Annotated in this window: 53 protein-coding genes (2 of these 53 only partly in view); 23 read left to right on the forward strand and 30 right to left on the reverse strand. The window is 71.6% G+C overall.

The window, feature by feature from the left end:
- Positions 1–73, reverse strand: partial view of a carbohydrate ABC transporter permease gene (locus WFH25_RS14990; protein ID WP_336698377.1) — the beginning only. The gene continues 944 nt to the left of window position 1, outside the view; the window shows 73 of its 1017 coding nt (coding positions 1–73); the start codon lies at positions 71–73; its stop codon lies beyond the left edge, outside the window.
- A gap of 5 nt (positions 74–78) precedes the next feature.
- A complete protein-coding gene (locus WFH25_RS14995) occupies positions 79–1383 on the reverse strand; it encodes an ABC transporter substrate-binding protein (RefSeq protein ID WP_229086973.1) in 1305 nt (434 codons plus the stop codon).
- A gap of 148 nt (positions 1384–1531) precedes the next feature.
- Between WFH25_RS14995 and WFH25_RS15000 the strand changes: the two genes are divergently transcribed.
- A complete protein-coding gene (locus tag WFH25_RS15000; RefSeq protein ID WP_336698378.1) occupies positions 1532–2566 on the forward strand; it encodes a LacI family DNA-binding transcriptional regulator in 1035 nt (344 codons plus the stop codon).
- A 104-nt stretch (positions 2567–2670) separates the two neighbouring features.
- On the opposite strand, the gene WFH25_RS15005 is transcribed toward WFH25_RS15000, so the two are convergent.
- On the reverse strand, positions 2671–3660 hold the full coding sequence (locus tag WFH25_RS15005; RefSeq protein ID WP_071295287.1) for a helix-turn-helix transcriptional regulator: 990 nt from the start codon (positions 3658–3660) through the stop codon (positions 2671–2673).
- A 119-nt stretch (positions 3661–3779) separates the two neighbouring features.
- Between WFH25_RS15005 and WFH25_RS15010 the strand changes: the two genes are divergently transcribed.
- Entirely contained in the window at positions 3780–4226 is a 447-nt protein-coding gene (locus WFH25_RS15010) for a MarR family winged helix-turn-helix transcriptional regulator (protein WP_229086967.1), read from the forward strand.
- Between the two features lie 388 nt (positions 4227–4614).
- On the opposite strand, the gene WFH25_RS15015 is transcribed toward WFH25_RS15010, so the two are convergent.
- From WFH25_RS15015 to WFH25_RS15030, 4 genes are all read right to left on the reverse strand, one after another.
- A complete protein-coding gene (locus tag WFH25_RS15015; protein ID WP_336698379.1) occupies positions 4615–5463 on the reverse strand; it encodes a carbohydrate ABC transporter permease in 849 nt (282 codons plus the stop codon).
- A complete protein-coding gene (locus WFH25_RS15020; protein ID WP_175473726.1) occupies positions 5463–6434 on the reverse strand; it encodes a carbohydrate ABC transporter permease in 972 nt (323 codons plus the stop codon). The genes WFH25_RS15015 and WFH25_RS15020 overlap by 1 nt, the downstream gene beginning before the upstream one ends.
- Positions 6431–7750 carry an ABC transporter substrate-binding protein gene (locus WFH25_RS15025; protein WP_070416823.1) on the reverse strand — a complete coding sequence of 440 codons (1320 nt, stop codon included), beginning with the start codon at positions 7748–7750 and terminating at the stop codon, positions 6431–6433. Before WFH25_RS15025 ends, WFH25_RS15020 begins: the two co-directional genes overlap by 4 nt.
- A 286-nt stretch (positions 7751–8036) precedes the next feature.
- Complete coding sequence (locus WFH25_RS15030; RefSeq protein WP_175473725.1) at positions 8037–9053, reverse strand: LacI family DNA-binding transcriptional regulator; 1017 nt, start codon at positions 9051–9053, stop codon at positions 8037–8039.
- A gap of 155 nt (positions 9054–9208) precedes the next feature.
- Here WFH25_RS15030 and WFH25_RS15035 point away from each other — a divergent pair, with 155 nt between their 5' ends.
- The 10 genes from WFH25_RS15035 to WFH25_RS15080 all read left to right on the forward strand — a co-directional run bounded on the left by WFH25_RS15035 (position 9209) and on the right by WFH25_RS15080 (position 18554).
- Positions 9209–10441: a sugar ABC transporter substrate-binding protein gene (locus tag WFH25_RS15035; protein WP_336698380.1), complete on the forward strand. Its 1233-nt coding sequence runs from the start codon at positions 9209–9211 to the stop codon at positions 10439–10441.
- Between the two features lie 62 nt (positions 10442–10503).
- Entirely contained in the window at positions 10504–11454 is a 951-nt protein-coding gene (locus WFH25_RS15040) for a carbohydrate ABC transporter permease (protein WP_374115124.1), read from the forward strand.
- Positions 11451–12341: a carbohydrate ABC transporter permease gene (locus WFH25_RS15045; protein ID WP_229086959.1), complete on the forward strand. Its 891-nt coding sequence runs from the start codon at positions 11451–11453 to the stop codon at positions 12339–12341. Before WFH25_RS15040 ends, WFH25_RS15045 begins: the two co-directional genes overlap by 4 nt.
- 58 nt (positions 12342–12399) lie before the next feature.
- Complete coding sequence (locus tag WFH25_RS15050) at positions 12400–13200, forward strand: ThuA domain-containing protein (protein ID WP_336698381.1); 801 nt, start codon at positions 12400–12402, stop codon at positions 13198–13200.
- Positions 13197–14309, forward strand: a complete 1113-nt coding sequence (locus tag WFH25_RS15055; protein WP_229086956.1) for a Gfo/Idh/MocA family protein — start codon at positions 13197–13199, stop codon at positions 14307–14309. The genes WFH25_RS15050 and WFH25_RS15055 overlap by 4 nt, the downstream gene beginning before the upstream one ends.
- A 145-nt stretch (positions 14310–14454) precedes the next feature.
- Positions 14455–15858, forward strand: a complete 1404-nt coding sequence (locus WFH25_RS15060; protein ID WP_336698382.1) for a sensor histidine kinase — start codon at positions 14455–14457, stop codon at positions 15856–15858.
- Positions 15855–16472, forward strand: coding sequence for a response regulator transcription factor (locus tag WFH25_RS15065; RefSeq protein ID WP_336698383.1), 618 nt, complete (start codon positions 15855–15857; stop codon positions 16470–16472). The genes WFH25_RS15060 and WFH25_RS15065 overlap by 4 nt, the downstream gene beginning before the upstream one ends.
- 85 nt (positions 16473–16557) lie before the next feature.
- Positions 16558–17223 carry a hypothetical protein gene (locus tag WFH25_RS15070; RefSeq protein WP_336698384.1) on the forward strand — a complete coding sequence of 222 codons (666 nt, stop codon included), beginning with the start codon at positions 16558–16560 and terminating at the stop codon, positions 17221–17223.
- Positions 17224–17313: 90 nt separating this feature from the next.
- Positions 17314–17439: a hypothetical protein gene (locus tag WFH25_RS15075; protein ID WP_336698386.1), complete on the forward strand. Its 126-nt coding sequence runs from the start codon at positions 17314–17316 to the stop codon at positions 17437–17439.
- Positions 17440–17564: 125 nt separating this feature from the next.
- The gene (locus tag WFH25_RS15080) at positions 17565–18554 is read left to right on the forward strand and encodes a carboxypeptidase-like regulatory domain-containing protein (protein WP_336698387.1); all 990 of its coding nucleotides are present in this window, start codon (positions 17565–17567) and stop codon (positions 18552–18554) included.
- Positions 18555–18567: 13 nt separating this feature from the next.
- Here WFH25_RS15080 and WFH25_RS15085 read toward each other — a convergent pair whose 3' ends face one another.
- The 4 genes from WFH25_RS15085 to WFH25_RS15100 all read right to left on the reverse strand — a co-directional run bounded on the left by WFH25_RS15085 (position 18568) and on the right by WFH25_RS15100 (position 21920).
- Entirely contained in the window at positions 18568–19071 is a 504-nt protein-coding gene (locus WFH25_RS15085) for an AAA family ATPase (protein WP_336698388.1), read from the reverse strand.
- 64 nt (positions 19072–19135) lie between these two features.
- Positions 19136–20266, reverse strand: coding sequence for a zinc-dependent alcohol dehydrogenase (locus WFH25_RS15090; protein ID WP_336698390.1), 1131 nt, complete (start codon positions 20264–20266; stop codon positions 19136–19138).
- Between the two features lie 35 nt (positions 20267–20301).
- Complete coding sequence (locus tag WFH25_RS15095) at positions 20302–20766, reverse strand: hypothetical protein (protein ID WP_309778775.1); 465 nt, start codon at positions 20764–20766, stop codon at positions 20302–20304.
- A 2-nt stretch (positions 20767–20768) separates the two neighbouring features.
- Entirely contained in the window at positions 20769–21920 is a 1152-nt protein-coding gene (locus WFH25_RS15100; RefSeq protein WP_336698391.1) for a glutathione-independent formaldehyde dehydrogenase, read from the reverse strand.
- 299 nt (positions 21921–22219) lie between these two features.
- Here WFH25_RS15100 and WFH25_RS15105 point away from each other — a divergent pair, with 299 nt between their 5' ends.
- From WFH25_RS15105 to WFH25_RS15115, 3 genes are all read left to right on the forward strand, one after another.
- A complete protein-coding gene (locus tag WFH25_RS15105) occupies positions 22220–23152 on the forward strand; it encodes a helix-turn-helix transcriptional regulator (RefSeq protein ID WP_336698392.1) in 933 nt (310 codons plus the stop codon).
- 69 nt (positions 23153–23221) lie between these two features.
- On the forward strand, positions 23222–23851 hold the full coding sequence (locus tag WFH25_RS15110) for a DUF1345 domain-containing protein (protein ID WP_309778772.1): 630 nt from the start codon (positions 23222–23224) through the stop codon (positions 23849–23851).
- Positions 23852–23946: 95 nt separating this feature from the next.
- The gene (locus WFH25_RS15115) at positions 23947–25194 is read left to right on the forward strand and encodes an MFS transporter (RefSeq protein ID WP_336698393.1); all 1248 of its coding nucleotides are present in this window, start codon (positions 23947–23949) and stop codon (positions 25192–25194) included.
- Positions 25195–25220: 26 nt separating this feature from the next.
- On the opposite strand, the gene WFH25_RS15120 is transcribed toward WFH25_RS15115, so the two are convergent.
- From WFH25_RS15120 to WFH25_RS15150, 7 genes are all read right to left on the reverse strand, one after another.
- On the reverse strand, positions 25221–25793 hold the full coding sequence (locus WFH25_RS15120) for a pyridoxine/pyridoxamine 5'-phosphate oxidase (protein ID WP_336698395.1): 573 nt from the start codon (positions 25791–25793) through the stop codon (positions 25221–25223).
- A gap of 29 nt (positions 25794–25822) precedes the next feature.
- Positions 25823–26665 carry a creatininase family protein gene (locus WFH25_RS15125; RefSeq protein WP_217637358.1) on the reverse strand — a complete coding sequence of 281 codons (843 nt, stop codon included), beginning with the start codon at positions 26663–26665 and terminating at the stop codon, positions 25823–25825.
- The gene (locus WFH25_RS15130) at positions 26662–28026 is read right to left on the reverse strand and encodes an FAD-binding oxidoreductase (RefSeq protein ID WP_336698398.1); all 1365 of its coding nucleotides are present in this window, start codon (positions 28024–28026) and stop codon (positions 26662–26664) included. The genes WFH25_RS15125 and WFH25_RS15130 overlap by 4 nt, the downstream gene beginning before the upstream one ends.
- Before the next feature lie 117 nt (positions 28027–28143).
- The gene (locus WFH25_RS15135; RefSeq protein WP_336698400.1) at positions 28144–29331 is read right to left on the reverse strand and encodes an ABC transporter substrate-binding protein; all 1188 of its coding nucleotides are present in this window, start codon (positions 29329–29331) and stop codon (positions 28144–28146) included.
- A gap of 67 nt (positions 29332–29398) precedes the next feature.
- Positions 29399–30268, reverse strand: a complete 870-nt coding sequence (locus tag WFH25_RS15140; RefSeq protein ID WP_336698402.1) for an ABC transporter permease — start codon at positions 30266–30268, stop codon at positions 29399–29401.
- Positions 30268–31035 carry an ABC transporter ATP-binding protein gene (locus WFH25_RS15145; protein ID WP_336698404.1) on the reverse strand — a complete coding sequence of 256 codons (768 nt, stop codon included), beginning with the start codon at positions 31033–31035 and terminating at the stop codon, positions 30268–30270. The genes WFH25_RS15140 and WFH25_RS15145 overlap by 1 nt, the downstream gene beginning before the upstream one ends.
- 37 nt (positions 31036–31072) lie before the next feature.
- Positions 31073–32344: an amidohydrolase family protein gene (locus WFH25_RS15150; RefSeq protein WP_336698406.1), complete on the reverse strand. Its 1272-nt coding sequence runs from the start codon at positions 32342–32344 to the stop codon at positions 31073–31075.
- Positions 32345–32543: 199 nt separating this feature from the next.
- On the opposite strand from WFH25_RS15150, the gene WFH25_RS15155 reads away from it, so the two are divergent.
- Together WFH25_RS15155 and WFH25_RS15160 are read left to right on the forward strand one after the other, a co-directional pair.
- Positions 32544–33161 carry a helix-turn-helix domain-containing protein gene (locus tag WFH25_RS15155; RefSeq protein ID WP_071295298.1) on the forward strand — a complete coding sequence of 206 codons (618 nt, stop codon included), beginning with the start codon at positions 32544–32546 and terminating at the stop codon, positions 33159–33161.
- Entirely contained in the window at positions 33158–34111 is a 954-nt protein-coding gene (locus WFH25_RS15160) for a PDR/VanB family oxidoreductase (protein ID WP_336698408.1), read from the forward strand. Before WFH25_RS15155 ends, WFH25_RS15160 begins: the two co-directional genes overlap by 4 nt.
- A gap of 9 nt (positions 34112–34120) precedes the next feature.
- On the opposite strand, the gene WFH25_RS15165 is transcribed toward WFH25_RS15160, so the two are convergent.
- On the reverse strand, positions 34121–35518 hold the full coding sequence (locus WFH25_RS15165; RefSeq protein WP_336698409.1) for an amidohydrolase family protein: 1398 nt from the start codon (positions 35516–35518) through the stop codon (positions 34121–34123).
- A 154-nt stretch (positions 35519–35672) separates the two neighbouring features.
- Between WFH25_RS15165 and WFH25_RS15170 the strand changes: the two genes are divergently transcribed.
- Complete coding sequence (locus WFH25_RS15170; protein ID WP_336698410.1) at positions 35673–36971, forward strand: amidohydrolase family protein; 1299 nt, start codon at positions 35673–35675, stop codon at positions 36969–36971.
- Between the two features lie 20 nt (positions 36972–36991).
- Here WFH25_RS15170 and WFH25_RS15175 read toward each other — a convergent pair whose 3' ends face one another.
- From WFH25_RS15175 to WFH25_RS15185, 3 genes are read right to left on the reverse strand one after another with little or no spacing between them, the layout of a single operon-like run.
- Positions 36992–37984: an XdhC family protein gene (locus WFH25_RS15175; RefSeq protein ID WP_336698411.1), complete on the reverse strand. Its 993-nt coding sequence runs from the start codon at positions 37982–37984 to the stop codon at positions 36992–36994.
- A complete protein-coding gene (locus WFH25_RS15180) occupies positions 37984–40761 on the reverse strand; it encodes a molybdopterin-dependent oxidoreductase (protein ID WP_336698413.1) in 2778 nt (925 codons plus the stop codon). Before WFH25_RS15180 ends, WFH25_RS15175 begins: the two co-directional genes overlap by 1 nt.
- Entirely contained in the window at positions 40758–41576 is an 819-nt protein-coding gene (locus tag WFH25_RS15185) for an FAD binding domain-containing protein (protein ID WP_336698415.1), read from the reverse strand. The genes WFH25_RS15180 and WFH25_RS15185 overlap by 4 nt, the downstream gene beginning before the upstream one ends.
- Positions 41577–41860: 284 nt before the next feature.
- On the opposite strand from WFH25_RS15185, the gene pucL reads away from it, so the two are divergent.
- Together pucL and WFH25_RS15195 are read left to right on the forward strand one after the other, a co-directional pair.
- The gene (gene pucL / locus WFH25_RS15190) at positions 41861–42805 is read left to right on the forward strand and encodes a factor-independent urate hydroxylase (protein ID WP_336698416.1); all 945 of its coding nucleotides are present in this window, start codon (positions 41861–41863) and stop codon (positions 42803–42805) included.
- Positions 42802–43377 (forward strand): nucleotidyltransferase family protein, encoded by a 576-nt coding sequence (locus WFH25_RS15195; RefSeq protein ID WP_336698418.1) that lies wholly within the window; start codon positions 42802–42804, stop codon positions 43375–43377. The genes pucL and WFH25_RS15195 overlap by 4 nt, the downstream gene beginning before the upstream one ends.
- Positions 43378–43406: 29 nt before the next feature.
- Here the strand turns inward: WFH25_RS15195 and WFH25_RS15200 are convergent, their stop codons facing one another.
- The 5 genes from WFH25_RS15200 to WFH25_RS15220 form a co-directional block, all read right to left on the reverse strand.
- Positions 43407–43829, reverse strand: a complete 423-nt coding sequence (locus WFH25_RS15200) for a DUF6196 family protein (protein WP_336698419.1) — start codon at positions 43827–43829, stop codon at positions 43407–43409.
- 164 nt (positions 43830–43993) lie between these two features.
- On the reverse strand, positions 43994–46504 hold the full coding sequence (gene opgC / locus WFH25_RS15205; RefSeq protein ID WP_336698420.1) for an OpgC domain-containing protein: 2511 nt from the start codon (positions 46502–46504) through the stop codon (positions 43994–43996).
- Positions 46501–46914 (reverse strand): ATP-binding protein, encoded by a 414-nt coding sequence (locus WFH25_RS15210; RefSeq protein ID WP_336698421.1) that lies wholly within the window; start codon positions 46912–46914, stop codon positions 46501–46503. The genes opgC and WFH25_RS15210 overlap by 4 nt, the downstream gene beginning before the upstream one ends.
- Positions 46911–48932 carry a glycosyltransferase gene (locus tag WFH25_RS15215; RefSeq protein ID WP_071295305.1) on the reverse strand — a complete coding sequence of 674 codons (2022 nt, stop codon included), beginning with the start codon at positions 48930–48932 and terminating at the stop codon, positions 46911–46913. Before WFH25_RS15215 ends, WFH25_RS15210 begins: the two co-directional genes overlap by 4 nt.
- 298 nt (positions 48933–49230) lie before the next feature.
- Positions 49231–49950, reverse strand: a complete 720-nt coding sequence (locus WFH25_RS15220; RefSeq protein ID WP_336698423.1) for a TetR/AcrR family transcriptional regulator — start codon at positions 49948–49950, stop codon at positions 49231–49233.
- Between the two features lie 125 nt (positions 49951–50075).
- Here WFH25_RS15220 and WFH25_RS15225 point away from each other — a divergent pair, with 125 nt between their 5' ends.
- Positions 50076–51002 (forward strand): NAD-dependent epimerase/dehydratase family protein, encoded by a 927-nt coding sequence (locus WFH25_RS15225; RefSeq protein ID WP_336698424.1) that lies wholly within the window; start codon positions 50076–50078, stop codon positions 51000–51002.
- 80 nt (positions 51003–51082) lie between these two features.
- Here the strand turns inward: WFH25_RS15225 and WFH25_RS15230 are convergent, their stop codons facing one another.
- The 3 genes from WFH25_RS15230 to WFH25_RS15240 form a co-directional block, all read right to left on the reverse strand.
- Positions 51083–52399 carry a fibronectin type III domain-containing protein gene (locus WFH25_RS15230; RefSeq protein WP_336698426.1) on the reverse strand — a complete coding sequence of 439 codons (1317 nt, stop codon included), beginning with the start codon at positions 52397–52399 and terminating at the stop codon, positions 51083–51085.
- A 191-nt stretch (positions 52400–52590) separates the two neighbouring features.
- Positions 52591–54435, reverse strand: coding sequence for a DEAD/DEAH box helicase (locus tag WFH25_RS15235; protein WP_070416850.1), 1845 nt, complete (start codon positions 54433–54435; stop codon positions 52591–52593).
- A 114-nt stretch (positions 54436–54549) separates the two neighbouring features.
- Positions 54550–55026 carry a MarR family winged helix-turn-helix transcriptional regulator gene (locus WFH25_RS15240; protein ID WP_336698427.1) on the reverse strand — a complete coding sequence of 159 codons (477 nt, stop codon included), beginning with the start codon at positions 55024–55026 and terminating at the stop codon, positions 54550–54552.
- Positions 55027–55136: 110 nt separating this feature from the next.
- On the opposite strand from WFH25_RS15240, the gene WFH25_RS15245 reads away from it, so the two are divergent.
- Entirely contained in the window at positions 55137–57236 is a 2100-nt protein-coding gene (locus WFH25_RS15245; protein ID WP_175475775.1) for an MDR family MFS transporter, read from the forward strand.
- 71 nt (positions 57237–57307) lie between these two features.
- On the forward strand, positions 57308–57671 hold the 5' portion of the coding sequence (locus WFH25_RS15250; protein ID WP_070416852.1) for a TetR/AcrR family transcriptional regulator. Its footprint extends 227 nt past the window's final position; 364 of the gene's 591 nt are visible here — the first part of the coding sequence; the start codon lies at positions 57308–57310; its stop codon lies off the right edge, out of view.

The following is a 57671-nucleotide window of genomic DNA, read 5'->3' on the forward strand; positions in this document are numbered from 1 at the left end:
CGTCGGCCCCGCCCGTGCGACGCCCCGCCCCGGCCGGCGCTTCGTTCGAGCGCGGTGCGACGGAGGTGGTCATGTGTCTCAGCCCTTCGCCGCGGCCTGGTTGACGGTCGACACGATGTCCGAGACGGACCCCTTGCCGGCGAGCAGGTTGACGACGCTGGTGTTGAGCGCGTTGCCGACGTTCTGGCCGTAGAGCGTGTCGAGGTAGTTCGAGACGAACGGGGCGTCGTTGTACGCCTTGAGCACCGTGGTCAGGTACGGCTCGGTCACGACCGACTGCGCGTCCTTGTTCGCGGGGATCGAGTTGAACGCCTTGTAGTAGTTCTCCTGCACGCTCTTCGTGGTGACGAAGTTGAGGAAGTCGGTGCAGGCCTTCTTCGGGGCCTTCGCCGAGCAGGAGAGCCCGCCCACGGCGCCCATCATCGAGCCGGGCGCACCCTTGCCGCCGGAGACCTCCGGGAACGGGAAGAAGCCGAGGTCCTGCAGCGGCTTGCCGTCCGGGGTGAGCGAGGAGATCACGCCCGGGTCCCAGGCGCCCATGAGCTCCATGGCCGCCTTGTGGTTCGCGACCAGACCGGCGGAGCTGCCGGCGCCCTGCTGGGCCGAGGTGGTCAGGAAGCCGTCGTTGAAGGGCTTCGTGTCGAAGAAGGCCTTGGTGTCCTCACCGGCCTGCTTCCAGCACTTGTTGTCGAACTTCAGGTCCTGCGCGGTCTTGTTGAGCACGTTCGACGAGCAGGCCCGCAGCGCGAAGTTGTAGTACCAGTGCGCCGCCGGCCAGGCGTCCTTCGCACCGACGGCGACCGGCTGGATGCCCTTGTCCTTGAGCTTCTGGATGTCGGCGTTCAGCTCGTCCATCGTGGTCGGCGTGCCCTCGATACCGGCCTCCTCGAAGAGGTCCTGGCTGTACCAGATGCCCTCGGGGTCGACGTTCGTCGGCATCGCCCAGGTCTTGCCGTTCAGTTCGAAGGCCTTGAACGATCCGTCGCTGATCCCGCTCTTGGCACCGGAGCCGATCGAGTCGGAGATGTCCAGCAGCTGGCCGGCGTTGACCATCGCGGCCATCTTGCCGCCGCCGCGCTGCGAGAACACGTCCGGGGCGGAGTTCGAGTTGAGGGCGGTCTGGAGCTTGCCGTCCAGGTCCTCGTTCTGGATCGCCTGGATCTTGATGGTGACGTTCGGGTTCTTCGCCTCGAACGCCTTGACGGTGTCCTGCCAGAAGGCCTTGCCCGGCCCGGTCGTCGAGTTGTTCCAGAAGGTCATCGAGACCTTCCCGTCGCCGCTGTCGCCCCCGGCGGCGTCGCTGCCGGCCGAGCAGCCTGCGGCCACCAGTGCTGTCGCCCCGATCAGCGCGATGGCTGCCGTGGCACGGATCTTCCTCGTCATCGTGGATCTCCTGAAGTGTCGTCGTTGACAATCAGCGACATCGACTGCCGCTGCGGAGAGCGTGCCAGCTGCCATCGAGCCGTGTCAATCGATATCGATAACGTTTTCTTTACCAATTCGAGCGGCAGCTCAGCGGTACGGTGTGCACATGGACACGGCTCTCGGCATGCGTCCCGGAGCCGGCCGGGTCACCATCGCGGACGTCGCACGCGCCGCCGGAGTGTCGATCCCCACGGTGTCGAAGGTGATCAACCAACGCGACGGCGTCGCCCCCGCGACGATCCTGCGCGTGCAGGAGGTCGTCGAGCAGCTCGGCTACGAGACCTCGCTCGTCGCACGCAGCCTCCGCAGCTCGCGGACGAACGTCATCGGCATCCTCGTCACCGAGTTCGAGCCGTTCTCGACCGAGCTCCTGCGCGGGGTGTCCGGCGCCACCACCGGCACCGGGTACGAACTGCTCGCGTACGCCGGGCTCGTGACCGGTGCCGAGCAGAAGGGGTGGGAACGCCGGTCGCTCTCGCGGTTGTCCGGCACGCTCATCGACGGCGCGATCGTGGTGACCCCGAGCACGGCGCTCTCGAGTTCGTCGATCCCGGTCGTGGCGATCGACCCGCACACCGGCCCCGAGGGGCACGCCACGGTCGACTCGGACAACGAGGCCGGGGCCGTCCAGGCCGTCGAGCACCTCGTCGCGCTCGGGCACACCCGGATCGCACACCTCCGGGGTCGTCCGGACCTGGCGTCGGCACAGCTGCGCGAGGCCGGCTACCGACGCGCACTGGCGGCAGCGGGCCTGTCGGTGGACGAGTCACTGGTCCGCGACGGCGGCTACCAGGAGGACCGTTCGGCCGAGGTCGCCCGCGACCTGCTCGCCGGACCGGACCGTCCGACCGCGGTGTTCGCGGCGAACGACTCGTCGGCGGTGGGTGTGCTCCGCGCCGCAGCCGAGCTCGGACTCCACGTGCCCAGGGACCTGTCGGTGGTCGGGTTCGACGACGTGCCCCAGGCCGCGACCACCACGCCGCCGCTGACCACCGTCGCACAGCCCCTCGTCGAGCTCGGCTCGCGGGCGGTCGAGATGCTCCTCACGATGCTGCGCGGCGAGCCGACGTCGGACCACGTCCGGCTGCCGACGACCCTGCGCGTGCGCCGGAGCACCGGACCGGCACCCGCGGACCGCTGACACGGCGCGACGGACCGCACCGTCAGCGCCGCACCGCGCGGCGGACCGCACCGTCAGCGCTGCACCGCGCGGCGGACCGCACCGTCAGCGCCGCACCGCGACCGTCAGCGCCGCAGTGTCTGCTTCGGGTACTCCCCGAACCGTTCCGCGTACGCCGCCGAGAACCGCCCGAGGTGCGCGAACCCCCACCGACGAGCGACGTCCCCGACCGCCCCGGCGAGCGGATCGGCGTCGAGCAGCTCGGCGCGCACCCGGTCGAGGCGCACCTGCCGCAGGTACGTCAGCGGGGACACGTCGAACACCCGACGGAACGACTCCTGCACCGAGCGCACGCTCAACCCCGACGCCGCCGACAGGTCGCCGATCGTGACGGGCTCCGCGGCGTGGTCGTGGACGTACTCGACCGCGGCACGGAGACGGGCGTTGCGTGGTTGCCCGAGCACCCCGGGCAGGTCGTCGAGCTTCGGCGGGAACATGTCGAGGAAGACCTCGGCGGCGGTGACCTTGGCGGTCTGCCAGGCGACGGAGTCCGTGCCGCCGACGCGCAGCGACCGTGCGAGCGCCGTCAACGCCCCCTGCCAGCGCCGCGCCGTCTCGGACCCCGGCACGTGCCGGTCGTCGAAGCGCAGCGCGTGGTCGCCGACGTCGGTGCGCGTCACGGCGACCCGGCGGACGAACGCTCGGTCGAGGTGCACGACCCGCTGGTCGTAGTCCGCGGTGCGGAAGGCGTAGTCGTGGTCCGGCGGGAAGAGTGCCGGGGCGTCGAGCGGCAGGGCGTACCGCTCCCCCAGCCGTTCGATCTCGGCGGTGCCGGAGCTGATCCAGGTCACGACGTAGTCGCCACCGGCCGGCACCACCCCGGAGAGGGCGCCGCGCAACTGCGACCGGCGGATGGTCACCTCGGCGTCGCCGATCGCCGTGTACCGGTAGTCGAAGGGCGCGTCGGTCAGCCGCGCGACCCACTGCGTGCCGCCGTAGACCGCGCCGAGGTCCCGCACGGCGTCGTCCGGATGTCCGCCGGACACCTCGAACCGGACCGTCGCCGGCGTCGTGGTCTGCCCCTCGGCGAAGTCGTCGGTCAGCGGGTCGGCCATGCGCACCCCCACGGATCGGATGTCCAGATCCCGCGGTCCCCCTCGTTATCTGGATACGCTGTCCCGGTGAGCGCGGCGTATCGTTGCGCGGAACCGATCCGCACCGAAGGGGCGACCGCGTGAGTGAGATCGACCTGACGGCCGCCATCACCCGGCTCGAAGCCGCGATGGGAGCGCTGCGGGGACGACTCCGCGAGCGGATGGACGTCTCCGGCTCGGACCTGACGGTGCTGCAGTTCGTCGCCCGCGCCGAGGCCGCCGAACGCAAGGTGCGGGTCAAGGACCTCGCGTCGCACCTCGGCCTGAGCGGACCGGCGGTCACCGGCACCGTCGACCGACTGGAGCGTGCCGGGCACCTGTGCCGCGTGCCGAACCCGGACGACGGCCGGAGTCGCTACATCGAGCTGACCCCCGAGACCGAGCGTGCCTACGCGAGCGCGATGGACAGCACGAACGAGCATCTGCACGAGCTGTTGTCCTCCTTCACGGAACGGGAGCGGGCGAAGTACGTCCGGGTCATCGACCGGGTCATCGAGGCGCTCGAGTTCGGCGCCCCGTCCCCTTGACGGCAGAGTACGGGCGCGGGCGGACGCACCTCGAACGTTTGTCCACCAAGCGCAGTTAGGTAACTTCCCTACCTATCTTGCCGGACGGACGGGCCACGCACCCGTACCGTCACGATCGGATGCCCCCGATCGGGGGTACGACCACGAGCGGGGAGGAACCATGGGCAAGTACGAATCCCAGCAGGGCGTCGACCCGGTGCGCATCGAGACGTTCCGTCGGATGCGCAAGCGGTGGAAGTACGGCGAGCTGCAGGACGGTGCCGGCCTCTACGAGGACTTCTTCACGGACACCACCCGCGACCCGCGTCGCCGCTGCCGCCGGGGCGCCCCCGCCCGGGCGGCGCGGGGGGGGCCCGCCACGCGCCTCCCGTCCCGTTCCGGGCCCGGCTCAGCCCTTCACCGCGCCCGACGTCAGGCCGGACACGATCGACCGGCGGAACACCAGCACGAGGATGACGATCGGCACCGTCGCCGCCACGCTCGCCGCGAAGATCTGGGCGAACGGCACGGTGAACTGCGTCCCGAACAGGGCGATCCCGACCGGGATCGTCCGGAAGGAGTTCTCGCTGTTGAACGTCAGCGCCATCAGGAACTCGCTCCACGACGCCGTGAACGTGAACACCCCGACCGTGAAGAGCCCCGGCTTCGCCATCGGCAGGATCACGGAGAGCACCGTGCGCCAGGCTCCGGCACCGTCGATCTCGGAGGCCTCCTCGATCGTCGAGGGGATCCCGACGAGGTAGTTCCGCATGATCCAGATCGCGAAGGGCAGGTTGAACGCCACGTACGGCACGATCAGCCCCGGGTAGGAGTTGAGCAGTCCGAGGTTCCGCTCGAGCAGGTACAGCGGGGTCAGCACGGCGATCGCCGGGAACACCGAGAGCATGAGCAACGAGGTCATGATCGCCGTCCGCCCGCGGATCCACCGCCCGGCGAGCGCGTAGCCGGCGAGGAACGACAGCGCGAGCACGATCACCGTCGTCGACACCGACACGATGACGCTGTTCACCATGTACTGGCCGAGCGCGTTGTCGCGGAAGGCCACCACGAAGTTGTCGAGGGTGAACGACTGCGGGACGGCGGTGGGCGGCGACTGCCCGATCTCGGACGCCGGCTTGAGCGACGTCGACACGAGCCAGTACAGCGGCAGCGCGGTGAGCACCGCGATGACGACACCACTGACGTTGACGGTGTTGACCCACTTCCGCCAGCCCTTGCGGATGCGTTGACGGGGCATCAGGCATCCCCTCCCTTCGCCTGGTTCCGGAACGCCCGGAGGAACAGCAGACACCCCGCCGCGACGATGATCGCCGTGGACGTCGCGATCGCCGCACCGGGGCCGATGTTGATGTCCTGGAAGAGCACCTTGTAGCCCATGATCGCGAGCGACTGGGTGGCGGTGCCCGGGCCGCCGTTCGTCAGCACGAACGGCAGGTCGAACACGCCGAACGCCTGCAGGATGCGGAACAGCACCGCGATCGTCAGGGTCGGCGTGAGCTGCGGGAGCACCACCCGCCAGAACGTCTGCCAGGTGCTCGCGCCGTCGAGCTCGGCCGCCTCGTAGTGGTCCTCGGAGATCTGCACGAGCCCCGCGAGCAGGATGATCGCCACGAACGGCGTCGTCTTCCAGATGTCCGCGACCATCAGCCCGGTGATCGCGGGCACCGGTTCGCCGAGGATCACCGGGGCCTCGCCGAAGAGCCCGAAGAACCAGGTCGCGACACCGTACGTCGAGTCGTAGATGTACTTCCAGAGCTGCGCGTTCACGATCGTGACGAGCGACCACGGGATGAGCATCAGCGCCAGCATCCAGCCCCGGGTCGCCCCGAGCCGCTCGAGCACGAGGGCCACGAGCATGCCGAGCACGAGCTCGACGAACACCGTCACGACCGTGTACAGCACGGTGAACCCGAGCGCCCGGTACCAGTCCGCGCTCTGCAGCAGGGCCGCGTAGTTGCCGAGGCCGAACGACCGGATCGTGAACCCCTCGTAGCCGACCTCGACGTCCGCGAAGCTCAGGACGATCGAGTAGACCACCGGGAAGATCGTCACCGCTGCGACGACCAGGAGCGCCGGGGCCGCGAAGCCCCACGCACCCCGCGCACGGATGCGGTCGAGACGCGACCGCCCGCTGAGGCGGGGCGGCGGGTCGAGGCGACCCGCGCCTCCTGGACGGGTCGACGACCGCGTCGCGGTGCCGGCGCTCACAGTGCCTCACCTTTCAGGGCCAGCGCGATCGCCGACGCCATCGTGCTCGTGCCGCCGTCGACGGACGCTTGGCCGCCGAGGATGCTGTTCCCGTTCTGGTAGACGCCCTGCGAGACCTTCGGGTAGTAGGCCGTCGACGTCGGACGGGGCACGAGCGTGATGCCCGCGGCGGTGTCGTACGTCGGGCGCTGCTGGCGCTTCGCGTCCTGGCTCGTGAGCGACTCGCTCCGGGCCGGCAGGACCCCGCCCTCGCGGGTGAGGAACTGCTGCGCCGTCTCGCTCGACATCCAGCTCGCGAACGTCAGCGCCGCGGCGGGCTGCTGCGTGTGCGGGTTGATGTAGTTGCCCCACCCGCCGATGGTCGAGTGGTGCTCGTCCTGCCCGTCGAAGGTCGGCCGCGCGGCGAGTCCGACCTTGCCGGCGACCTGGCTGTCCGGCCCGTTCGCGATGCCCCACGCGTACGACCAGTTGCGGAGGAACGCCGCTCGGCCGCCCGAGAACGCGTCGTTCGTGTCCTGCTCCTGGTACGTCAGGGTGGCGCGCGGGCTGGCGCCGTCGGTGATGAGGGAGCGCATGAACTCGAACGCGCGCTTCGTCTCCGAGCTCGTGGTCTCGGGTCTCGTCAGGTCGTCGTTGAGCAGCGAGCCTCCGGCGTCCGCGACGAACTCGGTGACGTTGCAGGTGAGTCCCTCGTACACGTCGCCCTGGAACGCGAACCCGTAGCTGACGTCGCCGGTGTCGACGAGCTTCGCCGCGGTCTCGCGGACCTCCTCCCACGAGCCCGGGACCTGCAGGGAGTGCTTGGCGAGCAGGTCCTTCCGGTACAGGAAGAACGACTCGTCGATGTAGAGCGGGAACATGTAGTACGTGCCGTCGACGCTCGCGGCCTGCCGGAGCCCCTCGGGGAACTGGTCGAAGAAGTCCGCGCCGACGAGCTCGTTCACCGGGGTCGCGAGCTTGTTCTTCGCGAACTGCCCGGGCCACGCGACGTCCCCGAGGTAGACGTCCGGGGTGCTGCTGCCCGCGGCGATCTGGGTCGTCAGGCTGGTGCGGTTCGTGTCGGTGTCGCTCGGGGCACTCACGATGCGCACCCGGATGTTCGGGTGCTCCTTCTGGAACTCGGCGATGAGCCGTCGCCGCAGGTCGCCGCCGTCCTTCGAGGCCACCTGCCCCGCCCACCAGCTGATCGTGACGTCACCCTCGGGCGGGTCGGTCGGCCACTCCTGGACCGTGGTGCGCTCGGGTCGGGTGGAGCAGCCGGCGAGCAGCAGCACCCCCGCTCCCCCGAGCAGGAACATCCTGCGGTCGATCGCCATCCCGTCCTCCTCGACGTCCCCTGGTGCGAACCTGTACGTCCACACAACCAACGCACCCTGGGTGCCCGGTGGGTGCGACGGACGGGAGGCGCGGTGCGGTGCCGCTGGTGCGGCGGACGGGAGGCGCGGTGCGGGGCCGACCCGCGCCTCCCGTCCGTCGGGTGGTCGCGTCCGCGCGCGGCGACGCCCCGAGACTCGGCCATGCGGACACGTTCGCGGTGTCGGAGCCGCGAACGTGTCCGCCCAGGCGAGACTCGGCGAGCGCCCCGCGCGCCCTGCGCGCCGGTCAGGCGGGCGCGGGTGCCGTCGACTCGGCCGTGCGGAGGGTGCACGGCAGCAGGAAGTGCGGCAGCTCGTCGGACTTCCCGTCGAGCTGGTCGATGAGCGCGTCCGCCGCACGGGTCCCGAGCTCGCGCCCCGGAGCCACCATCGTCGACAGCCGCGGGTAGTGCTGGTCGGCGTTGGCCTCGGACGAGGCGATGCTGAGCACCGAGACGTCCTCCGGTACCCGGCGCCCGGCCGCGTACAGGCCGACGAGCAGCCCGGCGGAGGAGTCGTCCTTCATCACGAGCACGGCGGTCACGCCGGGGTCGAGCGCGAGCATCTCGCTCGCCGCGGCACGTCCGCCGTCGCTCCCCGGACCCGCGGTGACCACGGTGCCGCCGAGTCCCCGCGCTGCCGTCACCTGCCGGAAGGTGGCCTCGGCGCGGAGGTGCGGCGCGTAGCCGGCCATCGGCGTGCCCTCGAGGTCCTCGAGCACGAGCGCGAACCGCCGGTGCCCGAGCGACTGCAGGTGGTCGATGCTCGACTCGATCGTGGTCTCGAAGTCGATGTCGACGAACGGCAGACCACTGCTGTCCCGGGTGCGGCCGATGAGCGTGAACGGGACGTCGAGCGCGGTGAGGACGGCGACGCGGGGGTCGTCCATCCGCACCTCCATGAGGATCACACCGTCGACGAGCCCCCCGGAGACGAGGTCGTCGAGGTCGTCGCCGGCGGGGTCGACCGGCCAGAGCACGAGGTGGTACCCGCGCTCGGACGCGCGCTCGGCAGCGCTCATGAAGAACTGCGAGGTGGTCGGGCTGAAGCGGTTGCCGGTGGTCGGGAACAGCAGCGCGATGATCCGGGTGCGGCGGCTCGCGAGCGCCCGCGCGACGACGTTGCCACGGAACTTCAGCTCGCGCATCGCCGCCTGCACGCGGGCGGTCGTCGCGGGGGTGACGTACTTCGTGCCGTTCACGACGAAGGACACGGTGGCGATCGACACACCCGCCCGATCGGCGACCTGCTGCATCGTGGCCATGCCGCTCAGCCTACCGTCCGGGATGCGAAAAAAGCGCTTTACAGGTGAAGCGCTTTTCTGTTAGCTTCTCGCCCCAAGGAACACAGCGACGATGACGTCAGCGGATTCGTGGTTGCGCGCCTGCCCCCTGCATCCGTCAAGAGAAGAGCTCTGCAATGAAGCAAAGATTCCCCTCCCCGTCGCGCCGGACCCGCGCCCTCGTCGGCGCGGTCGCCGTGCTCGCCACGATCCCCCTGGTCCTCACCGGGTGCTCCGGTTCCGGATCGGCCTCGTCCGGTGGGAGCAAGGCCCTGACGATCGAGGACTACTACGACGCGACCTACAACCCCGTGTACAAGCAGTGCGCGAAGGAGGTCGACGCGACGGTCACGATCAACCACGTCGCCGGTGCCGGTCTGATCTCGAAGGTGCTGCAGCAGGCATCCTCGCGGACCCTGCCCGACGTGCTCATGCTCGACAACCCCGACGTGCAGCAGATCGCGGCCTCCGGGGCGCTCTCCGACCTCAGCGACTACGGCCTCAGCGCCGAGGGCGACGTCCCCGGCGTGAAGGCGGCGAGTACCTACAAGGGCAAGCTCTACGGCCTGCAGTCGAACACGAACTCCATCGCGCTCTACTACAACAAGAAGCTGCTGGCGGACGCCGGCGTGCAGCCGCCCAAGACCTGGGACGAGCTGAAGGCCGCCGCGAAGAAGCTCACCTCCGGGTCCACGTACGGCTTCGCGATGAGCAACATCAACACCTACGAGGGCACCTGGCAGTTCCTGCCGTTCTTCTGGTCGAACGGCGGTGACGAGAAGGACATCGCGACGCCCGAGGCCGCGCAGGCCCTGCAGCTCGTAGAGGACCTGCAGAACGACGGCTCGATGTCGAAGAGCTCGATCAACTGGGCCCAGGCCGACGTGAACAGCCAGTTCCTCGCCGGCAAGGCCGCGATGATGATCAACGGCCCGTGGCAGCTGCCCGCACTGAACGCGAAGAAGGGCCTCGAGTTCGACAGCGTCCCGATCCCGACCCGCACCGGTTCGGAGACCGTCGCACCGCTCGGCGGCGAGGCGTTCACCGTCCCGCAGACCGGCGACAAGGACAAGATGCAGCTCGCCGCCAAGTTCGTCGGCTGCCTCCACTCGGAGAAGACGCAGAAGGCCCTCGCCGAGGTGAGCGGCAACGTGCCGACGAACCTCGAGGCCGGCGCAGCATGGGCGTCCGACTACCCGCAGGTGGCCTCGTTCGTCACGACCGTGAAGACCGCCCGGGCCCGCACCGGTGAGCTCGGACCGGACTGGCCCAAGGCCGCGACGAAGATCTACACCGCCGTCCAGCTCGCCCTGACGGGCAAGGCCGACCCCGAGGCAGCGCTCAAGCAGGCGCAGTCCCAGAGCCAGTAGTGCACGAGGGAGCCGGCCACCCGGCCGGCTCCCTCCCCACCCTCGGAAGGAGCGGTTCCGGCATGAGCGCCACGACACAGACCCGACCACGGACCCAGGCGTCCGTCCCACCACCACGACCCGGCCAGCGCCGCGCGCGCATGCGGATCGGGATCACCCGATGGCTCTTCGTCATCCCGGCCGCACTCTTCGTGGCCGTGTTCTTCGGCTACCCGGTCGTGAAGAACATCATCATGTCCTTCCAGGACTACACGACCAAGACCTTCTTCACGGGCGAGGCCCCGTGGGTCGGGCTCGGCAACTACATCCAGGTGTTCCAGAGCTCGGTCTTCGCGACGAGCGTCGTGAACACCGCGCTGTTCACCGCCGGCTCGATCATCCTGCAGTTCGTGATCGGCCTCGCCCTCGCACTGTTCTTCCGGCGGCACTTCCCGCTGTCGGGGTTCCTGCGCGGCCTCCTCCTCCTGCCGTGGCTGCTCCCGCTGATCGCGTCCAGCGCGGTCTGGAAGTGGCTCCTCGACCAGGACAGCGGCGCGCTCAACCAGCTCCTCGGCGTGGTCGGCATCGCCCCGGTGCCCTGGCTGGTCAGCCCGAGCCTCGCCCTCATCGCCGTCATCGGCGTGAACGTCTGGCTCGGCATCCCCTTCAACACGACGATCCTCTACAGCGGGCTGCAGTCCGTGCCGCCGGAGCTGTACGAGGCCGGCGCGCTCGACGGCGCCACGGGCTTCAAGGCGTTCTGGTACATCACCTGGCCGAGCATCCGGAGCGTGGTGAGCGTCGTGATCGTGCTCGGGGTCGTCTACACGCTGAAGGTCGTGGACATCATCCTCGGCCTCACCGGTGGCGGCCCGGCGAACTCCACGCAGACCCTGGCCACGAACGCCTACCACCAGTCCTTCATCAACTTCCAGTTCGGCATCGGAGCCGCCGTGAGCAACGTGCTCATCGTCGTCTCGTTCGTCTTCGCGATGGTCTACATCGCGATCTCCAGGAAGGCGGTCGACGAATGAGCGTCGGACTCGCGAACCAGACCGTCACCGCCACCCGGGCGATCACCACGAAGCGCAGTGCACGAGTCCCCGGACCGAAGCGCGGCGTCAAGGGCATCCCGCTCACGATCCTCGGCTGCGTGTTCCTCGCGATCATGGTGTTCCCCGTCTACTGGATGGTGAACACGAGCCTGCAGGCCACGTCCGGGGCCGCCACCGCGACCTGGTTCCCGTTCTCCCCCACCTTCCGCGGGTACGAGACGGCGTTCGCCCAGCAGGGGCAGAACTTCCTGTCGAGCATGATCATCGGCCTCGGCACCGTCGTGCTGACCCTGGCGATCGCGACCCCGGCCGCCTACGGGCTGGCTCGGTTCAAGATGCGCGGCACCCGGGTGTTCCTGCTCGTGCTGCTCATCACGCAGATGATCCCGGCGATCGTCATCGCGAACGCGCTCTACACGCTGTTCAACAACGTCGGGCTGCTGAACAGCTACATCGGGCTGATCCTGGCCGACAGTGCCGTCCAGGTGCCGTTCGCCGTGCTGCTCATGCGTGCGTTCATGGAGTCGATCCCGCCGAGCCTGGTCGAGGCCGCGCTCGTCGACGGGGCGAACGACTTCCGGGCGTTCATCTCGATCGTCCTGCCCATCAGCCGGAACGCCATCGTCACGGCGGCGCTGTTCACGTTCCTCGGCGCCTGGGGTGACTTCCTCATCGCGCTCACCCTGACGTCGACGACCGCGGTCCGGCCGATCACGCTCGGCATCTACAACTACATCGGTTCGAACGTCACCGACTGGGGGCCCGTCATGGCGACGTCGGTCCTCGCGTCGCTGCCGGCGGCCGTGCTGCTCATCGTCGCCCAGCGGTACATCTCCGCCGGCGCACTCGGCGGCGCCGTCAAGTGACGGCAGCCCACGCCGGGCGGCCGGCGACGACCACGAACCCCAGCCAGAAAGGCACACCATGACCACCACCCCGCTGCGCATCACCGTCTGGGGCGAGAACGTCCACGAGCAGGTCGAGCAGCACGTCGCCGAGCGGTACCCCGACGGCATGCACGGCGCCATCGCCGACGGCATCCGCGAGAACCTCCCGGACGCCGTCGTCCGCACCGCCACGATGCAGGAGCCCGAGCACGGCCTCACCGACGAGGTCCTCGCCCAGACCGACGTCCTCACCTGGTGGGGCCACGCCGCGCACCAGGACGTGGACGACGCCGTCGTCGACCGCGTGCACAAGCACGTCCTGTCCGGCATGGGCCTCGTCGTGCTGCACTCCGGCCACTGGTCGAAGATCTTCGGGAAGCTGATGGGCACGACCTGCACGCTCCGGTGGCGCAGCGAGCACGACCAGGAGCTCGTCTGGACCGTGAACCCGCAGCACCCCATCACGCGCGGTGTCCCGAACCCGATCGTCATCCCCGAGCAGGAGATGTACGGCGAGTACTTCGACGTCCCGACCCCCGACGAACTCGTGTTCATCTCGGGCTTCACCGGCGGCGAGGTGTTCCGGAGCGGCATGACCTACCGCCGCGGTCTCGGGAAGATCTTCTACTTCTCCCCCGGCGACCAGGACTTCCCCGTGTACCACCACAAGGACGTCCGACGCGTGATCGCGAACGCCACCGAGTGGGCGCGGCCGGAGCGTGAGCGGGAGATCCCGACGCTGCGCCGGTACGACCTCGGCGAGTACTTCGACGGCCAGCACTACCGCGGCCCGTTCGACGACGCATCGGTCGAGGAGCACGAAGGGGCACAGGCATGACCCTCCGCGTCGTGCAGGTCGGCGCCGGCGGCATGGGCCGCGCCTGGCTCGCCACCGTCGCGGCCGACCCGGACGTCGAGCTGGTCGGCATCGTCGACCTCGACCTCGACGCCGCCCGGGCCGGAGCCGCGGTCGCCGGCGACCCGACGATCCCCGTCGGCACCGACCTCACCGCCCTCGCCACCGAGACCGGTGCCGAGGCTGTCCTCGACATCACCGTCCCGGTCGCGCACCACCCCGTCACGCTCGAGGCCCTCCGCGCCGGACTCCCCGTCCTGGGCGAGAAGCCCGCGGCGCAGACGGTCGCCGAGGCACTGTCGCTCGCGGCCGCCGCCGAGGCCACCGGCAAGCTGTTCATGGTGTCGCAGTCCCGGCGGTACAACGACCACCTCGTCGCCTTCCGGCAGCACGTCCGTGGGCTCGGCGGCGTCGGCGGGCTGAGCACGCGCTTCGCCAAGGCCCCGCACTTCGGCGGCTTCCGCGAGGAGATGGACGACGTCCTCCTGCTCGACATGGCGATCCACGCGTTCGACTCCGCGCGCTACGTGCTCGAGCGGGACCCGGTGTCGGTGTACTGCGAGTCGTGGAACCCGTCGTGGTCCTGGTACCGGGGCGACGCCGCGGCCGCCGCGGTCTTCACGTTCGAGGACGACGTCCGCTACGTGTACGACGGCTCGTGGTGCGCACCGGGTGCCGAGACCTCGTGGAACGGCGACTGGCGCGCCTCCGGACCCGCGGGCACGGCGCTGTGGGACGGCGACCACGACCCGTGGAGCGACCTCGACGGCACGCCGGGCGCACCGGACGCGGCCCCGAGCGTCGGCAACGAGATCGCCGGTGCACTCGCGTCCTTCGTCCGTGCGGTCCGCTCCGGCGAGCGCCCCGACGGCGAGGTGCACGGCAACGTGATGAGCCTCACGATGGTGGACGCCGCGATCGCGTCCGCCCGCACCGGGCGGCGCATCGTCATCGACGAGGTGCTCGAGCAGGCGCACGCCACGGCGCTCGAGGTCGAGCAGGACGAAGCCATCCGCGAGCGACTCGCGTCGTGGGGTTCGGTGCGCAGCGCGCTCGCGACGGGGTCGCCGGACACGGCCGCGCTCGGCTGAGCGACGCCGGCGGTCCAGGAGGCGCGGTGCGGCTCGCGACGCGACCGTCGCGCCGGGCGCGGTGCGGGTCGGACCCGCACCGCGCCTCCCGTTTGTCCGTCCACCGTGCGCACCGGGGGCGACCCGTCACCGTTACGGTGGCCGTGTGCGTGGACAACGGTCGTCGGACACCCCAGCGGAGGGGGCCCCGCTGCTGCTCGTCGCGGCCGATCCCCGTCGTCGTACCGGACGGACGCCGTGGGGCCGGGTCCTCGTCGGTGTCGTGATCGCCGCCCTCGTCGGGGGCGCGGCAGTCGCCACGGCGGGCACGCTCGTCTCGCAGCGCATCGCGGAGGGCTTCGCCGTCCGTGACGCGACGTCGGACACCGCCGCACTGGCGCGGGTCGTCGTCGAACCGGCCCTGGTGGACGCGATCGCCGATCCCGACGCTCCCGAGTCCGAACGGGTCGCAGCGCGCGCACGACTGGCCGACGCGGTCGCCGGCGAGCTGCGGGCGGGCTCCGCGGTCCGGATGAAGCTCTGGGCGGCGGACGGGACGGTCCTGTGGTCCGACGAACCGCGGCTCGTCGGCGAACGGTTCCCGCTGGGCGACGAGGACCTCGAGGCGCTCGACACCGACCGGTCCGACGCCGAGGTGTCCGACCTCACCGAGCCCGAGAACCGCTACGAGCGCGGGCACGGTCCCCTGCTCGAGGCGTACCAGGCGGTCCACACCCCGTCCGGCCAGGCCCTGCTGTTCGAAGCCTACGAGCGGTACGACGACGTGGTCGCCCGGGCATCCGACCTCCGCGGAGCGTTCGCCGCGCTCGCGTTCGGGACGGTCGCCGTCGTGCTCGCGCTGCTCGTGCCCCTGCTGCTCTGGCTCCTCCTGCGGATCCGGTCCGGGCAGCGCGCTCGGGAGCGCCTGCTCGGTCGTGCGCTCGACGCCGAAGCCGCCGAACGCCGACGGATGGCGGCCGACCTGCACGACGGCCCGGTGCAGGACGTCGCGGGCCTCGCCCTGTCGCTCGGTGCGGACCCCGCCACGACGGACGCCGCGGCCGCGCTCCGTCGGGCAGTGTCCTCGCTCCGCGGCTCGATGTCCGCGATCCGGCCCGCGGCGCCCGAACGGGACGGCCTCGGTGCGGCGCTCGACGACGTGTGCGCACGGGCCCGCGCCGCCGGACTCACCACGAGCGTCCACGTGCCGGAGTCGGTCGACGCGTCACCGGCAGCCCTGCTCGCCGTCGTGCGGTTCGTCCGCGAGGCGGTCGCCAACGTCGTGACGCACGCGCACGCCTCGGTCGTCGACGTGCAGGTCGGTACCACCGGGCCCGGCCCGAGCGTCGACGCGGCTGTGGACCGTGGGCTCGTCGTCACCGTCACGGACGACGGGGTCGGGTTCGATGCGACGCGCGCCACGGACCCGGGCCGGCCGGGGCACCTCGGCACCACGCTCCTGCGCGAGATCGCCGAGGACACCGGCGGCTCCCTCGAACTCGACACCGCGCCCGGCGCCGGCACCACCTGGCGGCTGACCGTACCGGTCGACACCGAGGCACTGCGGTGAGGGTCCTCGTCGTCGATGACCACGCCCTCGTCCGGAGCGGGCTGAGCGCCGTGCTCGCGGCGACGGACGACTGCGAGGTCGTCGGCGAGGCCGCCACGGGTGAGGAGGGCTTCGCGCTCGCGCGGGAGCTCCACCCGGACGTCGTCGTGATGGACCTGTCGATGCCCGGTGCCGGCGGGGTCGCGGCCACGGCGGCGCTGCGGTCGGCGATGCCCGACGTCCGGGTGCTCGTCCTCACCACGTTCGCCGACGACGGGCGGGTCCGCGCTGCCCTCGCGGCCGGGGCGACCGGGTACCTGCTCAAGGACGCGGCCCCGGACGAGGTCGTCCGCGCCGTCCGCGCAGCAGCCCGCGACGAGACACCGATCGACCCCCGGGTCGCCCGGGCCCTGCTCCCCGGGGGCACCGCGGACACGAGCACCGACGTCCGACTGCCGCCACGCGAACGCGACGTCCTCGTCCGGATCGCCCGGGGCTTGTCGAACCGGCAGATCGCCACCGAACTCGGGATCGCCGAACGCACCGTGAAGGTCCACGCCGGCAGCCTCTTCCGGCGCATCGGGGTGGCCGACCGCACGAGCGCGGCGCTCTGGGGCAGGGACCACGGGTACTAGTACCAAGGTCCGATGGTGCGGTCCCGGTCGGGCGGCGACGATCGGTGTCGAGGGGTACGCACCCCAGCACACCAGGAGGCACACCATGTCCAGCACGCACCAGCGCCACGGGCGGCGCATCGGCATCGTCGCCGCGGTCACGGCCGGCGTCGTCGCCGCGGTCGCACTCGCCGGGGTGGCCCCCGCGAACGCGTCCGGCAAGACCTCGACCGGCGGCGACTACGCCGTCACCGTGAACGGCACCACCACCAACCCCGCGGTCGGGAAGGACGTCAAGCTCAAGGACGTCGCCGTCTCGGGCACCATCGCGGTCCGCGGCAAGCACAACGGGTTCGACATCCGCATCGCCGACCTCGGCGTGTACGACTACACGCTCACCGGCGCGCCCGACACCCAGCGGATGGTGACGAAGCCCACCGTCGTGTTCGCGTCGAAGGTCCCCTCGCTGACCGCCGCGCAGCTCGCCAGCACGAAGCTGTCCTCGCTCGAGGTCAAGGACGACACCCTCGTCGCGATCTTCGCCACCGGTGCCGGCAAGCTCAAGGTCCAGGCGAAGGACGGCGCGCAGGGCGGCATCTTCCAGATGGAGACCGAGTTCGCCCAACCGGTGACGTTCACGCACACGCTCGGCGCCGGGCTCTTCTACTTCACCAACCCGTACACCGGGAAGATCAACTTCGGCGACGGCACCCCCGCGGTGGCCTCCGGGAGCGGCGCGCACCAGATGCTGCTCGGCAAGGACAGCCCGTAGGTCGCGACGAAGACGTCGCAGACCGCGACCACGACGACCTGGACCGTCCAGCCCGGCGGGCGCATGGGCGGGGTGCTCGGCGAAGACGCCGTGGAGCTCTCACAGGGTGCGACGAACTGCACGAGCCAGTGCCAGGCGCAGAACCAGGTCCGTGGCTCCCTGCCGGTGCCGCCGGACCCGGTGGACCCGCAGCCGCTGGTGGTCGCGGTCCGCTGACGCGGACGGAGCGCGCGGGAAGCACGGGAGGGGGGGGGGGGGGGGGGGGGGGCCCCCCCCCCCCCCCCCTCCCGTGCGTGTACCGTCCCACGCAACACATGGCTGGCGGGCGATCGGGGAACGCGATGCGACAGATCATCGGGACGACACTCATCGTGGCGCTGGCAGCGGCCGCACTGATCGGAGTGGCGCCGCCCGCGAACGCGGCCGCATCGGGCACGATCGCCGTGCAGCTCGCAACGCCGGACGGCACCCCGATCCGACTGGCGGACGTCGAACTCGCCGCGATCGGCACCGACGCCGTCGTCGGGACCGCCACCTCCGACGTCGACGGCACCGCGACGTTCGCCGGCATCCCCGCCCCGGACACCGTGACGGTCACCACACGGCAACTCCCGCCGCGCGGAACGGACACCTACGCACCCGGACTCCGTTCGGACATCGCGGTCCGCGGTGGCACGACGGTCGCGGTGACCGTGCCGCTCGTCCGTGGCGCCACCGTGCAGGGTGGGGTGATCGGCCCCTCGGGTCCCGCGGCCGGACGGCTGATGTACGCGTGGAACGAGGACACCTCGCAGGTGTTCCGGACGACCTCGGACAGCGCGGGACGGTACCGGTTCCTCGGGTTGAGCACCGGTCAGTACCGCATCGAGGCGTACGCCAGCGGCACGGCGTCGCCCGCCGTGTGGAAGACGCGGGTGTACCAGCAGCGGGGGACGCTCCCGGCGTCGCAGGTGACGTTGTCGCAGCACTACGCGCACAGCGACTACGACCTGGCCGTCTTCGCCAACACGGCGTCCCGCACCCCGTCGCCGCAGCTCAGTGGCGCGAGCGTCGTGGTGACGGAGGCGACGAGCGGAGCGTCGTTCTCGACCCGGTTCTCGACGCTGCTCGACGACGAGCAGACGGCCCAGTTCCAGATCCCCTCCGGGCAGTACGTGGTCGAGCTCCGGACGATGGCGACGACCACGACGCCGTCGCGTGTCCTGTGGCTCGGCCGTCCGGGAGGCGTGTACCGGTACGTGACCGACCGGGCGCAGGCCGTCCCGGTGAGGGTCGTGTTCGGCGGGTTCAACGGGTGGGGTGGAACGGTGCCGGAGGTAGCGTCGCGCTGACCGGCGACGTTCCTCAGCCGGACGCGCTCACGGACGACGCGATGGCGATCAGGTCGGACACCACCTCGTGCAGCGGTCGAGCCGCGTCGAGTTCGTGCGTGCATCCGGCGCGCAGGAGCGGCTCCACCTCGACGAGATCCGCCTCGATCATCCGGCGCTCGAGCGCGGTCTTCCCGTAGGGGTTCGTCGTGCGGCGCGCGACCCGATCGAGCATGACGTCGAGCGGAGCGCTCAGGAGCACGATCGCATCGAACCGATCGGAGAACTCGGACTGGTTCCGGACGCACCCCTGGACGAAGAGCGAGCGGTCGTCCACCGCGTCCAGGAGCGCGGAGATCTTCGCCTCGACCCACATCCACTCGCCCTGGTGCCCTTCGTCGGGTGGATCCGGCAGCGTCCGGTACTCGCGCCACCCGGGATCATCGGTGTCCACGACCCGGTAGCCGTGCGTCGCGAGCTCCATCAGCGCGGACGACTTCCCGGTTCCCGACATCCCGGTGATCAGCACCTTCGACACAGCCCCAGCCTAGGACCGGACAGTCTGGCCCACGCGCGAGGAACCTCGAGCGGCTCGCGGCCGGTCAGGGACGGAACACGGCCCTGACACACCCGTCCGTCTTGTCCTTGAACATGGCGTAGCCGCCCGGTCCTTCCTCGAGGGGCATGACGTGGGTGGCGAGGTGCTCGGTGAGGATCTCGTCGTGGGCCATCCGCTCGAGGAGCATGGGGATGTACCGGTGCCCGTGCTGTTGTGCGGAGCGGAGCGTGAGGCCCTTGTTCATCACCGCCCCGAGGGGGAACTTGTCGACGAAGCCCCCGAACACGCCCAGGACGAAGACGCTGCCGCCCTTGCGTGCGGCGAAGATCGCCTCTCGCACGGCTGTGGGCCGGTCGGTCTGCAGTCGCAGTTGCTGCTTCAGCTGGTCGTACGCGAAGTCTGGTCCGTCGCGGTGTGCCTCCATCCCGACCGCCTCGATGCACACGTCGGGACCGCGGCCGCCCGTGAGCTCACGGAGTTCGGCTGTCACCTCGCTCGTCTCGTAGTTCATGGTCTCCGCGCCGATGACCTGCTCCACCTGCGCCAGTCGCTCCGGGAAGCGGTCGATCACGATGACGCGTTCGGCGCCGAGCAGCAGCGAGGCGCGTGCCGCCATCTGTCCGACGCCTCCCGCGCCCCACACCCCGACGGTGTCTCCTGGACGGACGCCGCCGAGCTCCGCTCCCATCCATCCTGTCGGAGCGGCATCAGAGGCGAAGAGCGCCCGCTCGTCGCTCACCCCTTCAGGCACGGTGAACGCGCCCTGGTCGGCGAAGGGCACGCGGATGTACTCGGCATGACTCCCCGCCCACCCGCCCAGTGCATGCGAGTACCCGTAGCAGCCTCCGGGTGCCTGGCCCCAGAGCATCTCGGGTATGCCCGCGTTGGGGTTGCCGTTGTCGCAGAGCGAGTACAGCTCATGGCGGCAGTACCAGCAGTTGCCGCAGCTGATGAACGAGCAGACCACGACACGTTCGCCGACGTCGTGCTTCCTGACCGCCGACCCGATCTCGACGACCTCGCCGAGGAATTCGTGCCCTAGTACGTCGCCTGCCCGCATGGTCGGGACGTATCCGCCGAGGAGGTGGAGGTCGGATCCGCAGGTCGTGCTCAGCGTCACCTTCACGATGATGTCCTGCGCGTTGAGGATCTCGGGGTCTTGCACGTCCTCCACCGCGAGCTCGTTCACTCCGGTCCAGCACAGCGCCTTCACAGCACACCCCCACCCCTGGCCTCGTCTTCCGCGGTGTCGACCGCGCGCCCCAGCAGGGTGCTCGGACGACGTCCGTGCGGCCGCGGGGTCGCCCGCAGCACCTCGCCCGTCTCGAAGACCTGCTTGGCATCACGCAGCGCCTCCCGCAACAGCATGTTCGGGTCGCCGTCCACCGGGACCTCACCGCCGTCCCGGAAGCGAGCGTGCACTTCGAACCCCTTGCCTCCGGACGCAGGCTCGATCCGGATCTCCAGCAGCCCAGCAAGGCGCTGCAACGGCTCGGGGTAGCCACCGCTCTCGAAACGCTCGGCCGAGCCCAGGACGGTGACCGCCTTCCACCCCTGCGGGTGTGTTCCGTCCCCGTCCGACTCCCGTTCCCGCTTCACGAGCGACCGGGCGACGAGGCCCGCCGCGATGCCCGCGACGCCGACACCGACGACCGCGGCCGTTCGACCCGCCATGGTCACGCCCCCTCGCCGGGCTTGAGGACGACCTTCGTCCACCCGGTATCGCGGTTGTCGAAGTGCTCGTAGGCATCCGGCGCCTGGGCGAGCGGCAGCTCGTGGCTCACGATGAACGACGGCTTCGCCTTGCCAGCAGCGATGAGATCGCGGAGCTGACGGTTGTACTTCTTCACGGGCGCCTGCCCGGTCCCCATCGTCTGGCCCTTGAACCAGTGCAGTCCCATGTCGAACGCGATGCGCCCGTGCTTCGCCAGTTCGTCGGGTCCGCCCGGGTCCTGCGGCACGAAGACGCCGACGGTGCCGATCCGTCCGGTGAACCGCACCGACTGGACCAGTCGATTGAGCGTGAGGTTCGGTTGCTCGTCGCCGACGGGGTCGTGCGCTTGGTACCCGACGCACTCGCAGCCGTTGTCCGCTCCGAGCCCCATCGTCTGCTCCAGCACGGCCTCCACCGGATCGACCTTCGAGTCATCGATGGGGATCGCACCGATCGACTCAGCCAGGCGGAGGCGGTCCGGATGCCGATCCACCACCATGACCTTGCTCGCACCGCGGATGGTGGCGGACAGAGCAGCCATCAAGCCGACCGGTCCGGCACCGTAGATGACCGTCTGGTCCCCCGGCCCCACCCCAGCCATCTCGGTCGCGTGGTAAGCGGTCGGGAAGATGTCGGCGAGCATGACGTAGTCGGCGGACTTCTCCTCCGCGTCCTCGCCCAGGCGGAGGCAGTTGAAGTCGGCCCAGGGGACGCGAAGGAGCTCGGCCTGTCCGCCCGCCCACGGTCCCATGTCCGCGAACCCGTACGCCGCTCCCGCCCATTCCGGCACGGGTTGCGCGGTGAGGCAGTAGTTCGTCAACCCGCGCTCGCAGTTCTTGCAGTGACCGCACGCCACGTTGAAGGGGAGGACCACGTGGTCACCGACCCGTATCTTGTCCACGCCGTCGCCGGCTTCGATCACCTCACCCAGGTTCTCGTGACCGAACCACCGTCCGGTCTCGAAGCTGGTGCGGCCCTCGAACATGTGGAGGTCCGACCCGCAGATGTTCGTCGTCGTGATCCGTACGAGCACGTCGGTGGAGCGCTCGATACGCGCATCCGGGACATCTCGCACCGCGACGCTGCGCGGCCCCTCGTACACAACTGCCCTCATGATCGTCTCCTCTGTGCGGATGCCTCGAACACGCGTGGTCCCGTCGACCGCTCGGCAGGGCCATGACACGCCTGGCACCGAGGACACACCATCGGCAGACATGCCCATGCGTCCGGCGGGCTCGGGACGCACCCCCACCGACCGACGGTGGTAGACCGAGGCAAGACGTTTTCGGACAGTTCCGTTCACTCCTGCTGGCGATGGTCCTGAGGTGGTCGAGTCCCGTGTCACGCACCGGTGCGATCGAGCTCGCTGACATCGCTGCGCGCCCGTCCTCCGTCCACGAGCGGGCTCAGGCCATGTTGGACGAGGTGCGCACCCAGATCCCGTTCGACGGCGCGTGGATTGCGCTGGCCGAACAGGGCGGTACCGCCTACAACTCGGTGGCGAGCACCGACCTCGCGGAGTCGAGCGTCCGCTACATGAGCGGCCCCGAGATGGCACGCGACATCGAGATGGCCGGGCTCGATCGTGAGCAGCCGCCCACCAGCATGTCGGACCTTCCCGAGTCGTCCCGCGACCTGCAGAGTCGGGCCGCTTGTCTGTCCGCGGGGTTCCACGAGACGCTGTCCGTCGCGCTGTACGAGCGTCGGGGGCGACACGTGGGCTTCATGACCGTGCTGTTCCAGAGCCCGGAGCCACCCACACGGTCCCTCCGCCGACGCCTCGCTCGCATCCTCCCGGTCCTCGCGGCGGGGATCGACCCGCTGCGGACGCTCGCAGCATCAGCGGCCTTCGTCGACGGGGCCCGAGCTGGGGCGGTCCTCCTTCCCGGGCACGGCGTCATGCGCCTCCCGGGCTTGTCGGACGACGGACTCTTGGCCACCGGTTCGGCGCTGATCGAGGCGGCCAGGGACGCGATCGACGACGGGCAGGACCATGCGGTGTTCCTGTGGCCGCTCGGGAGCCGTCGGTCGCCCGACGTCTACGAGCGGGTGACGGTACTGGGCTGCGGCAGCGATCTGCACGCCGTGGTCCGCGGTGTGGTGCTGCTGTCGTCGGCCCCGGACCGGCGGGGTCTGACGCCACGGGAGCTCGAGGTGCTCGGACACCTGATCGAGGGGTGTTCCAACGTCGAGATCGCCCGGGCGCTGAGGATCGCTCCCCGCACGGTCGCCGCGCACCTCGAGCACATCCTGGTCAAGCTCGACGCCACGTCACGCACGCTCGCCGCCGTCCGGGCCGAGCGTGCCGGCCTCTACGTCCCCTTGTCCGGATCACGGCACGGCTGACTGGATCGCAGCGCAGCCGAAGCGCAAGCCGGACCGTCGCGAGCGGCCGCCGTCCAGAAGGGAAGAGTCATGTCACACCTGTCCGTGAAGGCCTGCATCGCCGTGGTCGTCGGCGTCGCGGTCGCGGTGATCGCCGGGCTGCTCGGTGTCCCCGACCTGTCGGCGCTCCTCGGGTGGTCGACCGCCGCGCTGGTGTTCCTCGTCTGGGCGTGGTCGACGGCCTGGCCGGCCGGCCCCGAACGCACCCGTTCCCTCGCTCGTCACGAGGATCGCTCGCGACGGATGGTCGACGTGCTCATCATCGTCGCGACGTTCCTCAGCCTGGTCCTGGTGGTCTTCGCGCTCTTCCGGAGCCAGCAGCACGACGCGGTCGGCTCGGCCGCCGCGATCCTCGCAGTGGTCGGAGTCGTGGCGGCCTGGGCGGTCATGAACACCGTCTACGCGTTCAAGTACGCGCGCATGTACTACATCGACGACAGGCACCGTTTCGACTTCGACCAGGACGAGGACCCGTCCTACAGCGACTTCGCGTACACCGCGTTCTCCATCGGGATGGCCTACAGCCCGGGCAACATCGTCCAGTCGTCCACTCCCTCCCGCCGCATCGCCATGGGCCACGCGCTGCTGTCCTACTTCTTCGGCACGTTCGTGGTCGCGGTCGCCATCAACCTCATCACGGGTCTCACCCAGGGAGGGTGAGATGCGCGCGTTCGCTCCGTGCCCACGAGGATCCGGGTGCGGGGAGACGAGACCACGCCCTTGCTCGCGGTGTCACGGTCTGCCAGCGTTGAGACATGGGCGACGACGGGACCACGCTCCGTCGCGTGCCGGGCTTCCTCCCCTACTGGTCGGCCGCGACCGTCTCGTCGTTCGGGTCAGCCGTGAGCGCGGTCGCCGTGCCGGTCCTCGTGGTGACGGTGCTGCACGCCAGTCCGTTCGAGCTCGGTCTCGTGAACGCTGCCCAGTTCCTCCCGTACGCCGTGTTCGGTCTGGTCGTCGGCGCCTACGTCGACCGCTTCCGGCGGAAGCCGCTGCTGATCTGGGCGAGCATCGGTCGCGGCGTGAGCCTCGGTGCGATCCCGGTGCTGTGGTTCACCGGGCTCCTGAACCTGTGGGCGACTGCGGCGGTGCTGTTCCTGTTCGGCATCCTGTCCGTCGTGGGGTTCGCGGCAACGCAGTCGCTCCTCCCCAGGATCGTGCCGCGCCCGCTCCTCCTGGCGGCGAACGCGCGGGTGGACCAGAGCGACGCGGCGGCGCAGACGGCGGGCCCGGCGCTCGGCGGGGTCCTGGTCAGCATCGTGACGGCGCCGGTCGCGATCGCGCTCGACGCGGTGAGCTACTTCGTCGACGCGTTCCTCATCGCCCGGGTCCGCGTCGTCGAGCACCAGCCGGCGCGACCGGCCAGGACGAGCCTCCGGAGTGACGTCGTGGACGGTCTGCGCTGGACGTACGGCAACGCAGTGCTCAGACCGCTGGCACTGTCCACCCACGTCTGGTTCCTCGCCAACGCCGCTGGCCTGACGGTGTTCGCGATCCTCGCCCTCCGCACGCTCGCGCTCCCCGCAGCGCTGTACGGGGCCGTCATCGCCGTCAGTGGGATCGCGATGCTCGTCGGCGCGACCGCTGCGACACGCCTCGGCACCCGGTTCGGTGCCGGCCGGACGATCATCGCCGCACGAGCCGCCTACCCGATCGCCTGGGCGGCCATCACGCTCGTGACGCTCGGTACCGGCGGCGCAGCACGGCCGACGACGGTCGTGGTCCTGTTCGTCGCCTTCGCCCTGCACGGTGCCGCAGCAGGCTGCGAGAACGCGAACGAGATGGTCCTCCGCCAGACCGTGACACCGGATGCCCTCCTCGGGCGGGTGAACGGCACGATGCGCAGCGCGAACCGGACGCTCGCCGCGGTGGGAGCAGTGGGCGGGGGTGCCCTCGTGACCCTGACCGGGGACGGCTTCGCGCTGCTCGCCGTGACGGTCGTGTTCGCGGCCGCCGTCGTCGTCGCTGCGTGGTCTCCACTGCCCAGCGCCACCGTTCGCTAGGAAGGTTCAACCCGACACATGGGTGGTCACCCCGGCCAGGACTCCCGCGACCACGACCCGTCCGCGCGCCGGTGGTAGGCGAGCCGGTTGCTCGCCGCGTCCGTCGCCCCGCGCCAGAACACCATCCGCACCGGTGTGAGTGCGAACCCCGCCCACGTGCGCGGCGGCTCGAGGTCCGTGCCGGCCCGTTCGCGGCCGAACGCCGCCCAGGCCTCGCGGCGCCGGGCCGGTGTGTCCGCAGCGGACGGGTGGTCGTTGACCCACGCGAGCACCTGCAGGTACCGCGTCCTGGCCGCGTAGGCCGCACGGGCCTCGTGGTCGGAGACGGGCGCCACGTCACCGACCACGACGAGCTGGCGCGCTGCATCGGGCCAGTGCAGGGTCACCGCGGCACGGGGCACCGCCGCGAGTTCGGCGGCCTTGCGGCTGCGCGAGTCGGTGTGGAAGTGCAGGCGCTCCCCGTCGAACAGGGAGAGCAGGACCGTCCGGGCGTCGGGGTAGCCGTCGAGCCCGACGGTGGAGAGGGTCATGGTCGGCCCCGGGGCGTCCGACGCGGTGGGGAGCCACGATGCCGCGAGGGTCAACGGGTCCGTCGGCACGGGCGCATCGTCGACCCCTCGCGGCACGGTCACGAGACCGCAGCGTCGGCGGGGCGGGCCACTGCCGGACGGCTCACCGCCGGGTCGAACCGTGCGATCTCGTGCAGCGACGCCACGGCCTCGGCGACGGAGTGCTCCCAGAGGACGGCACCGTACGACGCCGTCGCCCGGCTGGCGTCGCCGACGACCCCGGGGGTCCCGAAGTCGTCGGACAACCACCCGAACGACACCGGGCCGCCGTTGAACGCGATCTTCTCGAAGCCGGCGATGTGCTCCGGCACCCATCGCTCCGCGAGCGACATGTCGACCAGGTCCGGGCGCAGGTGCAGGATCATCGACGTCTCCGCGGCGCCGCCGTGGATCCCCAGCCCGAGCTCGTCCGCGTCCTCGCCGTCCGGGCCGGGGACGCGGGCGAGGGTCGGCATGAGGAAGGTCTTCAACCCGTAGCGCTTCCGGATCTCACGCAGGGCGACCTGCAGCAGGGCGACGTTGCCGCCGTGCCCGTTGGCGAACACCAGGGTGCCGGCACCGGTGAGGGCGACCGCGCGGCCGATCTGCACGGCGGTGTCGAACATCGTGTCGCTGTCGAGCCACACCGTGCCGGGCGCCCAGCTGTGCTCGTCGGACTTCGTGAACGACAGCGTCGGGAGCTGCCAGACGTCCAGTCCCTCGGCAGCGGCCTGCTCGACCGCCGCCCCACCGATGTGCTCGGCGAGCAGGTGGTCGGTCAGGAGCGGCAGGTGCGGGCCGTGGTGCTCGACGGCGCCGGTGGGCTGCACGACGATCGTGTCCGGCCCGAAGCCCGCAGCGACGGCCGGACCGGACAGCTCCGCGAGCCGACGCGAGCGGACCGTGCCGATGCCGGCGCTCACTTGCCGAACCCCGGGACGACGGGCTGCGCGGACGCGGTGGAGCCACCGCTGACCACGAGCGACGGGTCGATGACGTGCCCGGGGTTGAGCAGCCCCGCGGGGTCGGTGCGCTGCTTCAGCGCCACGAGCTCCTCGACGCCGTGGTCGACGTAGTACTGGTGCGGGCTGTGCACCCGGACGCCGAGGTCGCGGAGCACCGGGTAGCCGGCGTAGACGTCCTCGGCCCCGGTGTACGGCGCGGTGAGCATCCCGATCGGTCCGACGTGCGCGGCCTCGATGTGGAGCATGCCGCCGGGGTAGACGGCCTCGACCTCGGCGATCCGGTCGATGAGCGCCTCGCCGCCGACCTCGACGTGGAAGTACTCGGTGTCGCTCGTGTTCCGCTTCAGCCACCAGATCGGGTGGTTGTACGACAGCATCGACACCTTCGTGGTCTGCTGCAGGCCCTCGCGGACGTCCAGGACCTCACCGCCGGCGGCCGCGATGCGTGCCCGGGCCTCGTCGAGCACGACGTCGTCGATGATCGCTCGCAGGCTCGCACGGTCGTCGGGGACGGCCAGGTCGGACGGCAGCGTCGCGGCGATCTCGGCGCGGTCGGCGCTCACGAGCCGCGGCACCGGGTCGAGTCCGCGCAGCGTGCGGACGGCGACGAGCGCGTCCTCGAAGGTGGGGAACGCCGCGTAGACGGCTCGCCACTCCTGCAGCGGCTCGAGCCGGACGGTGGCGCGGGCGATGACACCGGCGGTGCCGTAGGTGTGCACGAACGGCTGCGCCTCGTCGCCCTCGACGTGCAGCAGTTCGTCGGCGCCGGGGAGCGCGACGTCGAGCGCCGTGACGAAGCCCTGCCAGTTCGACCCGTGCGCGATCGACCCGGTGCCGCCGGAACCGCCGGACAGGAAGCCGCCGATGGTCGACTGCGCGGTGGACGGGTACATCCAGAGCTGCTGGCCCGTGGCGGCGGCCGCCTGCTCCAGGGCGACCATGGACGCGCCGGCCTCGGCGGTGATCCAGCCGTCGCCGACCTCGACGACCGCGCGTGCCCGCGACGTGTCGAGGACCAGGCCGCCGTGCAGCGGGATGCCCTGGCCGTAGTTGCCGGTGCCCTTCCCGCGGGTGGTGACGGGGACGCCGTGCCGGACCGCGGCCTGCAGGGTGGCGGCGATGTCGTCGGCGCTGGCCGGCGACGCGACGAGGTCGGCGAGGCCGAGGGGCAGCTGCTCGCTGAGGATTGGACTCATGGTGGCCTCGTCGACGGAGGCGCGGGCCCGCGTGCGCTCGTCGGCGCTCACGCCGCGCTCACCGAGCAGTGCGACGAGCTCGGCGCGCAGCGCCTCGACGGAGGTGGGGGTGACGGTGGTCATGCTCACTCCTGGTGGGTGGGTGGTGCGGGGACGACGGACGGGAGGCGCGGGGCGGCGTGGCACCGCGCCTCCCGTCCGCTTGTTGGTCGGCTCCCGTTCGACGGGAGCCGACCGGTGTCAGGAACCCAGACCGATGGACTTGTCGAGGAACTCGTTCGTGTACAGGTCGGAGGGCTTCAGGCCGCTCTTGACGTCACCGGTGCCGGCGAAGACGGGCGTCGCCTTGGCGATGAAGTCCTGCATGCGCTGTTCGTCCATCGACCCGATGTAGCCGTCGGTGTCCTTCGCGAGGCCGAGCTTCAGCATCTGGGCCGCGGCGAACGCGCCGACCTTCGAGTCGTAGGTCCAGCCGTTGTTGTACTGCTGCACGAGCTTCGTGATGAGGTCGTTCGTGGCGCCCGGGGACTTCAGGTAGTCCACGTCGGCCTGCTGCATGACCGGCACGAGCTTCTGCAGGCACGGCTCGAGCTTCTTCAGGTCACCGGTACGGACCGACATCGCCTCGGGGTAAGGGTTCCACCCCGTGCTCGAGACGAGCGCGTAGTCCACCTTCTTGCCCCAGGCCGCGACCTGGTTCTGGTAGATGTACGGCTCGGCGGTCGCGAAGCCCTGCTGCGCGTCCTTGCCGCCTGCGGACACGAACTTCGACGGCGTGCCGTCGTAGCTGCCGTCGAGGACCTTCTTCGGCAGGATCCCGGACTGCTCGAGGTAGGTCATGTACGCGGCGCCGTTGAAGTAGCGGACGACGCCGCCGTCCTTCTCGAGTGCCTTGCCGAGGCTCTTGATGCTGTCGACCTCCGGGTACGTCTTCGGGTCCCACATGATCGACATCGGGGACTGGTCGTTCTCGGCGAACACCGCCGTGGTGGGCAGGTTGCCGGAGAACTGCACCTGCTCGTCGGTGGACATGTACCCGAGGGTGATGTCCTTGTCCTGGTACATCTGCGACGCGACCTTGGTGTAGCCGATCGCCGGGCCGCCGGCACGGATCTCGAGCTTGACGCCGGTGCTCTTGCCGTTGGCGTAGAGGTCGCCGGTGACGGTCTTGCCGGAGGAGTCGATCACCGGGTTCGGGCCGAGCATCTGGTAGAGGTGGCCGTGCTCGCCCTCGGGGTTCCAGTCGGTCTGGACGACGACGGTCGCGGGGCACGCGCCGGCGAGGTCGACCTTCGGCCCGGAGGCGGTCGACGAGGTCGCGGCGGTCGTCCCGGTGCTGCCGGACGACCCCGCCGCGCAGCCGGTGAGGGCGATGGCGGTGGCGGCGAGGGCGGCGGTGGCGACGCCGAGGCGGGAGGTGGTGCGCATGGAGGCTCCGTTCGTGGTGCGGGTCTCGTGGTGCTGTGGTGGGAAGGGGTGGGTTCTGGGGGGGGGATCAGGTGAAGTCGTGCCAGCGGCCGACGGCCAGGCGGCCGATCAGGCCGAACACGAGGAAGACGGCGACACCGTAGAGCGAGGCGATCAGGATGGTCGCGTACAGCTCGGGGCCCATCAGGCGCGATGCGGTCACCTGGATGAGGACGCCGAGCCCGGGGTTGCCGCGCTGGAAGAACTGGTCGCCGACGATCGCCCCGATGACGCTCAGCCCGGCGGAGGTGCGCAGGCCGACGAAGATCGACGGCAGCGCGGCGGGGAACTGCAGCTTGACGAGCTGGGCGAACCGGCCGGCACGCTGCAGCTGGAACAGCTCACGCTGCGCGCGGTCGGCGGACTGCAGCCCGAACAGCGTGTTCGACACCATCGGGAACAGCGCGATCATCACGGTGACGATCACGCGGCTGACGAACTCGTAGCCGAACAGGGCGCCGATGAGCGGCACGAGGGCGAGGATCGGCACGCACTGCAGCACCACGGCGTACGGGTACAGCGAGTTCTCGAGCCACTTCGCCTGCGCCATCGCCATCGCCCACACGACGCCGATCACGATCGCGAAGCCGAGGCCGGTGAGCGAGACGACGGTGGTGCGTCCGAGGGCGGACCAGAGGTCGGAGCCGAACGTGGACGGCGACCCGTCCGGCATCGTCGGCGCGACGATCGCCTTCGCCACGAGGTGCGGGTACGGCACGAGGAAGGCCAGGCCGCGGACGTGGTCGTAGTACGCGGCCGCGGCGTACCAGATGCCGACGAGCACGGCGAGGACGACGACGGGCTGCCACCACGCGATGCCGCGGCGGGCCCGAGGAGCGGCGCGACGGGCCGCGGCGCGGACCGCGCGGGTCTCGGCGGCCTCCTGCAGGGTGACCATCAGCGGTGTCCTTCCCGGAGCGCGTGCGAGACCTCGCCGACCAGTTCGGCGAACTCGGGTGTGAAGCGGATGTCGGGGTCGCGGGGCATCGGGAACGGCACGTCGAACCGGCCGACGATGCTGCCGGGGCGCCCGGACATCACGATCACCTCGGTGGAGAGGTACACGGCCTCGGACACGGAGTGCGTGATGAAGAGCCCGGCGAACTGCTGCTCGACGAAGAGCCGGAGGAGCTCGTCGTTGAGGCGTTCGCGGGTGATCTCGTCGAGGGCGCCGAACGGCTCGTCGAACAGGAAGAGCTCCGGGTCGAGGGTGAGCGACCGGGCGAGCGAGACCCGCATCCGCATGCCGCCGGACAGCTGCTTCGGCAGGTTCGTCTCGAAGCCGTTCAGGCCGACGAGCTCGACGGCGTGGGCGGCCTTGGCGGCTCGCTCGGCCTTCGGCACGTGTCCGAGCTCGGCGAGCAGCTCGACGTTGCCCTGCACGGTGCGCCAGGGCAGGAGCGTGGCGTCCTGGAAGACGTAGCCGATGCGGTCGGCCGCGACACCGGCCGACCCGTCCGACGCGGTCTCGAGGCCGGAGGCGATGCGGAGCAGCGTGGACTTGCCGCAGCCGGACGGGCCGACGACCGAGACGAACTGGCCGCGGTCCACGGTGAGGTCGACGCCCTGCAGGGCGATGGTGCCGTTCGGGAAGGTCATCTCGACGTTGCGGAAGTCGAGCAGCGTGTCCGTCGTGGCGACGGGTGGCGGGGCGGTGGTGGTCACGATCACCTCGGGTTCTCGGTGCGGGCGGGCGGAGGGGTCAGGCGGGGACGGCGGCCGCGGCTGCGGCCGGCGCGGCGACGGTCCGTCGCACCTCGGTGCGGGCGACGAGTCGCCCGCGGGACAGGACGATGCGGTCGGCGGGGGCGTTCGCGACGGCGTCGGTGACGCTCGTCGCGGCCACGGCGAGCAGGTCGGCGCGCCGCCCGGGGACGGGACCGGCGGCCGGGAGGCCCATCACGCTCCGGGCGGTGTCGCTCACCATCGCGTACGCCTGGTCCGGCGTCACGTGGCCGGCGGAGACGAGCAGCGATGCGGTCTCGAAGGCGTCGCTCCGGCCGACCGGGTTGAAGGGGTCGCGGACGTTGTCCGCGCCGGCGGCGACGCGGACGCCGGCGTCGAGGAGCGCCTGGATGGCGGTCAGTCCCCGCGGCGTGGCGACCGGGTACTGCCAGCCCTGCAGGTACAGGTTCGTGATCGGGAGCGTGATCACCCCGAGGTCGGCTGCGGCGACGTCGGCGACCACCTCGGCGAGCCGCTCCGGCCCCAGGGTGCCGAGCCGGACGCAGTGCCCGGCGGAGTACTGCCGGTCCCGTCGCAGCGAGCGGGATGCCCGGGCGTAGTGGTCGAGGGTCACCGGGCCGTCGAGGCTCTCGTCGGCGTGCAGGTCGACGCCGAGGCCCCGTCGGTGGGCGATGGCGAGGAGTCGGTCGACGTCCGCGAGGGGGTCCTCGGCGAGGTGCGGGGCGCCGCCGACCAGGTCCACGCCGAGGTCGAGCACCGCCTCGACGTGCTCGTCGGGGGCGAGCGGGCCGGCGAGGGCGACGAGCTCGATGTCCATCAGGCCGGCGAGTTCGTCGCGGACCTGCACGAGGGCACGGGCGCCGCGCAGGGCCTGCTCCGTGGTGGCGGGCCGGTCCGCCGCGCTGTGTCGGCCGCTGAGGACGTCGACGTGACTCCGGACGGCCGTGGTGCCGGCGGCGAGCAGCGTGAGGGCGGCGGTCCGGGCCCGGTCGGCGATGTCCTCGACGGTCATGGTCGTCGCGTGCGCGGTCCACGAGGCGATCGCGGCACCGAGGTCGCCGAGCGGCGGCCGGATGACGTCGGCGCTGAGGGCCTTGTCGAGGTGGGCGTGCGGTTCTGCCGGTGCGGTCAGGAGCAGCCGGCCGCCGAGGTCGATCGTCTCCTCCGCCGGCGCCGCGAGGGTGCCGGCCGGGGCCACGGTGGAGACGGTCTCGCCGTCGATCGCGACGTCGACCGACCGGCCGTCCGGCAGCAGCGCGGAGCGCAGGAGGGCGATCGGGCGGGGCACTGACGAGTCCATCCGGAGCCTCTCGATCGTGTGTGAGAATGTTGATCGCATCAACATCTCCGATGCTAGGGCGGCAGTGTTTCCCTCTCGTTTCGAGGCGGTTGCCGTGTGTGACGCCCGCCCCGACGCGACCGGGAGCGGGAACGAGCGTTCCGGCCGAGCGGTCGGGACGGCCCCACCGAGGACGAGAGGAGCGCGCGTGAGCACCGGCACCACCACCGAGACCGACCGCGTCGTCGACGACCAGACCCAGCGGATCGGTGAGCACATCCGTGCCCGTCGACGCGCCGCACGACTGACGCTCGTCCAGGTCGCCGAACTGACCGGGCTGTCGCACCCGTTCCTCAGCCAGGTCGAGCGCGGGCACTCCCGCGCCAGCATGGTGTCCCTCGAGAAGATCGCCGCGGCGCTCGGCACGACCCAGGTCGAACTGCTCGCAGCCGGTGCCCCCGAGCGACCGGAGCACGAGGTCCGCCTGCCCGAGGTCATCCGTGCCGGCGAGGGCGCCCGCGGACCGTTCTCGAGCGGCGAGGCCCGGCTGCTCGTGCACGCCGGCCCGCACGCGTTCGAGCCGCTGGAGTGGGTCGGCGACAACACGGACCTCGGCGAGTACTTCGAGCACCACGAGGACGAGTTCCTCACCGTGCTCGCCGGCCGCGTGCACCTCGACCTGCGCGGACGGGAACCGCTCGACCTCGGGCCCGGCGACTCGGCGTACTACCGCGGCGGCACCGGCCACCGGTGGTGCAGCGCGGACGGCAGCCGCTTCCACATGATCGTGGTCAAGGAGACCCCGCGCGCCGGAGCGATCGCGTGAACGCCGTGCCGGAGCGTCGGCGGCTGCGCGTCGCCGCCCGCCACCAGGTCGCCACGGACGTCGTCGCACTCGACCTGGCCCCGGTCGACGGCCCGGCGCTGCCGGACTGGGAACCCGGGGCGCACGTCGACCTCGAGGTCTCCCCCGGGACCGAGCGCCAGTACTCGCTCGTCACGACGACCGCCGACGGGCACTGGCGCATCGCCGTGCTCCGCGAGCCCGACGGCCGCGGCGGATCGGTCGCCGTCCACGAGGGCCTGGCGGTCGGCGACGAGGTCGTGGTGGCCGGGCCGCGGAACCACTTCCGCCACGACCCGGCGCACCCAGCGGTCTTCGTCGCCGGGGGCATCGGGATCACGCCGATCCGGTCGATGATCGCCGCCGCCGAACGCGCCGGCACCCCGTGGGAGCTCCACTACGCGGGGCGGTCCCGCGACCGCATGGCGTTCGTGCACGAGCTCGTCGCCGCGCACCCCGACCGGGTCGTCGTGGCGGCGGCCGACGAGGGTGTCCGGCTCGACGTCGACGCGCTCCTCGCCGCACCGCGCGACGCGGTCGTGTACTGCTGCGGGCCGCGCGGGCTCATGGACGCGGTCGAGGCCGCCGCCGCGCACTGGCCGGCGGGCAGCGTCCGCGTCGAGCGCTTCGAGCCCGCCGCGGACGTCGACGCCCCCGGCGAGGCCTTCGAGGTCGAGCTCACGGTCACCGGCGTCACCGTGACGGTTCCAGCCGACCGGACCCTGCTCGAGGTCGCGGAGGACGCCGGCGCCTTCGTGCTCTCGTCCTGCCGGGAGGGCACGTGCGGCACCTGCGAGACCCCCGTGCTCGAGGGCGCGGTCGAGCACCGGGACACCGTGCTCAGCCCCGAGGAGCAGGCCGACGACCGCACCATGATGGTCTGCGTGTCCCGCGCCCGGCGCGGCTGCCCGCGACTGGTGCTCGAACTCTGACCGGACGGACTACGGACGCTCGGTGCCGTCGAGCGGGCCGCCGGTGAGCGCGGACAGGCGCTCCAGGCCTGCTTCGGCCACGAGCTGCCGGGCGAGCGGACGCGCCCGTTCGACCGCCTCACGCACGTCCACCCGGGTGACGTCGCCGTCCGCGACGCTCAGCTCGCCGTCCACCCAGACGTCGCGGACCTCGCGGCTGCCGGCGACGAAGACCACCGCCTGGTAGGGGTCGTGGACGTTCGCGAGGGTCGGGGAGTCGCCGTCGAGGACGACCAGGTCCGCGCGCTTGCCCGGCTCCAGCGAGCCGATCTCGTCCTCCATGCGCAGGGCACGGGCGCCGCCGATCGTCCCCATCTCGAAGGCCTCGCGGGCGCTCATCGCGGTGGCCTGCAGGTCCCGCACCCGAGCGAGCAGCGCGGCCGTCTTCATCGCCTGCAGGAAGTCCTGGGAGTCGTTCGACGCCGGGCCGTCGACCCCGATGCCCACCGGGACGCCGAGCGCACGGAGTTCCGCGATCGGGGCGATGCCGCTGGCGAGGATCCCGTTCGCGACCGGGTTGTGGGCCACGCCGACGCCGTTGGCCGCGTACCGCTCCCGGTCCTCGCGGTCCACCCAGACGCTGTGCGCGGCGATCACCGGGACCTGGAACATGCCCGTCGCCTCGGCGTGCCCGATGGCCGTCCGTCCGGTGCGCTGCCGGGCCGCGGTGACCTCCTCGCGCACCTCGTGGAAGTGCACGTGCACGCCGTGGCCGCCGGCGACCGCGTAGTCGACGTGCTCCTGCCAGGTGTCGTCCGTGTACCGCCCGATCGACGAGACGCCGACCCGGAACGTGCTGTACCGGCTGGCGGCGGCGGCCTCGCGCAGGGCCTCGAACTCCTCCAGGATGGGCGTCGCGCCGAAGTCGCGGTCGACGTCGCCGGAGCCGAACGACACGACCCCGCGCAGCCCGAGGTCCTCGAGCGCCTGCACCACGCCGGGTGTCGCCGGTTCGTCCGGCACCGGGTCGGCGCAGAACATGTCGTTCGCCGTCGTCACCCCGCTCCGGAGCAGCTGGATGCCCTGCAGCACCGTGCCCGCGTACGCCTTGTCCCGGGTCATCACCGGGTTGACGCGCCCGATCAACGCCGTGAGCCACTCCCACAGCGTGTACTGCGAACCGATCCCCGTGATGAGCCCCTCGCTGAAGTGGCCGTGGGTGTTCACGAAGCCGGGCGTGACGATGTCGTACGCACCGCCGCGCACCGGCGCGTCCGGGTGGGCCGCGGCGAGGTCGACGTACGTGCCGACCGCGGCGATCCGGTCGCCGTCGAGGAGCACGGCTCCGTCGCGGATCGCGGCGGGCGTGGCAGCGCCGTCGGGTGCTGCGGTGAGCACCCATCCGGCGCGGATCAGGGTCTGCGTCATGGGGCGAACCTACGGTCCGCGTGTTCCCCGGGTGTTTCCGCCCGGTTACCCCGCGATGCCGACCGAGGGTCCTGGAACGCCGGGACGGAGCAGCTGCGCCGACCGTGCGCACCCCGTCACGGACCGGAAACAGGGGACTGCTAGAAACACCACCATGCTGACCGTCACCGGAGCCCTCCGCGTCCTCGTCGACCCCCGGACCGAACGGGAGGGCGACGTCGTCGTCGACGACGGCAGTGACCTCGTCACCACCCTCGACGCGTCCGGGTGCGTCGTCACGGCCGGTCTCGTCAATGCGCACCACCATCTCCTCCAGACCGCGTTCCGCACCCTGCCCGGGACCCGCGGCGTGCCGATGGCGGACTGGCTCCCGACCATGGCCGCGGCGTACGGACGGGTGGGGCACGACCCCGAGCTGTACGCACTGGCGGCGTCCGCCGGAGCCGCGGAGGGCCTCCTGTCCGGCGTCACGACGATCGCCGACCACCACCTGAACTGGCCTGCGGAGGCGACCACGGACGACACCGTCGCGCTCGCCGCGGCCACCGTGGGCGCGGTCCGCGGTCTCGGCGGTCGGCTCGTCTTCGTCCGCGGCTCGGCGCGGGACGACCCGGACCGCGCGGCCGCCTCGGCGGACGCGATCGCGTCACGACTGCTGCACGACGACGCCGTCGGCGGCGTGGACCCGGACGGCGGGCTCCAGGTCGCCGTCGGTCCGGCCGGCGTGCACTCCGACGGCGAGGCGACCTTCCGCGCGCTCGACGAGGTGGCGGCGCGACACGGACTCCGCCGGCGGACCCAGGCCAACGAACAGGTCGACACCGCGATCGCGCTCGAGCGCTACGGCCGTCGTCCGCTCGACCTGCTCGAGGAGTGGGGGTGGCTCGCGCCGGACGTCACGATCGCGCACCTCTGCGACGTCACCGACGACGAGATCGCCCGGCTCGCCGCAGCGGGCGTCACCGCCACGCACGCCCCCGGGTGCGACGTGCCGATGGGCTGGGGCATCGCTCCCGTCGCACGGCTCGCCGCCGCCGGGGTCCCGGTCGGCCTCGGCACGAGCGGCGGCGGCAGCAACGACGCCGGACACCTGCTCGCGGACGCCCGGTTGGCCATGCAGGTGTCGGCGCTCGTCGGGCCGCAGCTGCCGGCGCGGCAGGTACTCGGCGCGGCGACGGAGGGTTCCGCGGCGGGGCTCGGGCGCCCGGAGCTCGGGCACCTCGGCGCCGGGAGCGCGGGCGACCTGTGCGTGTGGGACGTCTCCGGGGTGGCGGATGCGGGAGTCGCCGACCCCGTCGCGGGACTCCTCTGGGCCGCCCCCGGGCGGCGGCCCCGACACGTCGTCGTGGGCGGGCGCGTGGTGGTCCGCGACGGGGAGCTCGTCGCGGCGGACGAGCGGGAGATCGCGGCGCGACTGGCCGAACGACTGGCCCGGACAGCCGCCGTCGCCTGACCCGATCGCGCGCCGCCGGCTCAGCTCGCGGACACCGCCCGGCGGTGGATGGGACCGGAACCGTCGACGAGCGCACCGCCGCCGGCGCCGGTCCGGACCGCGATCACCTCGGCCATGATCGCGACCGCCATCTCGGCCGGCGTCGTCGCACCGATGTCGAGCCCGATCGGGGACCGCAGCCGGTCGGTGTCCGGCGTCCCCAGCGCGCGCAGCTCCGCCATCCGGCGTGCGTTCGTCGTGCGGGAGCCCATCGCCCCGACGTACCCGGCACCCCGTCGGAGCGCCGAGTCGACCACGGCGGCGTCGAACCGGTCGTCGTGCGAGAGCACCACGACGGCCGTGGTCGCGTCCACCGGCAACGCCTCGACCACACGCGTCGGCCAGCCCACGATGCGTTCGTCGGCGGCCGGGAAGCGCTCGTCGGTCAGGAACACCGGCCGCGGGTCGACGACCGTCACGGCGTAGCCGAGCACCGCCGCCGTGTTCGTCAGGGCCACGGCGAACTCGACCGCGCCCACCACGATGCACCGCGGCCGGACGTCGGCCCGCTCGACGAAGAGCCGGCCGCCGCAGCCGTCGGGGACGTGCACGACCGCGCCGAGCGTCGCCGGGTCGAGCGAGAGGCCGAGCGACGTCGGCACCCCGGACGCCGCGCGCCGGAGTGCGTCCACGACGTCGAGGTCCTCGGGACGGACGCGACGGACCAGGACCTCGACGCGACCGCCGCAGCGGAGCGCCGGTGCCCACATCGCGTCGACGTCGTCCGGGTCGTCGTCGAACCCGAAGCGTTCGAGCACCGCCTCGCCGGTCTCGAGGACCTGCTCCGCCGTGTCGAACAGCGCCCCCTCGACGCACCCGCCGGAGATGGTGCCGACGACCTGACCGCCGGGCAGGACCGCCATGGACGAGCCGACGCCGGTCGGCGCGCTGCCCGTCATCGCGACGGCCGTCGCGACGACCACGGGCTCCCCCGCGTCGAGGGCGGCCAGGAGGCGCGGTGCCAGTTCGAACATCACGCACCCCCGGCAACGGTCGCGTCCTGGAGCATCGCCCAGACCCGGTCGCGCGTCATCGGCAGCCGGTGGGGGCGCACGCCGACGGCGTCGCGCACCGCGTTCGCGACGGCTGGCGCGACCGGGTTGTACGGCGCCTCGCTCATCGACTTCGCGCCGAGGGGGCCGAGCGGGTCGTGCGTGTCGGCGAAGCGCACCTCGGTGCGGGGCACGTCGGAGATCTTCGGCACCCGGTACGCCCGGAACGCGTCGGTCGTCACCCGGCCGGTCTCGTCCAGCACGACCTCCTCGTAGAGCGCCGAGCCGATCGCCTGCGCGGCGCCGCCCTCCACCTGGCCGCGGAGCTGTTCCGGGTTCAGGACGGTGCCGGCGTCCACCGCCTGCACGCTGTGCAGCACGCGGACCTCACCCGTCGGCCGGTGCACCGCCACCCGGGCGCCGTGCACGGTGAACGCGAGCGACCGTGGCGTGCCGTCGTGGCTGCCGTGCGCGACGAGCGGGCCGTCGGCGAGCAGCTCGGCGTGCCCGACGAGCTCCTCGCCGACGCGGACGCCGTCCGGCCCGATCGAGACCGCCGGCCCGAGCGGACCCGACGCGGTCCGGGGTGTCCGGGCGGCGACGATCCCGAGGGCGCGCGCGGTCATGTCCTCCCGCAGTGCCTGGGCCGCGGCGTACAGCGCCTTGCCGGCGACCACGACCCCGGCGGACCCGAACGCCCCGGTGTCGTGCCGGGCAGCGTCGGTGTCCGACTGGTGCACGTCGACCCGGTCCGTGGTGGTGCCGAGGGCGGTGGCGACGAGCTGCGTGTGCACCGTCGTCGTCCCGTTGCCGAACTCGGCCGTGCCGACGCGGATGCGGTACCGGCCCTCGGCGGTGGCCTCGACCGACACGTGCGCGTGGTGCCCGCGCGGCGGCATCGTCGCGATCGCCGCGAGGGCGACCCCGGTGCCGAACGCCCAGTCACCGGAGTCGTCCAGCGGCGGCCCGTCCATCCGTGGGACCTCGGGCACCGGCGCGCGGAGGGCGTCCTCCACCAGGTCGATGCACTGGTCGAGTCCGTAGCTGCCCTCCCAGCGCAGGTCGTCCTGCTCGTCCGGGTCCGTGACCACGAGGGGGTCCCCGGGGACCACGACGTTCCGCCGCCGCAGGTCGAGCGGGTCGATGCCGAGCTCGCGGGCGAGCTCGTCCATGGCGGACTCGATCGCGAACACGACCTGGCCGAGCCCGTACCCGCGGAACGCCCCGGACGGCAGGTTGTTCGTGTACACGGACTCCGCGTCCACGCGCTTCGACGGGCACCGGTAGACGGCGACGGACTCGCTGACGGAGTGGAACATGACACCGATCCCGTGGTTGCCGTACGCGCCGGTGTCCATGGTCTGGTCGACGTGCAGTGCCGTCAGGTGCCCCTCGGCGTCAGCACCGAGCCGGACCCGCACGCGCATCGGGTGCCGGGTCGGGGCGATCGTGAACTCGTCACGCCGACTGAACTCGTACTGCACCGCGCGACCGGTCCGCAGCACCGCGAGGGTGACCAGGTCCTCGGTCAGCAACTCCTGCTTCCCGCCGAACCCACCGCCGACGCGCTTCGCGATGACACGGACTCGGCTCGGGTCGAGGCCGAACACGTGCGCGATCTCGTCCCGCACCAGGAACGGGACCTGCGTCGCGGTCCGGAGCACGAGCCGCCCGTCCCGGTCGACGGACCCGCGGGTCGCGTGGGTCTCGAGCGCGGCGTGCGAGACGCGGCCGGTCGTCCAGGTGCCCTCGACGGTGGCCGCGGCCGTCGCCAGGGCTCCGTCGACGTCGCCCGTCTCACCGTGCAGGGCGGCGACCACGTTGCGGCCCGGCTCGGCGATCCGGTGCTCCTGGGTCGTCTTGTCGGCGTGCAGGAGCGGAGCGCCGGCAGCACGGGCCGCGTCCGGGTCGTGCACGCTGGGCAGCACCTCGTAGCGCACCCGCACGAGGGCGCAGGCCTGCTCGGCGATCCGGACGCTGTCCGCGACCACTGCGGCCACGCGCTGCCCACGGAACCGGAGCACCCGGTCGAGCACCCGGGTGTCGTCCGGGTCGTCCAGGCGGGACTCGTGCCGACCGGTGGAGAACAGCACGCCGGGGTCGTCGTGGTGCGTGAGGACGGCGTGCACGCCCGGGAGGGCTTCGGCCGCCGCCGTGTCGATCGACACGATGCGGGCGTGCGGGTGCGGGCTGCCGAGGACCGCGAGGTGCAGCAGACCCTCGGTCCGCCGCACGTCGAGCGTGTACTCCTCGCGTCCGGTCACGATCGCCATCGCGGCGGGAGCGGCGACGGACGTGCCGATCGCCTGACCGGCCGCCGCGCACGCCGTGTTCGCGACCCCGTCCAGGGCGTCCTCGATCGCCCGGTACCCGGTGCACCGGCAGAGGTTGCCCTTCAAGGCGCGGTGCCGGTCGGCCAGGGCGTCCTCGTCGAGCGTGGACGCCGTGACGACGTACCCGGCGGTGCAGAAGCCGCACTGGAAGCCCGGGGCCTCGGCGAACGCACGCTGCACGGGGTGCGGGTCCTCCGGCGTGCCGAGCCCGGCCGCCGTGGTGACGGCACGCCCCGCCATCCGGTGCGCCGGCGTGATGCAGGAGTGGACCGGCACACCGTCGACGAGCGCCGAGCACGCACCGCAGTCGCCCGCGTCGCAGCCCTTCTTCACGGACGTCACCCCGTGCTCGCGGAGCAGGGTGCGGAGGACCTGACCGGGCTGCGGCTCGGCGTCCACCGTCGCGCCGTCGACCTCGAACCTCATGCCGCACCGCCCGTCGTCCCGAGCGCCTCGGCGACGAGCTCCGCCGCGAACCGCCGGCTCACCGCGCGCCGCCAGTCCGGGGATCCGTGCGGGTCGTCGTACCAGGCGTCGTGTGCCTCGAGCCGTGCGTCGACCTCCGCGGCGGTCGGGATCCCGGCGTGACGGAGCACGAGCGGCCGCGGGGTCGCCCCGGTCACGACGAGGACGAAGCCCGACGCCGACCACCGCGCCGTGACGAGTGCACCGGTCCGGCCGTGCGGGCTGAGGGACACCCGACGGAACCCGGTGCGCGCCACGAGGGCCGCTCGTGGCACGTCGAACGCCCGGATGACCTCACCCGGCGCGAGGTCGGTCGTCCGCGGCCCGGTGACCAGGTCCGCCACCGGGACCCGGCGCTCCCCGCCGTCCGGTGTCCAGACCTCCGCGACCGCGTCGAGCGTCACGAGCAGCGCGGTGATCGCTCCCGCCGGCAGGGCGACCGCGACGTTGCCGCCGACCGTCGCCTGGTTCCACACCTTGAACGACGCCAGCAACGCGTTGGCGCACCGGTCGACCAACGGCCAGGCACGCCAGTCGTCCTCCGGCGCCACGCGCAGCAGCGACGCGATCGTGCACGTCGCGGCGATCCGGAGCCCTCCGGCGCTGCGCTCGGTGTCGCGCCACCCCAGTGCCGTGAGGTCGACGAGCCCGGTCAGGCCCGGCTGCTCCTCCGAGTACAGCCAGGTGCCGCCGGCGAGGGGATGCTCACCGGGACCGAAGGAGAGGTCGTCGCGGTGCGACGGTGTCCGCACGGTGCGGACGGAGACGAGGTCCATTGCAGGGTCCGATCGGGATGGTGGGACGGGTGTCGGTGGCGCCGTCGGACCGTCGTCCGTGCGCGATCATCCCGCGGTTCCACGCCGAGGACCGCCGGGGTGCGGATGTGTGCGCCACGGGGCCCTCCTCGATCGGGTGCGTCGTGGCGGCAACGCTATGGAACGGGTGTTTCCGTGTGGTTACGGGCGTTCGACGGCTGCGTCACGACCGGGCCGTGGCCGCTGACGGAGCTCGTGACCTGTTCGACCCACCGCCGAAACACGCGGGTGTCATCGTCGCCTCCATGGAGATCACCGACGTCCAGCCAGTCCCCACCACCACGACCGTCCACCTCGGTGCGAACCAGTACGGCAAGGCCGAGGTCCGGCTCGTCCGGGTGACGCGCGACACCGACCGGCACGAGATCGAGGACCTGACCGTCACGACCCAGTTGCGCGGCGCGGCGCTCGCCGACTCGTACACCGAGGGCGACAACGCCAAGGTCGTCGCGACGGACACGCAGAAGAACACGATCTACGCCTTCGCGAAGGAGCACGGGGTGGGGACGCCGGAGGAGTTCCTCCTGCGCCTCGGCCGGCACTTCAGCACCGCCTTCGACTGGTACGACGGCTCCACCCTGTCCGCCGAGCAGCACACGTGGGAGCGGATCGTCGTCGACGGCCGGGAGCACGACCACTCGTTCGTCCGGGCCGGCCGCGGAACCCGCACGGCCGTGGTGCAGGTCGACGGCGACGACGTGCACGTGCTCGCCGGGGTCACCGACCTGACGGTCCTGAAGTCGACCGGCAGCGAGTTCCACGGGTTCCCGCGCGACGGGTACACGACGCTCGCGGAGACCGACGACCGGATCCTCGCGACCTCGGTGACGGCTCGCTGGCGGTACACGCCGGAGGCGGTGGCGGCGGGCATCGACTACGACGCCGTGTACGCCGGCGTCCTCGACGGCATGCTCGCGACCTTCGCCGAGCTGCACTCGCTGGCGCTGCAGCAGACCCTGTTCGCGATGGGCCGCTCGGCGATCGAGACGTTCCCGGAGATCGCCGAGGTGCGGTTCTCGATGCCGAACAAGCACCACTTCCTGGTCGACCTCGCGCCGTTCGGCCTGGACAACCCCGGCGAGGTGTTCTTCGCCGCCGACCGGCCCTACGGCCTCATCTCCGGCACCGTCGTGCGCGACGGCGTCGCCGAGGCCCCAGCCGCGTGGACGTCGGTGCCGGCGTTCGTGTGACCGACGTGGTGGGCGTGCTGCTCGCCGCCGGTGCGGGGACGCGGATGGGGCGGCCGAAGGCGCTGGTCGCCGAGCCGGACGGCACTCCGTGGCTGCACCTCGGCGTCGACGCGCTCCTGGTCGGCGGCTGCGACCGGGTCGTCGTCGTCCTCGGCGCCGCCGCCGACCGGGCACGGGCGCTCGTGCCCTCCGTGGACGGGGTCACCGTCGTCGTCGCGGACGACTGGGCGGCGGGTCCGGGCGCGTCGCTCGCCGTCGGGCTCGCGGCCGTCACCGGTCCGGCGACGGCGTGCGTCTCCCTCGTCGACCTGCCCGGCCTCCCCGCGTCGGCCGTCCGGCGGATGGTCGGCGACGGTGACCACCCGGCGGCGCTCCGCCGCGCGGTCCACCACGGCGTACCGGGACACCCGGTGGTCGTCGGCTCGGAGCACCGCGCCGCGCTGGTCGCCGCGCTGTCCCGTGACCCCGTGCACGGCGCAGGGCCGTGGCTCGCGTCGTGGGGCGCGGAACCCGTCGAGTGCGGCGACCTGTGGGACGGCCACGACCAGGACCACCCGGTCGTCTCGCGCTGAACCCGGGACCGGCAAGAGGCTGACGGACGCTACCGTCCTCCGCGGAGACCCGTGATGACGCCCAGGGCTTCCGTGCGGAGGTGGGCAGGACACCCCCAGTAGTCGTAGACGCCGCCGCGCGCGCTGTTCTGACCGCAGACGACGAAGACGCCGGTGCCGAGTCGGCGTTTGAGTTCACTTGCGAGCCAGCCGTCGAAACCACTGTTGTCGACGTCCGGGGGGAAGTGGAACGAGAAGAGCGCGAACGTCTCCTGCGCCGACACATCGGCCGGGGCGAGCGAGGACCACGAATCTTCGTCCCGGACGACGGCGAGGACGTCGCGCCTGAGCTCCGGCGGCTGGTCGATCGGCGACTCGCGGAAGGACCAGACGCCGTCGAGCACCGAGAACTCGGCTGCGGCGATGACGCCGCGGAGGCGCCGTTCGGTTTCGTCGGGCGCTTCGTCGCTCACACTGACCATTCCCTGACCCGAGCGATCGACGACCGCGCAGCGTCGTCCTCCGCGACGGTCGCGACCATCGCTCTCGTGGTTCGTCGGGCTTCGCACGCGACCAGCTGACGGACGGGAGGCGCGGTGCGGGCCCGCCCCGCGCCTCCTGTCCGTCCCACAGCGCGTCAGCGCGGGATCACCGAGAACAGGAACCGCTTCCGCACCATGTACCAGGCCAGCAGGATGAGCAGGGTGTGGGTCGCGAAGCCGATCCAGCCGTTGCCCCAGTCGACACCCGGGATCGACGCGATCGCCAGCGCGAAGAACACCTGCCAGACGAACACGTAGAGACTCGCCTGCCCGATCGGGATCCACAGCCATCCGATGGCCTTCGCGATCGGCTTCCAGAACACGGTGAGGATCGCGTACGACACGATCGCGAAGAAGGCGATGTCGACCAGGCGCCCCCACTGCAGGTCGACGCGCTGGTAGGCGGTGTTGTACAGCTGGTCGTACATCGAGGCCGGGAACGGCACGGGCGTGAACCCGAAGTGGTCGCCCGCCCAGACGTAGGCCAGGAACAGGGCGTACCCGCCGATGCCGACCCCGACGAGGACCTTGCCGAGGCGCCCGGTCAGTGCGCCGATGATCTGCCGGCGGTAGTACCCGAGCACGAGTCCGTGGGTGAACACGACCTGCCAGGTGAGGAGCGGGAAGACCGCCTCGAACTGGGAGTTCAGCGGCCGGAAGTCCGGATTGAGCGCTTGGTAGACGTAGAGCGCCCAGCTGACGACGAGCAGCGCCCACCAGAACCCGCGGCGGATCACCCACATGAACGCCGGGATGAACAGGCTCAGCACCACGAAGAGGCCCATGATGTTGAACGGCCACGGGCCCATCTCGAGCAGCAGGAACTGCCGGATCGCGTACCAGGGCGGCGGGTAGGCCAGCAGCTGCATCGCGTTCGGGTAGAGGTCGTACACGCGCCCCTCGGCGCCGACTCCCCCGGTGCCGGTCCCCCGGTCGGTGAAGGTGGTGATCGCGTCGGTGTTCAGGAACGGCACGAAGCTCAGCGCGAAGACGACGAGGATCACCCCGAGCGTGACGAGGTACTGCTTCCGCGCGCGTTTCCACGCCCCGATGGCGGCCGCCCACTCGCCGAACTTCTTGATGGCGAACGGGTAGGTCATGCCGAGGACCATGCCGGACAGGAACACGAACATCTCCGCGCCGGTGATCGCGCCGACGGCGTGCAGCGTGATGTACGAGTACGGTCCGCCGATCTCGATGTGGGTGATCACCACGGCGAGGATGATGAACCCGCGGAACAGGTCGAGCCGCAGGTCGCGCCCGGGCTTGCCGTCGTCGGGGTAGCGCCAGCTCGGCAGCAACCGACCGAACAGGCCGCTCAGCAGGAACACGACCGCGAGGCCGACGGCACACCAGACGATCCAGGCCATCTGGTCGCCGCCGGTGTCGTACTGCTGGTCGGTCGCCGCGGCGCCGTCCCGTGGCGTGACCTCGTCCGTCACGGGTCCGAACACGAAGTCGCCCGCGCGCTCGAGGTCGGTGCGGAACGAGCCGGCGATGCCGGGTACGGCGGTGTCGCGCCAGTCGGCCACGCGGTTGCCGGCCTCGGGTTCGCGGCGGTTCGTCTCGAGGAACGTCACGCCGCGGATCAACGGGCGGTCCTGCACGGCGGCGATCACCTGTCGCCACCAGCCCTGCTTCACCGGGAGCTCGTCGGCGCCCCGGAGCGAGTGGTCGTACAGCGCCCCGGTGTCGAGCAGCATCGGCCGGTCGTCGGCAACGGCGAAGCGGTCGTAGAAGCTCCCCTGCTGTCGCTGCTCGTATCCCCAGGTCTCGTCGAAGCGAGCGGTGACCTCGCCGGTCTCAGGGACGTCGTTCCGGGTGAGCGGGACGTCCCTGCCGGCTGCCTCGGTCGCCTTGCCCTTGCCGAAGTACAGCATCGACAGTCCGACCCAGTCGACGGCGGAGTCCCCGGGCCAGTACGGCTCGTAGGGGTCGTCGGCCGCGGTGAGCTGTCCGTCGCCGTTCGTGTCGAGCTTCGAGACGTCGGTCGCGGACAGGTCCTGCAGCCGGCCGGCGGACTCGCCGAAGGGGTAGCCCGCACCGTAGGACGGGGACCACACCATCAGCGCGTCCGAGCTGCCGCCGTGGACCGCGGTCGCGAGCGTCCGGAAGGCCGAGACGAACTGCGTCGGCTGCTGCCCCCACCGCACCCACGTGCCGTTCATCTGCGGGGCGAACCGGACGAGCACCTGGGTGTCGTACTGGCGGTGGACTTCTTCGAGCAGGGCGTTCGCCGCACGGGCGTCGGCCGCGGTGAGGGACCGGAGCGACTGGTCGGGCTCGAGGCTCACCACGAGGACGGCGCCCTGCGTCGCCGCAGCGCGGGTGGCCCGGAGGAACTCCTTGCGGGCGCTGCGGTCCAGCGGGTACTGGATCTCCACGCCGTACATCGACGGTGTCGCACCGAGTCGTCCCGCGTACCCGGCCGGTGCGTCGTCGCCCCAGTCGATGTCCGGTCCGAACCAGGTCTTCCCGTCGGACGGCGCGATCGACGCACCGCTCGTCGCGGCGGCCTGCACCGCCGACGCCGGCAGCGCGCCACCCAGGGCGAACGTCGCGAGCACCACCAGGAACGCGACGAGCCGGGCAGCGGTCCGGCTCACCGTGCGCACACCAGGGTCCAGACGTTGTGACCACCCTCGTGCCGGTGCTCGAGCCGGTCGAGCGCGGCGATCGCGAGCGCGAGGCCCCGACCGCTCTCCTCGTCGGCGTCGGCCATCGTCACGGCAGCGAGGTCGATGTCGACCGGCAGCCCGTTGTCGGTGAGCACGGCGACGAGCTCGCGGTCGGTCGCGTCGAGTCCCACGGTGTAGCGCCGGCCGGCTTCCTGGTCGGCGCGTCGGGTGTGCTCGACGATGTTCGCGGCGATCTCGGCGAGGGCGGTCTCGAGGCCGAAGCGGAGCCGGACGTCGTCGATGCCGAGGGTGTCCCACCACGCGGCGAAGCGGTCCTGCACCTCGTCGAGGGACGCCGGCACCGCCGGGACGTCGAACTCGACCCGCGCCGGGCTCACAGGGGTCCCCCGGCCGTGCTCGACTCGTGCTCGGACTGCGCGGTGCCCGGTCCTCGGTAGAGCACGGCCCGGATGACGATGCTGAAGATGAACAGGTCGAACACGACCCATGCGGTGTTCACGAGCGGCGCGATGCCGGACGCCTGGCCGGTCAGGTACCGGATGCCGATCAGGATCAGCGCCGCCACCAGGGCCCCCATCGCGATGAGCTGGGGCTTCACGAGGTCCCACCGCGGCTTCTGCTCGGACTCGTCACGGACCTTCGGGGTGACCCGGAAGCCCAGCGGCTTGCCCCGGAACACGTTCTCGAACGCACTCGTGACGGACTCGATCCAGACCGGGAACAACGCCAGCGAGTACTGCTGCCCGCGCCACGTCGGTCTGCCGGCCGCCACCACCCAGAAGAGCAGCTGGTTGAGGACGAGGAACGGGATGAGCCGGACGAAGAAGTCGACGCTGTACGCCTGGACCGGCACCACACCGAAGGACAGGCAGAGCACCGGGGCCGCGATGTAGACGATCGCGGCGAAGCCGGACAGGTAGCTCCACATCGTCGAGAAGTACATGAGCCGCTGCCCCCACGACAGGCCCTTCTGCACGAGCGGGTTCTCGCGGAAGAAGACCTGCATGGTGCCCTGCGCCCAGCGGAGCCGCTGCACGAGCATGGTCGGCAGGTCCTCGGGCGCGAGGCCCTTCGCCAGGATCTCGTCGTGGTAGGCCGACTTCCAGCCGAGGCCGTGCAGGCGCATGGCGGTCGCCATGTCCTCGGTCACCGAGATCGTCGCCAACGGCATGATCGGCTGGGCCTCGTCGTCGCGGTTGACATCGAGCGCCCGGGTGAGCACGGCGATGGACTCGATCGCGGCGACCGGTGAGGCGTCGCGGCGGCCGAGGACGTCGAGTGCCGCGTCGTCGAGGCCCGCGAAGGTGTTCGCGTCGGTCGACATCGCCGCGAGCTCCTGCAGGTCGTTGCGGACCGATTCGAGGTCGGACGCGGCGAACCGGTAGGAGATCGTGTCGATGCCGCGTTGGAAGTCGTAGGTGACGTCGCCGAGCGGCTCGCCCCGCTGGACCTGGTCGCGTGCGCGGTCGACCACGGCCTCGGCCTCGTCGAGCGCCCCGAGCACCCGCGGGTCGGTCTCCGTCTCGCGTGCACGGGCGAGGAGCTTCCGCGATGTCTTGATCGTCCGCGCGACCGACGCCTCGACCTCGCGCACGTACCGGGTGACCCCGAGCTGCATGAGCGCCTCGCGCCGGAGGATCGCGTTCGACCCGCAGAAGAACGCGGCGTTCCACCCGTCCTTCGACTGCTGGATCGGCCCGTAGAACAGGGGCGCCTGGCTGCCGAGCAGGTCGGCTTCGGGGACGTTCTCGAACCACTGCGGCGTCTGCACGAGCGCCATCCGCGAGTCCTTGAAGTACCCGAGCGTGCGGTCGAGGATCGACGGTTCCGGGACCTGGTCGGCGTCGAGGATGAGGAGGAACTCCCCCTGGGTCGCGAGCAGGGCGTTGTTGAGGTTCCCCGCCTTGGCGTGCCGTGGTCGGTCGATCCAGTCGGCGCCCCGGGTGATCACGCCGATCCCGAGCGACTCGGCGGCGGCGCGCATCTCCGGACGGTTGCCGTCGTCGAGGATCCACGTGGTGTGCGGGTGGGTGATCGCCTTCGCCGCCGTCGCGGTGCGGACGACGAGGTCGACGGGCTCGTTGTACGTCGTGATGAAGACGTCGACGGTCACGGGGTCCTGCGGCGGGGTCGGCGGTTCCCCGCGTTCACGGAGCCGCCAGGCCCCGAACGCGAAGAGCAGCGAGTCGATCACGCTGTACGTCTCGGCGAGGATCAGCGGGACGGCGATCCACCACGAGTGCCAGTTCACCGAGGCGGCCCAGCGCCAGACGATGTAGTTCACGCCGGCGATCGAGGCGAGCAGGGCGACGGTCCGGACGGCGACGAGGCGCTTCCGGGGCGTCCCGGTCGTGAGGCGGCGGCGGTCCTGCCGGCTGACGTCGAGCGCGGTCACCGGGTGCTCCTGACGACGGCGTCGCCGAACGTGCTGCGTCGCAAGCGAGCCTCCCTGATCCGTCGGCCCCCGGCCGCGGCGCGCGCCCGAGGGTGGTGGTCCGTCCGGGGAGCATCCAGGTGTGCCGTCCCGAGCGTGGGCTCGGTCGTCGGGTACGACCGGGGCCCACGACCTGTCTACCGCAGGAACGGGCCCCCTTGCCAGACCGGCACCCCGCTCTGGGGACAACAGGACGCGGCCGACGGACGACACGACCCGCGACCGACGGACGGCGCGACCCGCAGCGCGCGCGACCCCGTCAGTCGAACTCGGCGACGAACCCGAGTCCCTCGGCCAGCCGTGCGACGACCTCGTCGAAGTACGCCGCACCGTCCGACACCGAACCGACGAAGTGCCCGAACAACTCGAACGACACCGTGCCGAACACCGTCGTCCAGGCCATCAGCGTGCGGACGAGGACCTCCTCCGGCAGCTCCGTGCCGAACGCCCGCAGGGATGCCACCCCGTCCGCGACCGCCGCAGCGACGAGCCCCGGACCCGATCCGGCCGGGAGCGGGGCACGGTACCCGGGGTCCGCCACGGCGTCCGCGACCACCCGCACGATCGTGAGCGTCGTCCGCGACGCCGGGTCCACGGTCGACCGCGGCGCGACGTACCCGGGCACCGGCGAGCCGAACAGGAGCGCGAAGTCCCCCGGGTGCGCGATCGACCACGTCCGGATCGCCCGGCACACCGCGACCCACCGAGCCCCGGGTGCCGGTCCCGCTGCCGCCTCGGCTGCCTCGACCGCGCTGCCGAGCTCGTCGTAGTCGGCGATGAGGAGCGCCGTGAGCAGGTCGTCGCGGCTCGGGAAGTACCGGTAGACGGCCGACGACACCATCCCGACGTCACGGGCGACGGCGCGGAGGCTCAGTTGCGACGGCCCCTCCTCGGTGAGCCGGACCCGGGCAGCGGAGAGGATGCCTGCCCGCACGGTCTCGCGTGCGAGGGCTCGTGCAGTGGGCGCCTTGTCCGTCATGCCTCCACCATGACACGAGAGAGCACTGCACACAATCGAGAGCACTGCTCTTGCAATTCGGCGACCGCTCGTGCATGCTGAGAACCGAGAGCGGTGCTCTCGAACACAGACGAAAGCAGGAAGCCATGTCGCAGCACCACGTCGTCATCGGTGCCGGTCCGGTGGGCCGTCACCTCGCCGCACTCCTCGCGGAACGGGGCGAGCGGGTCACCGTCGCCACCCGATCCGGCCGGGACACGGGTGTCTCCGGCGTCGAGCACCTCGCCCTGGACGCCTCGGACGCCGACGCGCTCACCCGGGCGACCGAGGGGGCCGCTGCCCTCTACAACTGTGCCAACCCCGGCGACTACACGCAGTGGGAGCAGACCTGGCCGCCGCTCGCGACCGCGCTGCTCACCGCCGCCGAGCGGACCGGCGCGGTGTACGCCATCACCGGGAACCTCTACCCCTACGGCCCCGTCGACGGACCGATGCGCGAGAGCCTGCCGGACGCCGCGACGGACCACAAGGGCATCCTGCGGGCACGGCTCTGGGCCGATGCACGCACGGCGCACGAGGCGGGACGGCTGCGTGCCGTCGAGGTCCGCGCCTCGGACTACGTCGGCGCCGGCATCGGCGAGAACGGCCACATCACCCGCGTCCTGCCGGCAGCGCTGCAGGGAAAGGCGGTGTCGATGATCGGCCGGACCGACCTGCCGCACACCTTCACGGACGTGCTCGACGTCGCCCGGATGCTCGTCGCTGCCGCGGCGGACGAGACCGCCCACGGGCGCACCTGGATGGTGCCGAGCAACGCGCCGCGGTCGCAGGTGCAGGCCCTCACCGAGGTGCTGGCCGCGGCGGAGAAGCCCCCGGTCACCGTCCGGCGTCTCCCCGCCGGCATGCTCCGAGCGATGGGCCTGTTCTCACCGATGATGCGCGAGATCGCCGAGATGAGCTACCAGTGGACGGCCCCGTACGTGGTCGACGACTCGGCGGCCCGAGCCCACTTCGGCATCGAGCCGACCCCGTGGGACGAGGTGTGCCGACGGACCGTCGAGGGCGTCGCCTGAACCGGCTGCGCACTGCATGACGGGAGGCGCGGTGCGAGCCCGCACCGCGCCTCCCGTCAGTCACCTGGTCGGGTCCGACCTCAGATCACCAACAACCGCGAGAACTGTCCGGCGGACAGCCGCTGCGCCACGCCGCCTGCGGCGTCCAGCCGCCAGAGGCCGGTCGTCGGGCCGGCGCTCACGTCGAAGAACAGGTCGCCCGCCTCGTCCGCCGCACCGATCCAGACGCCACGGCCCTGGGCGGTCACGCCGCTCGTGGTCTGCTCGGTGGTCGTCCCGTCGGCCGTCCGCGAGGACAGCGAGGTGATCGTCTTGTCGGCGGTGCAGCCGCCGGGGCTGCCCTCGCTCGGAGCGGCGCACCACCCGGCGGACTTCGCGGACACCAGCGCCCGCCCGTTCGTCGCCGCGTAGGTGAAGCCGATCCGGGACTCCGCCGAGACGAGCTCGCTCGAGCCCTTCGCCAGCAGCACCCAGCCGCTCGCGCCGGACGCGCCGGTCGAGAGGTAGTTCACGTAGAGGTTCCCGCCGCCGTCCGCGATGACCGCCGCGAAGATCCGGTAGCCGGTCTCGGGGATCGACCGGGTGGTCCGGACGCCCGACGGCGACACGGAGACGACCTTCGTCGCAGCGCCCTGGGTCCCGAAGGTCACGGCCGAGACCGTGCCGTCGCGTCCGACCGCCCAGCCGGAGCCGGCCGAGGGGATGATCGCCGTCGGTGCTGCCCCGGACACCGGGAGCTTCGTGATCGCACCGGAGACCGAGTCGACCCAGTACAGGTTGCCGGCGACGTCCGAGCGGAGGTCCGCCGTGAGGTGCAGGCCGGTCGCCACGGTCCGGGCAGCGGCGCCGCCGGCCGGGTACATCACGATCGAGGTGCGGTCCGCCGAGGGCACGAACACGTCGCCCACGTCGTCCGCCGTGAAGCCGGCGGCGTTCGGCGCGATCGTGGTCGGGGCGGACGTGCCGGAGGTCGGGAACCGGACGACCGAGCCCGCGCCGTCGAGGGCGAACAAGGACTGCACGGTCTGGACCGACCCGGGCGCGGTGTACCGCACCGAGACGGCCTTGCCCGTGCCCCGGGTCCCGACCGCACGGACCGAGAACGTGTACGCGGTGCTCGCGGTGAGGTTGCCGAACCGGTCGGACCGCGCGCTGGCCGGGAGTCGGTCGACGCCGGCGTCCGGCTGCTGCTGCGCGGGCGAGACGGTGACGCGCCAGCTGGTGACCTTCGCGCCGGACTTCGGGAGTCCCCAGGTCACGGTCGCGCTGTCCGCGGCTCCGGTGACGCGGACGGAGGTCGGTGCGCCGGGCACCGACGAGGGTGCGGCCGTCGCCGGCGCGGCTCCCCCGATGACGAGCGCCACCGCGGCTGCGGCGGTCAGTACGGCTCTGAACACGTGCGTTCCCCTGTTCGTCCCGTGGTCCATGCGCCACGGCTACGGACATCAGAGCACCGGTCGGACCTCGCGGACGCGTCGGCGCCGGGATCGTGCGGGCCGTGCAGGCCCTCATGCGTCATCCCGCAACCCGGAACGACGGGAGGCGCGGTGCCAGCTGACACCGCGCCTCCCGTCCTGGAGAACGTGCGTCAGTGACGCGGCTTGCGCTCCGCACGGTCGTCGCGGTCGTACCGACGCGGCCCGCGGTCGTCACGGTCCCGACCACCGGCACGCGGCCCACGGTCGTCGCGGTCGTACCGGCGCGCCCCGCCACCGCCACCACCACGGCGGTCCGGCTTGATCTCGATAAGCTTCCCGCTGATCCGGGTGTCCGTCAGCCGGTCGAGCACCCCGGCGTCCATGTCGGCGGGCAGCTCGACGATCGAGAAGTCCGGGCGGATCTGGATCGCCCCGAAGTCGTCACGACGCAGGCCACCCTCGTTCGCGAGGGCACCGACGATCTGGCGCGGCTCGACGCGGTGCCGACGCCCGACCTCGATGCGGTAGGCGGTCATCGGCTGCGAGCGGCGCGGACCACGGTCGGCCCGGTCGCCACGGGCACCGCGGTCGTCGTCACGGTCACGGCGGTCGCTGCTCCGGCCGTCGCGGTCGACGCGGTTCCGCAGCTCGTCGGCCTTCGGGTCGAGCAGCAGCGGGTCCTCGCCCTGCGCGACGACGGCCAGCGCGGCGGCGACGTCGTCGGCCGGGACGTCGTGGTGCTCGACGTAGTGGGCGATGATGTCGCGGAACGCGGTGATGCGGTCCTGCTGCTCGAGCGCCGCGGTGATCGCGTCGTCGAAGCGGGTGAGGCGCGTCTCGTTGACGTCCTCGATCGTCGGCAGCTGCATCTGCGTGAGCGGCTGCTTGGTGTGCCGCTCGATCGCGGACAGCAGGCGACGCTCGCGCGGGGTGACGAAGCTGATCGAGTCACCCGAGCGGCCGGCGCGACCCGTGCGGCCGATGCGGTGCACGTAGGACTCGATGTCGACGGGGATGTCGTAGTTCACGACGTGCGTGATGCGGTCGACGTCGAGGCCGCGGGCGGCGACGTCGGTGGCGACGAGGATGTCGAGCTTGCCGGACTTCAGCTGGTTCACCGTGCGCTCGCGCTGGGCCTGGGCGACGTCACCGCTGATGGCCGCTGCGGCGTACCCGCGGGCGCGGAGCTTCTCGGCGAGGGTCTCGGTCTCGCTCTTCGTGCGGACGAAGATGATCATGCCCTCGAAGTCCTCGACCTCGAGGATGCGGGTGAGCGCGTCGACCTTCTGCGGGTACGACACCATGAGGTACCGCTGCGTGATGTTCGCCGCGGTCTTCGTCTTCGTCTTGACCGTGATCTCGGCCGGGTCGGTGAGGTACTGCTGCGAGATGCGGCGGATCTGGGCCGGCATCGTCGCGGAGAACAGCGCGACCTGCTTGTCGTCCGGGGTCTCGGCGAGGATCGTCTCGACGTCCTCGGCGAAGCCCATCTTGAGCATCTCGTCGGCCTCGTCGAGCACGAGGTACTTCAGCTCGGACAGGTCGAGCGTGCCCTTGGCGATGTGGTCCATGATGCGACCGGGCGTACCGACGACGACGTCCACGCCGCGGCGCAGGGCCGACAGCTGCACGCCGTACGCCTGGCCGCCGTAGACGGGCAGGACGTGCACGTGCTTCATGTGGGAGGCGAACTGCTCGAACGCCTCGCACACCTGCAGGGCGAGCTCGCGGGTCGGCGACAGCACGAGCGCCTGCGGCACCTTGCTGCCCGCCTCCATGCGGGACAGGATCGGCAGCGCGAACGCCGCGGTCTTGCCGGTTCCGGTCTGCGCGAGGCCGACGACGTCGCGCCCCTCGAGCAGGGTCGGGATCGTGGCCTCCTGGATGGCGGAGGGGGTCTCGTAGCCGATGTCCTTGACGGCCTTGAGCACAGCATCGCTCAGGCCGAGGTCGGCGAAGGTCACCACTGGCCCGTCGTCGAGGGTCTCAGTGGTGGTGGCGGTGTCCGTGCTCATGCGGAAACGGTATCTCGAATACGGCGCGAGCAGTGACGGTCTGGAGGATCGGGGCGGGCCCGCACCGCGCCTCCCGTCCGCCTCCTGGTCACGGCACGGGCGCGTGCCGCGTGGTCAGGACGCGTCGCGCCGGTCCGTGGCGCCGATCCCGAGGACCGCGTCGGCGCGGTCGTTGAGCCGGGCGAGGAGCCCCGCGAGGGTGTGCAGCTCCCCCGTGGCGAACGCCCCCGTGAGGTCGTCGAAGACCTCGGCGCCGGCGACGTCGAGCGTGTCGAGCAGCGTCCGGCCGGCCGGGGCGATCGAGACGAGGCTGGCGCGTCCGTCGGCCGGGTCCGGGGCGGTGCCGAGGTACCCGGACTCGAAGAGCGACGCCACGCGGCGGCTGATCACCGGGCGCGACAACCCCGTGGCGTCCGCGATCGCCATCGACCGGACGGCCCCGAAGTGGTCGACCGCCCGCAGGATCACGCGCGCCGTGGGGTCCAGTCCCCCGCGCGACTCGATGAGCGACGACCGCAGGGTCTGCCGGACCCACAGCCGGTCGAGCTGCGCGCGCAGCAGTCGCTCGGCGTCGTCCCGGTCCTCGGTCATGCCGGACAGCGTAGCGGCCACATTTAGTTGCTTGTCGGAAGCAATGGATGTATCGTTGCGCGGTCTGCAAACTTTCACAGCAGGAAACACAGCACGAAGCAAGGAGCTCGATGACCGCCACCGCACCCGTCCCGGTGCAGCACGGCCGACGCGCAGCCGGGGTCCCCACGGACTCCGCCGCACCCGGCCAGCAGCCGCTGATGACCCACCGCCAGATCCTCCTCGTGATCTACGGGCTGATGGCGGGCATGTTCCTGTCCTCGCTCGGCCAGACGGTGTTCGGCACGGCGATCCGGACGATCGGTGACGACCTGCACGGGCTCGACCAGCAGGCCTGGGTGACGACCGCGTACCTCATCACCTCGACCATCGCGACGCCGATCTACGGCAAGCTCTCCGACATCTTCGGGCGCCGGCCGCTCTACATCTTCGGCATCGTGGTGTTCATCCTCGGCGCCGTGCTCTCGTCGATGTCGACCTCGATGCTCATGCTCGCCGGCTTCCGCGCCGTGCAGGGCATCGGTGCCGGTGCGCTGATGTCGCTGCCGCTCGCGATCATGGGCGACATCCTCGCTCCCCGCGAACGTGCCAAGTACCAGGGCTACTTCCTCGCCGTGTTCGGCATCTCGTCCGTGATCGGCCCGCTCATCGGCGGCCTGCTCGCCGGTTCCTCCGAGATCCTGTGGATCACCGGCTGGCGCTGGGTGCTCCTCATCAACGTGCCGATCGGCATCGCAGCCCTCGTCATGGTGCTCGTCTTCCTGCACCTGCCGAAGGTGCACGGTGGCGACACCGCGAAGCCGAAGGTCGACTGGTGGGGCGCGACCGCCGTCATCGTCACGCTCGTCCCGCTCCTGCTCGTGGCCGAACAGGGCCGCACCTGGGGCTGGGGCTCGGCCGCCGCGATCGCCTGCTACGTCATCGGCGTCGTCGGCCTCGTCGCGCTGCTGCTCATCGAGTCGAAGATGGGCGACGCCGCGATCATCCCGCTGAAGCTCTTCCGCTCCGGCACGTTCTCGATGGCGACCGTCATCGGGTTCCTGGTCGGCTTCGCGATGTTCGGCGCCATGCTGACCATCCCCCTCTACCTGCAGATCGTCGTCGGCCTGACCCCGACCGAGTCCGGCTTCGCGACGCTCCCCCTCGTGGGCGGGCTCATGATCGCGTCGATCACGAGCGGCCAGATCGTCGCCCGGGTCGGCCGCTACCGGATCTTCCCGGTGATCGGCACGGCGCTGGTGTCCTCGGGCTACGTCGTCCTGACGTTCATGAGCATCGACAAGCCGCTCTGGTTCCTGATGATCGGCATGTTCCTCATCGGGCTCGGGCTCGGGTCGGTCATGCAGTCGCTGACCCTCGCGTCGCAGGGCTCGGTCGAGGCCCGGGACATGGGCGTCGCCACCTCGTCCGCCACGTTCTTCCGCCAGATCGGTGGCACGCTCGGCACGGCCGTGCTGCTGTCGATCCTGTTCTCGGTGATGCCGTCGAACATCCTGCACGCGACCGCGAACCAGAAGGACCTCGGCGCAGCCCTCGACGCGGCGACGAACCCGACCGTGGCCACCGCGCCCGCGAACCGGGGCGTGATGGACGAGATCTGGACCCCGATCGTCACCCCGCTCGAGCAGAACGTGCAGGCCTCGCTCGACGACGTCACCGCCCAGGTGCAGCAGTCGACCGCGAGCGCCCCCGCCGCCGTGCAGGCCCAGGCCCTCGCCGCGGCCGCCGACCAGGCCCACGCCTCGGTGCAGGACGGCAAGCTCGTCGTCGACTGGTCCGACTCAGCGCAGCGGTCCTACTGGGTGGGCGAGCTCACCCCGGCCGTGGCGAAGCAGGTCTCCGACGGCAGCGGCTCCGGGTCGAGCACCATGAGCACGAACGACACCTCGTTCCTGACCGGTGCGGACAGCCGGCTCACCCGGCCGTTCATGGCGGGCTTCAACGCCTCGTCCGTGACGATCTACTGGGTCGGTCTCGGCGTGATCCTGCTCGCCTTCGTCCTCACCTGGTTCTTCCGGGTGCCGCCGCTCCGTCAGCGTTCGGCGCTGCAGGAGCGTGCGGACGCCGCGGGTGCGCAGCGCGCCGACGACGACCGGCTCTCGGCGGAGGACGAGCTCGAGACGGCCGCCGGCCTGGCCGCCGCCGAGGCGGGCTCCTTCACCGGCCCGATGACCGGATCCACCCCGACGCAGCCCGCGCAGCGCCGGTGACCGACCGGGGCGCCCGTCCGCTGTCCCCCTTCGTGGACGGGCGCCCCACCCCACCAGCACCAGGAGCCACCGTGACCACCACCCCCGCGACGACGACGGCGACGGAGCCGTGCTCGCTGCGTGAACGGAAGAAGCAGCAGACCCGATCGGCGCTGCACGACGCCGCACTGACGCTCGTCTCGGCGCACGGCCTCGACGGGGTGACCGTGGAGCAGATCTGCGCCGACGCCGACGTCTCCCCCCGGACCTTCTTCAACTACTTCTCCTCGAAGGCGCACGCGGCGCTCGGGCTCGACACGGTCGAGGTCCCGCCGGCCGCTGCGACCTGGTTCGCCACCGCCGAGGGGCGCTTCATCGACGACCTGTGCGGCCTCGTCGCCGCCACCGTGCCCCTCTCGCAGGACCGGCGCCGGATGAAGGAGCTGCTCGTGCTCC

The organism is Curtobacterium sp. USHLN213 (assembly GCF_037144815.1).
Classification (GTDB): domain Bacteria; phylum Actinomycetota; class Actinomycetes; order Actinomycetales; family Microbacteriaceae; genus Curtobacterium.

Bases quoted from the DNA above. Each gene is read 5' to 3' on its own strand.
- pucL (WP_336698416.1), top strand. From the start codon at position 41,861: ATGGAGATCACCGACGTCCAGCCAGTCCCCACCACCACGACCGTCCAC.
- WFH25_RS15115 (WP_336698393.1), top strand. From the start codon at position 23,947: ATGGGCGACGACGGGACCACGCTCCGTCGCGTGCCGGGCTTCCTCCCC.
- WFH25_RS15170 (WP_336698410.1), top strand. From the start codon at position 35,673: ATGCTGACCGTCACCGGAGCCCTCCGCGTCCTCGTCGACCCCCGGACC.
- WFH25_RS15030 (WP_175473725.1), bottom strand. From the start codon at position 9,053: ATGGCCACGATGCAGCAGGTCGCCGATCGGGCGGGTGTGTCGATCGCC.
- WFH25_RS15235 (WP_070416850.1), bottom strand. From the start codon at position 54,435: ATGAGCACGGACACCGCCACCACCACTGAGACCCTCGACGACGGGCCA.
- WFH25_RS15180 (WP_336698413.1), bottom strand. From the start codon at position 40,761: ATGAGGTTCGAGGTCGACGGCGCGACGGTGGACGCCGAGCCGCAGCCC.
- WFH25_RS15100 (WP_336698391.1), bottom strand. From the start codon at position 21,920: ATGAGGGCAGTTGTGTACGAGGGGCCGCGCAGCGTCGCGGTGCGAGAT.
- WFH25_RS15035 (WP_336698380.1), top strand. From the start codon at position 9,209: ATGAAGCAAAGATTCCCCTCCCCGTCGCGCCGGACCCGCGCCCTCGTC.
- WFH25_RS15110 (WP_309778772.1), top strand. From the start codon at position 23,222: ATGTCACACCTGTCCGTGAAGGCCTGCATCGCCGTGGTCGTCGGCGTC.
- WFH25_RS15220 (WP_336698423.1), bottom strand. From the start codon at position 49,950: ATGACGGACAAGGCGCCCACTGCACGAGCCCTCGCACGCGAGACCGTG.
- WFH25_RS15025 (WP_070416823.1), bottom strand. From the start codon at position 7,750: ATGGCGATCGACCGCAGGATGTTCCTGCTCGGGGGAGCGGGGGTGCTG.
- WFH25_RS15000 (WP_336698378.1), top strand. From the start codon at position 1,532: ATGGACACGGCTCTCGGCATGCGTCCCGGAGCCGGCCGGGTCACCATC.
- WFH25_RS15070 (WP_336698384.1), top strand. From the start codon at position 16,558: ATGTCCAGCACGCACCAGCGCCACGGGCGGCGCATCGGCATCGTCGCC.
- WFH25_RS15105 (WP_336698392.1), top strand. From the start codon at position 22,220: ATGTTGGACGAGGTGCGCACCCAGATCCCGTTCGACGGCGCGTGGATT.
- WFH25_RS15080 (WP_336698387.1), top strand. From the start codon at position 17,565: ATGCGACAGATCATCGGGACGACACTCATCGTGGCGCTGGCAGCGGCC.
- WFH25_RS15185 (WP_336698415.1), bottom strand. From the start codon at position 41,576: ATGGACCTCGTCTCCGTCCGCACCGTGCGGACACCGTCGCACCGCGAC.
- WFH25_RS15055 (WP_229086956.1), top strand. From the start codon at position 13,197: ATGACCCTCCGCGTCGTGCAGGTCGGCGCCGGCGGCATGGGCCGCGCC.
- WFH25_RS15240 (WP_336698427.1), bottom strand. From the start codon at position 55,026: ATGACCGAGGACCGGGACGACGCCGAGCGACTGCTGCGCGCGCAGCTC.
- WFH25_RS15225 (WP_336698424.1), top strand. From the start codon at position 50,076: ATGTCGCAGCACCACGTCGTCATCGGTGCCGGTCCGGTGGGCCGTCAC.
- WFH25_RS15095 (WP_309778775.1), bottom strand. From the start codon at position 20,766: ATGGCGGGTCGAACGGCCGCGGTCGTCGGTGTCGGCGTCGCGGGCATC.
- WFH25_RS15140 (WP_336698402.1), bottom strand. From the start codon at position 30,268: ATGGTCACCCTGCAGGAGGCCGCCGAGACCCGCGCGGTCCGCGCCGCG.
- WFH25_RS14995 (WP_229086973.1), bottom strand. From the start codon at position 1,383: ATGACGAGGAAGATCCGTGCCACGGCAGCCATCGCGCTGATCGGGGCG.
- WFH25_RS15045 (WP_229086959.1), top strand. From the start codon at position 11,451: ATGAGCGTCGGACTCGCGAACCAGACCGTCACCGCCACCCGGGCGATC.
- WFH25_RS15130 (WP_336698398.1), bottom strand. From the start codon at position 28,026: ATGACCACCGTCACCCCCACCTCCGTCGAGGCGCTGCGCGCCGAGCTC.
- WFH25_RS15245 (WP_175475775.1), top strand. From the start codon at position 55,137: ATGACCGCCACCGCACCCGTCCCGGTGCAGCACGGCCGACGCGCAGCC.
- WFH25_RS15135 (WP_336698400.1), bottom strand. From the start codon at position 29,331: ATGCGCACCACCTCCCGCCTCGGCGTCGCCACCGCCGCCCTCGCCGCC.
- WFH25_RS15050 (WP_336698381.1), top strand. From the start codon at position 12,400: ATGACCACCACCCCGCTGCGCATCACCGTCTGGGGCGAGAACGTCCAC.
- WFH25_RS15165 (WP_336698409.1), bottom strand. From the start codon at position 35,518: ATGACGCAGACCCTGATCCGCGCCGGATGGGTGCTCACCGCAGCACCC.
- WFH25_RS15175 (WP_336698411.1), bottom strand. From the start codon at position 37,984: ATGTTCGAACTGGCACCGCGCCTCCTGGCCGCCCTCGACGCGGGGGAG.
- WFH25_RS15040 (WP_374115124.1), top strand. From the start codon at position 10,504: ATGAGCGCCACGACACAGACCCGACCACGGACCCAGGCGTCCGTCCCA.
- WFH25_RS15015 (WP_336698379.1), bottom strand. From the start codon at position 5,463: ATGCCCCGTCAACGCATCCGCAAGGGCTGGCGGAAGTGGGTCAACACC.
- WFH25_RS15005 (WP_071295287.1), bottom strand. From the start codon at position 3,660: ATGGCCGACCCGCTGACCGACGACTTCGCCGAGGGGCAGACCACGACG.